We start from the raw sequence: 57,148 nt of genomic DNA, 5'->3' as shown, positions 1-57,148 counted from the left end.
AGAGCGCCAGGATCAGCAACAGGCTCGCCACAGCGAACGCGGCCACGTGGTTGTATTCGTTGTAGAGGATCTCGACGTGCAGCGGCAGGGTGTTGGTCACTCCGCGAATGTGTCCGGACACCACCGACACCGCGCCGAACTCACCCATGGCCCGGGCGGTACACAGCACCACGCCATAGATCAGGCCCCACTTGATGTTCGGCACGGTGACATGCCAGAACATCTGCCAGCCATTGGCGCCCAGCAGGCGCGCGGCCTCTTCTTCCTGGGTGCCTTGTTCCTGCATCAGCGGGATCAGCTCACGGGCCACGAACGGCACGGTGACGAAGATCGTCGCCAGCACAATGCCCGGCAGCGCGAACACGATCTGGATGTCGTGATCCGACAGCCACGGCCCGAACAAGCCCTGGGCGCCGAACATCAGTACGTAGACAAGACCGGCGATCACTGGCGACACCGAGAACGGCAGGTCGATCAGCGTCACCAGCATGCTTTTGCCGCGGAATGAGTATTTGCTCACGCACCATGCGGCACTGACGCCGAACACCAGGTTCAGCGGCACCGAGATCAGCACGGCTATCACGGTGAGCTTCAGCGCCGACAGCGCGTCGGGTTCGAAGATCGCGGTGAAGAACGCCCCCAGTCCGAGCTTCAAGCCCTGGGACACCACGATGAACAGTGGCAACAGCAAGAACAGCGCAAAAATCAGCCAGCCGAGGCCGATCAAGACACGCCGCGACGTCGCACTGCCACGACGGGCGGCGTTGGTGGAGGCTGCGGAAATAGACGATTGGGACATGGTTCGCGCCTCCTTATGGGGTTTCGATGCGCCGCTGCAGCAGGTTGATCAGCAGCAACAGGACGAAGGAAACCACCAGCATCAGCACGCCGATGGAAGTAGCGCCGGTGTAGTCGTATTGGTCGAGCTTGACCATGATCAGCAACGGCAGGATCTCGGTTTTCATCGGCATGTTGCCGGCGATGAAAATCACCGAACCGTACTCGCCCACGCCACGGGCAAAAGCCAGGGCGAAGCCGGTCAACCAGGCCGGCAACAACGCCGGCACGAGGATGTGGCGGAATACCTGCCACGGTTTCGCACCGAGGCAGGCGGCGGCTTCTTCGACTTCACGGGGGATATCGGCCAGCACCGGCTGCACCGTGCGCACCACGAACGGCAGCGTCACGAAGGTCAGCGCCAGGGTGATGCCCAGCGGGGTATAGGCGATCTTGAAACCCAGGTCCGTGGCGAATTGGCCGACCAGGCCGGTCGGCGCGTACAACGCCGTCAGCGCGATACCGGCCACGGCGGTGGGCAGGGCAAACGGCAGGTCGATCATTGCGTCGATGATCTTGCGGCCGGGGAAGGTGTAGCGCACCAGCACCCAGGCCAGCAGCGTACCGATCACGCCGTTGATGATCGCGGCGTACAGCGCGGTGCCGAAACTGAGCTTCAAGGCTGCCAGCACCCGGGGCGCCGAGATGATCGCCCAGAATTGTTCCCAGGTGAGTTGAGCGGCATGCACGAACATCGCCGCCAGGGGGATGAGCACAATCAGGCTGAGGTACACCAGGGTGTAGCCCAGCGTCAGCCCGAAGCCGGGTATGACGGGGGATATGCGACGCGACATAAAGGTCCTTGGTTGAGAACTCGCAGGGTGCGGAACCTGTGGGAGCGAGCTTGCTCGCGAAAGCGGTGTATCAGGCAACAGGGTTATTGACTGTGCAACCGCCTTCGCGAGCAAGCTCGCTCCCACATGAATTGCGCACTATTTCAGCTTACTGCGCCTGATAGATCTGGTCGAACACGCCGCCATCGTTGAAGAATTTCGGCTGGGCAGTTTTCCAGCCGCCGAAGTCCTTGTCGATGGTCACCAGCTCCACCTTTGGAAATTGCCGGGCGTACTTGGCGGCCACATCCTTGTCACGTGGGCGATAGTAGTTTTTCGCGGCGATTTCCTGGCCGGCCGGGCTATAGAGGTGCTTGAGGTACGCTTCGGCGATCTCGGCATTGCCCTTCTTCTCGGCGTTCTTGTCCACCACTGCCACCGGCGGTTCGGCGAGGATCGACAGCGACGGCACGACGATGTCGAATTTTTCGGCGCCACCGTCTTCTTTCAGCGCCAGGAAGGCTTCGTTTTCCCAGGCCAGCAACACGTCGCCCTGACCGTTGTTGACGAAAGTAATGGTCGAGCCACGAGCGCCGGTGTCGAGGATCGGCACGTGCTTGAACAGCGCCTGCACATATTCCTTGGCCTTGGCTTCGTCACCCCCATTGGCCTTCAGGCCATAGGCCCAGGCGGCGAGGAAATTCCAGCGAGCGCCGCCGGAGGTCTTCGGGTTCGGGGTGATGACCGACACGTCGTTCTTGATCAGGTCATCCCAATCCTTGATGCCCTTGGGGTTGCCCTTGCGCACCAGGAACACGATGGTCGAGGTGTAGGGCGTGCTGGCGTCCGGCAGGCGTGTTTGCCAGTCCGCCGGCAGGGACTTGCCCAGCTTGGCGATTTCATCGATGTCACCGGCCAGGGCCAGGGTCACCACGTCGGCGCGCAGACCATCGATCACCGCCCGGCCTTGCTTGCCGGAACCACCATGGGACTGCTGGATCTTCACGCTGTCGTCCGGGTGCGCCTTCTTCCAGAAATTGACGAATTCGGCGTTGTAATCCTGGTACAGCTCGCGCGTCGGGTCGTAGGACACGTTGAGCAACTCGTAATCCTTGGCGACGGCGGAACCTGCAAAAACAGCACTGGCCAGCGCGGCCAGGGCATAACGACGAATGGACGACATGGTGAAAGCTCCTGGAATTCTGGTTTTCTTATGGCTTCTGGAAATTCGTTTGGCTTTTAGAAAGAGATCGCAGCCTTCGGCAGCTCCTACACCTAGCCCCCGTAGGAGCTGCCGAAGGCTGCGATCTTTTGGCTTTCTTCAAGACGACTTATGACTGGGTTGTTGCAGGCGGAATTTTTCCTTGCGCTCGATCTGGACCACCTGGGCGTTATGCACGGTGATTTCCACTGCCCCAAAACGCAGATCGCGCAACGCGCTCTGGATCTCGCGCAAGATGGTTGCTTCGTCCTGGCCGTCAACGCTACGTAGAGATGCGCTCATGCTGCTGCTCCTTTGAATGAATGCCTGGCAGTGGGCGGCACTGCTTGCGGCGTGGGGCAATAGTAGATAAAGGTAGATATTCTTAAAAAGACTATTTAAGAATTTTTATATAACCAAAATTACAGAAAGTAGCCGGCGTCCTACGGCAGGAGTGATTGGGGGGCTTTTTCCCCGCCCAATCCTCGGAGATTTCCTTCAAGACGTAGGGCTGTGCATGAACTAGGCACCCTGGTTTTGCAGCGCTAACCTAGGTTCGTCATCGCAAAAAACGGTGACACGGACGTGCAAGTCCGGCGGAGGACACAATTGTCGATGGCTATTCATCGGGCATTTTTTTATGCTCGCGAATCGTTATGGCAGCTGTGTATGGGAGACCTTCGGGTCTGCCGGGTACTCCGACCGGTCTTGCACACCTATGCATAGCTGCCACCTCTCTCGACTGTGCAAGCGAGGCGGTGTTGGCTCCTGAAAACTTCGGAGTACAACTATGTTCAAGCCATCACCAAATCCACCACAAAACGGCCACAAATCCCGCGTCCAAGCACAGGAAGAAAAAAAGCTCGATGACGCCGCCACCCGCGCCCTCGACTACTACCTCAAGCCCAAGCCCGCCTCACCGCCCGAACCCGACAAAAACCAACTTTTCATCGTGTCGCCCCACATAGACACCGAAACCCTGCTCGCCAACGCCTCCGAAGACCTGCTCTCCATCAGCACCATCGCCGCCGACCTGGCTGATGACGTGGATGACTCACGCCGCTGCGTCGCCCTGGCGATCAGTCGAATGGCCGATGGGGTTCAGTTGCTGGTTGAGCGGGCGTTGGATCATTTGGAAACCAAGGAGATGGCGGCGCCTGGGGCCAAGGGGTAGCGCTTTGCTCTGATGCAAGCGGGGCCGACGCCATCGCGAGCAAGCTCGCTCCCACAGGTAATGCCGTTCACTTAAGAAAAATGATGACCCTGTGGCGAGGGAGCTTGCTCCCGCTCGGCTGCGAAGCAGTCGTAAACCGGCAGGTGCGGTGTGTCTGATACGCCGCAATTGGCAGGTTTTGGGGCCGCTTCGCGGCCCAGCGGGAGCAAGCTCCCTCGCCACGGGTTTGTCGATTGCCTTGAGTGAACAGCATTGCGCTCCCACAGGGCCCTGTGTCGAACCAAATCTCAAATTCAACGCCCATCCACTGTGGGAGCGAGCTTGCTCGCGATGGCGGTGGGTCTACAACATCAATACCACTAACGCTCAAGCAATAACCGGCGCCCGCTCCCAATCCAACTGCGCCGCCGCGACGGGCCGGCCAAACCAGTAGCCCTGCCCCAGCTCACAGGCCAGCCCAAGCAAAAACGCCGCTTGCTCACGCTGCTCGATCCCTTCGGCGTGCACTTGCATGCCCATGCTATGGGCCAAGGCAATGATCACCCGGACGATCGCCGCGTCATCCTCATCCCACGGCAACCCCGCGACAAAACCCTGATCAATCTTGAGCTTCTGCACCGGCAGACGCTTGAGCCGCAGCAGCGACGAATACCCCGTGCCGAAATCGTCGATGGCCAGCCGCACGCCCAACTCTCGCAGGCGATGCATCTGCTCCAGCGCCACCTCCGGGTCTTCCATCACTGCGCTTTCCGTCACTTCCAGCTCCAGACACGCCGGATCCAGGCCCGTGTCGTGCAACACCTGGGCGACCTGGTCATACAACTCACGACGGGCAAACAACCGACTCGAGACGTTGACGGCGACGAACGACAGCGCCACACCCGCCTGTTGCCACCGGCACATCTGCCGGCAGGCCTGGTCCATGACCCAGGCGTCGATCTGGGCAATCAGCCCGGTGCGCTCGGCGATGGGAATGAACTCGGCCGGCGACACCAGCCCCCGCGTCGGATGCTCCCAACGCACCAGCGCCTCGACACCGATCAAACGGCTACTCGCCAGGTCGTGTACCGGCTGGTAATGAACACGCAACTCTTGCTGTTGCAGCGCGCGACGCAGTTCGAAGGCAATTTCGACCCGTTGCTGGGCGTGAGCGGTGAGCTCTTCGGTGTACAGTGCGTAGCCGTCGCGCCCGGCGCTCTTGGCCTTGAACAGCGCCGAGTCGGCGTTGCGCAGCAATTGCCCGGCGCTGAGGGCATCACCGGGGAACAGGCTGATACCGATACTGGCGTTGATAAACAAGGACTGGTCGCCGAGCTGCACCGGCTCTTTCAGTGCATCGAGGATACGCCGCGCCAAGGCCGCCGCCTGACCTGGCTGCGAGCAGTTTTCCGCGAGCACCGCGAACTCGTCGCCGCCGAGTCGCGCCAGGGTTATACCCGGTGCAAACAGCCCGAGAAAACGCTCGGCCACGCCTTTGAGCAACTCGTCACCGACGTTATGCCCAAGGCTGTCGTTGATGTTCTTGAAATGATCCAGATCCAGCAGCAGAAGCGCACATCCGCGCTTGTGAAGCTGCGCCGAAGCCACGGCTTGCTCCGCGCGATCAGAGAACAGCAGCCGGTTTGGCAGGCCTGTCAGCGGGTCGTGATGGGCCAGGTGCGCCAGCTCATGCTCCGAATCCTTGATGGCGCTGATGTCCGAAAATACCGCGACATAATGACTGACCTGGTCGTTATCATCGTGAATGACACGGATCGTCTGCCATTGCGGATAGATCTCACCACTTTTACGACGGTTCCAGATCTCACCGCTCCACTCGCCCTGGCTGGTCAGGGCGGCAAACATGTCGCGATAGAACTCCGGCCCATGGCGACCGGACTTGAACAGATTGGGGCGCTGGCCCAGTACTTCGTCCCGGGCATAACCGGTGATCGCCATGAACGCCCGGTTCACATGCACGATCAAGCCATTGCGGTCCGTCACCAATACCCCTTCGCGGGTGCAATCGAAAACGGCCGCGGCCTGGCGCAGGCGCTCGCGATCGATGCCGTGCTCACCCTTGGCGAAAAACCGCGAGATCCGCGCTCGGGCCAGGAAGATAAGCCCGGCGCTCAGCAGCACCCAGGCATAACCGTTGATCAGCAGCCAGCGCTGCCTATCGACGAATTGATCGAAGAAACTGCTCAATAAATAACCAATCAGCTGCAGCCAGACGACTGACAGCACGAGGTAAAGCAGCGCTACGCGCATGGCACTGCGTTGATAGGCAGGCATTCGGCCATCCATGTCCCTACAAAGTGACGGGATTATAGAGGAAGAAACATTCAGCCACTCTTATCTGAAAGGCCGACTGGTTTTATCTGTGGGGCTGGTGATAATGCAACGGCAGTTTCTATTTTTATCGAGGGCCCTACAGCCTATGTGGTACGAAGGTTTTCTTGGCTTGTCGGCCTGGTCACTGGTGGCAGTCACCGTGCTGATGACCCACGTCACAATCATTGCCGTCACGGTCTACCTGCACCGTTATTCGGCGCATCGCTCCCTGGAGCTCAACGCCGGTCTCAAACATTTCTTCCGCTTCTGGCTGTGGTTGACCACGGCGCAGAACACCCGCGAGTGGACCGCCATCCACCGCAAGCACCACGCCAAATGCGAAACCGAGGATGACCCCCACAGCCCGGTCATCAAGGGTTTGTCCACGGTGTTGCGCAAAGGCGCCGAGCTGTACCGCGCCGAGGCGGAAAACCCCGAAACCCTGCGCATCTACGGCAAGAACTGCCCCGACGACTGGATCGAGCGCAACCTCTACAGCCGCTTCCCGCTGCTGGGCGTGGCGATCATGGGCGTCATCGACCTGCTGCTGTTCGGCACCATCGGCATCACCATCTGGGCCGTCCAGATGATGTGGATCCCCGTCTGGGCCGCCGGCGTGGTCAATGGCCTGGGCCATGCCGTGGGCTATCGAAACTTCGAATGCCGCGACGCGGCGACCAACCTGGTGCCCTGGGGCATCCTGATTGGCGGCGAAGAACTGCACAACAACCACCACACCTACCCCAACTCGGCCAAGCTGTCGGTGCGCAAGTGGGAGTTCGACCTGGGCTGGGCCTGGATCAAGGTGTTCAGTTTCCTGCGCCTGGCCAAGGTCCAGCGCGTTGCGCCGATCGCCCACCGGGTCGAAGGCAAGGGCCACCTGGACATGGACACGGCCATGGCGATCCTCAACAACCGCTTCCAGATCATGGCGCAGTACCGCCGGCTGGTCATCGCGCCGCTGGTCAAGCAGGAACTGGAGAAGGTCGATCACTCGGTGCGTCATCAATTCCACCGCGCCAAACGCCTGCTGTCGCGGGAGACCAGCCTGCTGGACGACCGTCACCATGTGCGCATCCAGAACATGCTCGAACACAGCCAGGCGCTGAAGGTGATCTACGAGAAACGCCTGGCCTTGCAGCAGATCTGGGTCAAGACCAGCAGCAACGGCCACGACATGCTCGCCGCCATCAAGGAATGGGTCAGCGAAGCCGAGGCCAGTGGCATCCAGTCCCTGCGCGACTTTGCCGATCAGCTCAAGACCTACTCGCTACGGCCTGCCACGGCCTGACAACCAATGTGGTGAGGGTGAGGGGCTCCTGTGGCGAGGGAGCTTGCTCCCGCTGGGCTGCGCAGCAGCCCTGAAACCTGCTGGCTCGGTGCATCAGATCAATTGAATTAACCGTCTTGGGGCTGCTCCGCAGCCCAGCGGGAGCAAGCTCCCTCGCCACAGGTTCAACACTTGGTATCTGACTCGCTAAATCCCCCGCCCTTCGTCGCCTGAAAAGGAACTTCGTCCCAAATCCCCTATCTCAAAGAGCACTTCGCCATCCAGGCGGGCTTTGGAGAAAAGTGCGTGCGAACCCACAGCAGTGCACGCTCTTTGAGATTTGTGCCGATGGTCGACAAGAACCTGCAGGATTACTCCCTACCTCATTGGCCCGAGGCGGCCCAGACGCTCATGGCGCTGATGCATGCCCAGGGTGAAGTGGCGCGGCTGAGCGAGCGCGAGCAGCTGTTCAGCTCGCTGTTGGTCAGCGTCAATGCCGTGCTTTGGGCGTTCAACTGGGAAACCCGGCAAGTGCTGTATGTCAGCCCCGCCTACGAGCGCATCTTCGGCCGTCCCGCCGGCCTGGTCCTGGCTGACTACAACGAATGGCGCGACGCAATTTACCCCGACGACCTGGAGTACGCCGAACGCAGCCTGGCCGAGGTGCTGGTCAAGGGCGCCGTCGAAGACCGTGAATACCGCATCATCGCCGGCGATGGTCAAGTGCGCTGGCTGAGCGACAAGTGCTTCATCAACCGTCAGGCCGAGCCCGGGCAACCCGTGATCGTGGTCGGCATCGCCGAGGACATCACTGAAAAGAAGCTGCTGGAAAGTGAACTGCAGCGACTGGCGACCACCGATGTGCTGACCCAAAGCAGCAATCGCCGGCATTTCTTCGAATGCGCCAACCGTGAATTCGAGCAGGCGCGGCTACAAGGGACGCCCATGGCGTTCCTGTTGCTGGACATCGATGACTTCAAAGTGATCAACGACACCTACGGCCATCAGGAAGGTGATACCGTGTTGCAGAAGATCGCCGAAAGCGGCCGATCCGTGCTGCGGCGCGGTGACCTGTTCGGGCGGATTGGTGGCGAAGAGTTCGCGGCAGTGTTCCCCGGCTGCCCCCCTGACATGGCCTTGCAAGTAGCCGAGCGCTTGCAACGGGAAATCCAGCGGCTGATGTTCCGCTGCGGCGAGCAGACCTTCGGCATTACCGTCAGCCAGGGGCTCACCGCCATTACTCCCGAGGACCAGTCCCTCGACAGCCTGTTCGCCCGCGCCGACGCGGCCATGTACGAGGCCAAGCGCAAGGGGAAGAACCGCATCATTGCGGCTTGACGCCAATCGCAGCTCAATTGAATCCAGCCATGCCACAGTGGTTTCAGGATGGATGCCAAATTCCGACCATCGCCAAGCCCCTGTGGCGAGGGAGCTTGCTCCCGCTCGGCTGCGCAGCAGTCGTAAAATCAAACAACGCGTTCTGCCTGTCAGCATGCTGGGGCCTGCTGCGCAGGCCAGCGGGAGCAAGCTCCCTCGCCACGGGTTCTGGGTTGTCTGGACTGACGCCATCGCGAGCAAGCTCGCTCCCACAGGGTTAGGTGGTGGGCTATTTACGGCGCAACCGCATCAATTCCGGCAGGCCGATCTTCAGCAACCGCGCCGTGCGGCCACGGGCCAGTTCTTCAAGGCCTTCATGGGCGGGCAGATGCGCCATCTGCGCCGCCATGTTCATCACCAAGGCTTCACGGGAATAAACCCCGCCACCCAGGCCGTAGACAGCCGCGATCAGCTCTCTGAGCTCCAACGGCAAACGCCAGCGGGCACGCAATGCCGAGCCGAAACTGGCGCCGAATTTTTCCAGCGAGTCGCCGACTTCCTCCGGCTCATCCAGTTCGCCACCGGCCTGTTTCCATTCCTCCAGGCAGCGCAATAACGCCAGGTCGCCCAGGCGGTGCAATAACCCGGCGCAGTAACAGCGCTCCTGCTCCAGGTCCAGCAAGCGGGCCATCGTCCGGGCGTACTCGGCGGTGTGCAGCGACAGCTCCCAGTAACGCTCGGCATAGTCCGCCAGGCACGGAACGCTGAGCCGGGCGCAACGCTTGAGGGTCAGGCCTAGGATCAGGTTCATGCTTTGCCCGGTGCCGAGCTGGTGCAGCGCCTGGGCCACGGTCTGCACCGGACCGCCGCCCTGATGCTGGGCAGCGCTGTTGGCCGCGGCGATCAGCACCGCAGTGATCTGCGGGTCGGTGCGCAGTTCTTCTTCGAGCAGTTTCAGATCCAGGCCGCCGGGGTTGAGGCTGCGCTTGATCGCTACTTGCACATCGGTCATCAGGGGAGCGCCTTCGGACAGGTCACGCCGACGCTCCAGAAAGGTGGGCAAAGTCAGTCCCGGCCCTGGAATCGGCGCGGCGTTGGAAGTGTCTTCACCACTCAGAAGCAGCCCCAGCAAACGTTGGGCCAGGCTCTCCCGGTTCAAGGGCTTGGTCAGATAGGCCGTCGGCGCCAGTGGCAAGACCTCGCGCACGCTGGCGCTGTCGTTACGCTGGCTCACAAGGATGAACGGCAACGCCGGCGTACGATGCTGTTGGCGCAAGCCCCGCAGAATGCTCAGGCCATCGACACCTGGCAGCTCCCAGTCGGCGATCACCAAGTCGTAAGGATGATGGGCCAACAGCTCAAGGGCCTGCCGCCCTTCGCCGCATGTGTCTATCCGGGCGTCACAGCGCACACCTGACAACACCTGTTCAAGCAGCTCCCTGGACGCCGGATCGGCCTCGGCGATCAGCACACGCGGTACAGCGGGTAAATCCACAGCAGTCATGCCGCATCGCTCCCTTGCAATACATGCACCTTAGACAATAACCGCCGTTCCAGACAGCTCGAAACGCCAGGGAGCGGATGCCGGATATGAAAAAACCCGCCGAAGCGGGTTTTTTGTGGATCAGCGCACAGGCTCAGAGCTCGGAGAAGCACTCTTCGATAATCGCCAGGCCCTTGTCCAGTTGCTCGTCCGGCGAGGTCAGCGGCACCAGCACCCGCAGAACGTTGCCGTAGGTGCCGCAGGACAGCAGGATCAGGCCCTTGTCCCGCGCCTTGGCCACCACCTGGGCCACCGCCGCGGCGTTCGGCTTGTGGGTGTCGCCGTTTTCGAACAGTTCCACGGCAATCATCGCGCCCAGGGCACGCACTTCACCGATGACCGGGTACTTCTTCTGGATCGCCTTGAGGCCAGTCACCAGGCGCTCGCCCACGGCTTTGCAACGATCCAGCAGGTGTTCTTCTTCGAACACGTCCATTACCGCCAGCGCCGCCGCACAGGCGATCGGGCTACCGGCATAGGTGCCGCCCAGGCCACCCGGTGCGATGGCGTCCATGTACTCGGCCTTGCCGCACACACCGGCCAACGGGAAGCCACCGGCGATGGATTTGGCGAAGGTGGTCAGGTCGGCGGCAACGCCCATCTGTTCCATGGCGAAGAACGTGCCGGTACGGCCGGCACCGGTCTGCACTTCGTCAGCGATCAGCAGGATGCCGTGCTGGTCGCACAAGGCGCGCAGGCGCTGCATGAATGCTTTCGGCGCCACATAGAAACCACCCTCGCCCTGGACCGGCTCGATGATGATGGCGGCGATATCACGGGGTTCGGCGTCGTTCTTGAAGATGCGCTCGATGCTGGCGATGGAATCATCGATGCTCACACCGTGCAGTTCGTTCGGGTACAGGGCGCGGAAGATGCCACCGGGCATCAGGCCCATGCCGGCCGAGTACGGTACGACTTTACCGGTCAGGCCCAGGGTCATCATGGTACGACCGTGGTACGCGCCGGTGAACGCGATCACACCGGCACGGCCGGTGGCGGCGCGGGCGATTTTCACGGCGTTTTCCACCGCTTCCGAACCGGTAGTCACCAATAGGGTTTTCTTGGCGAAATCACCTGGGACCTTGGCGTTGATTTTTTCGCACAGTTCCACGTACGGCTCATAGGCCAGCACCTGGAAGCAGGTGTGGGTCAGCTTGTTCAGCTGTGCGGTCACGGCGGCGATAATTTTCGGGTGCACGTGGCCGGTGTTCAGCACGGCGATACCGCCGGCGAAGTCGATGAACTCACGACCTTCAACGTCGGTCACCGTGGCGTTCTTCGCCGATTCGGCAAAGATCGGGTGAATCTGGCCGACGCCACGGGGAACAGCGGCGGTACGGCGGGCCATCAAGTCAGCGTTAGTCTTGCTCATTACAGTCCTCATTCGCAGCTCAGGGCGGCGTGGATCAAGGAATAACATGGCGGGGAGGCAACTGCGACAGCATGCGATGATCGACTGCCGCAGCGTTCCGGCCACAAGAAACAGAACGGGTGAAACGCGCAAAGGGACAGCGCTCTCGTGCCCTTTGCGCTTGAAGCAGATCAGATACCCAGGCAGAGGTATTTGATTTCCAGGTAATCCTCGATGCCGTATTTGGAACCTTCACGTCCCAGACCCGAAGCCTTGATGCCGCCAAACGGCGCGACTTCGTTGGAAATCAACCCGGTATTGACGCCGACCATGCCATATTCCAGGGCCTCGGCCACACGGAACACACGGCCCAGGTCGCGGGCATAGAAATACGAGGCCAGGCCGAACTCGGTGTCGTTGGACATCGCGATCACTTCGGCTTCGTCTTTGAAGCGGAACAACGGCGCCAGCGGGCCGAAGGTTTCTTCCTTCGCAACGGCGGCGTTTTTCGGTACGTTGGTCAGGATGGTCGGCTCGAAGAAGTTGCCTTCCATCGCCTTGCCGCCCGACAGCACGGTCGCGCCTTTGCTGACGGCATCGGCGATGTGTTCCTGCACCTTGGCGACCGCTTTGCCATCAATCAACGGACCGGTGGTGGTGCCATCGTCCAGGCCGTTGCCGATCTTGAGCTTGGCCACCGCCACCTTGAGTTTTTCAGCAAATGCGTCGTACACCGAATCCTGGATGTACAGGCGGTTGGCGCAGACGCAGGTCTGGCCGTTGTTGCGGTACTTGGAAATGATCGCGCCTTCGACGGCCTTATCCAGGTCCGCGTCGTCGAACACGATGAACGGCGCGTTGCCGCCCAGTTCCAGGGAGACTTTCTTGATGTCCTTGGCACATTCGGCCATTAGTTGGCGACCGATCTCGGTCGAGCCGGTGAAGGACAGTTTGCGCACGATCGGGTTGCTGGTCAGTTCGCCGCCGATGTCGCCGGCGCTGCCGGTGACCACGCTCAGCACGCCTTGCGGGATGCCGGCACGGTGCGCCAGTTCCACCAGGGCCAGGGCCGAGAACGGGGTTTGCGAAGCCGGCTTGATGACCATGGTGCAACCGGCAGCCAGGGCCGGGCCAGCCTTGCGGGTGATCATCGCGGCCGGGAAGTTCCACGGGGTAATGGCCGCGGTCACGCCGATTGGCTGCTTGATCACGATCAGGCGCTTGTCGGGCTGGTGGCCGGGAATCACGTCACCGTAGATGCGCTTGGCTTCTTCGGCGAACCATTCGATGAACGAGGCGGCATAGACGATTTCACCCTTGGCTTCGGCCAGCGGCTTGCCTTGTTCGAGGGTCATCAGGCGACCGAGGTCGTCCTGGTTTTCAATCAGCAATTCATACCAGCGGCGCAGCTTGTTGGCGCGCTCCTTGGCAGTCAGCGCACGCCAGGCCGGCAGCGCCTTGTCGGCGGCTTCGATCGCGCGACGGGTTTCGGCGGCGCCCATCTTCGGCACTGTGCCCAGTACTTCGCCCGTCGCCGGGTTGGTGACCTTGATCGTCTGACCATTGTCCGCATCGACCCAAGCGCCATCGATAAAGGCTTGCTGGCGGAACAACTGGGTGTCTTTAAGCTGCATGTCGGCTTTCCTTAACAGCACCGCGCGCACGCGGAGCGAATTAGAGTTGTAGAAAGGCGCCTCGGGGGCTGCCGTCAGGGAAATCATTCACCGGGCTGAAGCACAGAAATAACGCACATAAGCACAGACGTGCGGTTCAGCACCCAGACAAGAGCGTTTGAAATCTCAAACGAATCCTAGGGCCGATGGGGGTGAAGGACAATAGCCTGTTCGAAAAAAAGAACGAAAAAGCCCCATTTGCCCGTTTTTTCTGATCAGCGTAGCCAACAGCCGCCGAGCCGCACGAAAACGCAGGCGATTCAGTAGCATGGACGCCCGCCACGCATATGAGTATCATGGCGCCCGCGCTGCACCAGTAGCTCAGCTGGATAGAGTACTGCCCTCCGAAGGCAGGGGTCGTGGGTTCGAATCCCGCCTGGTGCACCATACATGGAAAATAAAAAAGCCCCAGTCCTCACGGATTGGGGCTTTTTTTATGGGGATTTATCTCCCATAGGTGCCTGTATGTAAGAAATACAGATAATAAAAACCCCTGAGCGGTATCAGCGCTGCAGCGCATCAACCGACAGGGGCCGTGTTGTGAATATCCAAGGGGCCAGGGTCTCCATCGCCAGCCGCCTCGGGCAGACGCTCAGTGGTCGAGATCGGCCTCGAGCTGCTCAGGAGCTGGCTCAATATCTCCTAAAGACTTCACTACAAGTCCGCATTTCTGAGCTTTGGAGTAAAGACCCACATCATGAGTCCAGACTTCATCTGCGTTGGTTGCGAGAGCAGTAGCGATTATCTGGCGATCAAAACGTAACTTGGCTTTTGTTGCTGCCGGGTCAAGCACCTTCAGTTCATTGTCATCGACCATACGAGCACATTCGACCGCAGCGATCTGATCGAACGATATGATTTCAAAACACGAAAAGCCGTTTATGACGTCCAGGTGGCTCTGGTGGAAATTCCGATCAATGCCCACCAGATACTCAGCCAACGCAGGTGTTGGTATCAGCACCGTCCCGCCTCTCGCGTCGACCAGGTCGATGAGGGCCTCAGCTCTAGCCTCCGCTCTATCAACGTTGTGACCAGTGGCGGGATCAACCAAGACGATACCGTCCTTTGCATTTCCCAAAGCTTGGACGAGAACGTTGGTATCGAGAACTATGCGCACCTTATCCCCTTAGGTCCTGAATCGTTCCATGGGGATCATCCATCTCGCTCCAGGTGATACCACCCAGTTCCTTGAGCTGGGTAACCGCACTGCGCAAAGAGGTTTTTTCAAGTTTTTCGTAGGACTGAATAAACATTTTTCTCAGCCGCCAGCCACCGTGCGGCCGGCTTTCCCATTCACCTTTTCCGTGGACACGGACGTACTTGAACAGAAGCTTGCCCAGTTGTTCAGCCAATACCGTATCGGCTTCACAAAGAAGAGTTTCGCCGCCAGCGCCCTCAAGCCGAACAGGAACTGTCTCGTCTTTCCCGCCTACGACATACAGGCGGCCTTGGACGCTACCCTGCTTGATGATAATCATGGGAGGAGGAGCCGCCTTGGCTTTTGGAAACTGGAGAATGTTCGCATCCGCAGCTTGTAAGACACCATCCACTCGATCTTGCTCCATCAGCGCGGACAGTTGCAGGTAGGCTTTTCGGGCGCGCTTAGGACCAATTCCCTGGGCTGCTTCCCGTACCCTATTCAAGACGTGGGGGTACTTCTCATCTTCCACCCACGTATTCAGGCAGACACAGCCTTCGGTGACTGAGTCAAAATGAACATTATCTTGCGAGCCGAAAAGCTCAGCGAGCTCACACAGATAATCCGTCAAGCGAGCCATCGAGAGCTTGCTTGGATCGGTTCCGTCGAGTTCGAGCATCAGCTTTTTCATGCCGTCGAGTATAGTTCCGCCCAAATGATCCTGCTATGCCTGCATTTGTAACGTTGTAGCCGACCCAACCGCCTATAACGCTGCCCTGCCATTGACATTGCGACTCACCACCTCCAGCAAATCCGAACCTTCTCGCAACAGCAGATACGCTGCGTTGGTAAATCGATACAAATCCCCATCGTCGATGCCCTTGATCGTGACCGAAGTGATGCTTTCCAAAAGGTCAGTCCCTGCCTTGATGCGATTGAGCGCACTGTCAATCAGCATCGCGGTGGGCATCTGGCTGTCGATCCAGTAAGACGGGACAATCGGGATTGTTCGTTTGCAATGGGATGTAATGCGACATGTACGACTCCTTGTCAGGCGAACTGATAATTGTATGGAACGGGCTACTGGTACCAAGGGAGCCACAGCTCTGCCCCACCCGTTACCCACCCAAAATTCCTGAAATTCAGATATAGCGTGGCGAAGCGAATATCAATGGACGCAGCCATGACCAAAGCTATTTATCGACGCGAGCACGAGATTTTTCTTCAGGTTCTCAAGCGCATGCGCATCGAATCCGGGCTGACTCAGGCACAGTGTTCGGCAGCGCTAGGCAGACCGCAGTCATTCATGAGCGATGTGGAGCGGGGGGTGCGAAGGCTGGATACGGTTCAGTTGCGGGATTTGTGTTTGGTTTTGGGCACGGATTTGACGAGTTTTTCAGCCGACTATGAGATGGCACTCAAGGACGAGTGATCTGTTCAGACATGGGACCGAACCTGCTTCTAGGCTCACCACCACTCATGTCGAAACACATAGCCGTGACGTAATACAGACCAAGCAGCCCCGCCCTCGTTAATACGATTTTGTTTTTTGACAGCTTCCTGATCCGACCTATAGTCACAACCGCGACCTGCAGGAAGGAACCTGAATCGTCAGCCAGTCGGCATGGAGCCAGGCCAGCTCGTATCCGTGACAAAAAAATTCCTTCCGATCGTGCGCACGCAGGCCGCTACGCGGTGAAACGTTGTTGTCTTTGGCACAAGCCAAGAGACCCACTATCAAGGAGCTTCATAATGTCTCGAGTCACGGATGTGCTGGTTTCAATCGATACTGAAACCATCCTGAAAAACTACCCGAACATTAGTAAAAACCCAGACTCACCGACGCTGATCGACTACAAACACGTCTACATGGTGACGAACCAGGACAACGTGGTGAACGGCCAGGCCGGTGGCGAACTCGACTTGAAGGCCCAGGTCGGCGACCTGATCCGCTGGCGTGAAACCAGCCTGTCGCAGAGTTTCGAAACGGCGGTGATTTTCTACAAGTTCATCGGCAATGCGGGTAACGAACTGATCTCCACACCGACACCGCGCAAGGCGACTGCTTGCGTCGCGGTCCCCAACCCCAGCAACCCGTCCGTACCCAGTTGCCAGAAGGTCGATAATCACTATTGGTCGTCGGAAACCCTGTCTTGTGGCCGTGTGACCTATCACTTCAACTTCCTGATCGTCGACCGCAATTGCAGCATCGTCGCGTGCTGCTCGTGGGACCCGTTCATTTCCATTCATAACTGATGCAGCCGGCCTCTTGGCGACAGGGGGCCCACCGACCTCGCGGCCGCTGCGACCGGACAGGATGTTTCGCTCTATCAACAGCGGCCGCGACTCTCGCCAACATCATGAAAGGAAGCCGTGATGTCTACCGAACCCAGCGCTATTTCCACCGAAACAGCCACTGCGCATGTTTCCCTTATCATCGACGCCGAGACGTTGCTCTCGCGTTATCCACAGGCCAGCCAGGACCCGGACGCGCCAACCCCGGTAGATGAGGGGTTTATTTTCGTCCTTGGCAGCGCCCTTCTGTCCCCTCCAAAAATCGTCAGCAAGGTGCTGTCGATCAGTCTCGGTCAGACCACCCACCTACGCAGTCGCACAATTGCCCTTCGAGCTGAACACAGCGTGGTGATCTATGGGTTCACGGTCGATACTGGAGCCGTGTTGCCGGCGCCTGGCCTGGTGGTAAGCGTCGACCAAAGCGTACCCGCCATCGACATCGGAAACCTCACCCAACCCATTCTCCAACAGGCTGATGATCATTTCTGGCGCTGCCAGCCAATCAGTCAAGGCAGGGAGAACAGTGAATTGAGGTTTATGTTGGTGAACAGCCAATGTGAAGCGGTGGGCTATTTCAGTTGGGCCGTTGAAGTCCTTGTCGAGTGAGTGGAACCGGCGTCATCCCATTGGCATGAAAGACCCCCTGAAGCAAAAAGCCCCCAGGCTGCCTGGACCTGAGGGCTATTTGCGACGCCGATCGACTCAACGTTTTTGCAACGCCTCCAACCGCGCCGGCAAGTCTTCCTTGGGAAAACGTTTGTGCAGCGCCAGCAGTTTTTCATCTGCGGCCTTGGTATCCCCCGCCTGCCGCAAACGCAGGATTTCCATCAAGCCCTGCTCCAGTGATGGCAGTGCAGCGGGCGCGGATTTGCTCAGCTTCGCCGCTGGCTTTTCCGCCAACGATTGCACGGGGCTTACCGGCGCCCGGGCCAGTTCGCCCTGGGGCGCCATACGGGTGATCGGTGCGGGGGCGGGCATGGCCGGTGGCGGCGCAGCGGCAACGGCGGGCGCTTGCCGGTCGGCGGAAAACTCCATCGACGCGGGTGCGGCCAGCTCGTCGTGGGGCACTGGGGTGCGCACCACCAGGCCGATCATCAGTGCCACACCGGCGACCGTGGCGAATGCCATCTGCCAGCGCGGCTGTTGGCACATCTGCAGCCAGCGTTGCCACAGACTGGGCGCAGGCGCGGGGGCTTCGCGACGGGCGGTGGCGAGGATGAAGGCGTCCAGGGCGGCCGGCGGCTCGTCGCTGGCGTGTTGGCGGAAATGCTCGACAAGCCTTTCGTCATCGAGGTCCGGGGTGTGTTTGGGGTCGATCATGCGGGTACCTCCTCGGCCAGCAGTCGCTGCAGTTTCTGCTGGGCGTAACGCAAGCGGCTCTTGACCGTTTCCAGCGGGGCACCGGTCAGGGCGGCAATCTGTGGCAGCTCCAGGTCGCCGTGCAGGCGCAGCAGAAAGACTTCGCGCTGGTCTTCGGGCAAGGCCTGCAACGCGGCATCGAGACGCGCCTGGTCGCGACTCAGGCTCAGCTGTTGCTCGGGGCCGCTGGTGTCGTCGGGCTGGACGTGCAGTTGCTCGTCGTAGCTGTCGTGCAACGGGTTGTGGACGCCATGCTTGCGCCAGTGGTCGATCAAGCGGTTGCGGGCGATCTGGAACAGCCAGGTCCGAAAACTCGCCCGGCCTTGTGGTTGGGTGGTGCTGCGGATCAGGCTGAGCCAGGTGTCCTGGAACACTTCCTCGGCCAGTTCGGCCTTGTTGCTCAAGGACACGAGAAAGCGATAAAGCCCTTGTCGATGGCGGGCGTACAGGACTTCGAAAGAAGCCCCGTCGCCATTGCGGTAGCGGGCCAGCAGCGATTCGTCGCTGGGAGGATCAAGCGCAGCGGGCATGTGGGGGGCGAACTCCTTTGCGGTCATTGCAACACAGTCCTGGCAGACAACAAGGAAACCTGTGGGAGCGAGCTTGCTCGCGATGGCGTCGGATCAGTCAATGATAATGGTGATCGGTCCGCCGCTATCGCGAGCAAGCTCGCTCCCACATTTTTGATCCGCGTTGCGCTCGGGATCAGCGCTTGGCCGCAGGCTCAAGGCTCTGGGCCAGCTCCACCAACTGCACAAACTCGCCACGCAGCCCGAACGGATCGTCACCACGGGCCGAGCGCGCCAATTGCGCGGTGTCCTTCAAGGTCATCGCCCCAGTGTAGCGCCCATCCCCCTTGAGCTGTTGGGCGAAGGCCGCCACGGCGGCGGAGAAGCGCAGGTCATCGCTGGGCTTGCGCTCGTTCTGTGCGCTGGCGATGGGATGCTCGATCAATCGGCTGCTGCCGCCCTCGGCCGGCTTGTAGCGTACGCGCAACATGGCCAATTCACCCGAGGTGCCCTCCGACTTAGGGGTACTGCCATAGCGCAGCGGCTCCAACCAGCCCGGCGCGCCCTTCGGAACGATTTCATACAAGGCCGTCACTGTATGCCCGGCGCCGATCTCGCCCGCGTCGACCTTGTCGTTGTTGAAGTCCTCACGCTTCAATGCGCGATTCTCATAGCCCAACAGGCGATATTCGCTGACCTGGGCGAGGTTGAATTCCACTTGCAACTTCACGTCCCGCGCCACCACCGCCAGGGTGGAACTGAGTTGGTCCACCAGGACCTTGCGCGCTTCGAGCAGGTTGTCGATGTAGGCGTAGTTACCGTCACCGGCGTCGGCCAATTGTTCCATCAGGTGTTCGTTGTAGTTATCCACACCGAAGCCCAGCGTCGTCAGGGATATCCCGCTTTTGCGCTGGTCCACCGCCATCTGCTTGAGGCTGTCGAAATCACTGACGCCGACGTTGAAGTCGCCATCGGTGGCCAGCAGGATGCGGTTGATGCCTTTGTCGATGAAGCTCTCCCGCGCCATCTGGTAGGCCAGCTCGATACCCGAAGCGCCCGCCGTGGAACCACCGGCGTCGAGTTGATCGATGGCGTTGCGGATTGTCGCCTTGTCGCGACCCGACGTGGGCTTGAGCACCACCCGGGACTCGCCGGCATAAACCACCAGGGACACTCGGTCCTGGTCACGCAATTGGTCCACCAGCAGTTTCAGCGTGCTCTTGACCAGCGGCAGGCCTTCGCGACGGTCCATGGAGCCGGAAACGTCCACCAGGAAGACCAGGTTGGCCGGCGCCAGGTCCGCCACGGCGCGGTCGCTGGCCTTGATGCCGATGCGCAGCAAGCGGGTGTGGGGGTTCCACGGTGACGGGGCCACTTCGGTGGTCACGCCAAAGGGTGAACCGTCGGTGGGCAGGGCGTAGCTATACGGAAAATAATTGACCATTTCCTCCAGCCGCACCGCACCTTCGGGTGGCAGGCTGGCTTGGTTGAGCAGACGTCGCACATTGGCATAGCTGCCGGTATCGACATCCACGCTGAAGGTCGAGACCGGCGTTTCGGCCACGCTGTGGATCGGGTTGTCCGGGAGCTTTTCGTACTGTTCACGCGGCTCGGCGCGATAACCCGCAGCGATGGCATCGCTCGCCACGCTGGGGGCGGGCATCGCTGCCGGCTTCATGAGCATGCGCTTGACCGTCGACTGACGCACTTCGGCGATCTCGCCTTGCGGTACGACGCTGGGCGCCACGGACACCGGTTCGGATGGAATGGCCGTCTCCCGGGAGGAAGACAACCCACAACCGGCCAACGCCACCAGCAAAGTCACGGCGAAGCCTTGGGCAGCAGGACGCATAAAAAGAAGTGGACGGGACATGGGTTGAACCTCGTGAATGAATGATCCGTTCACAGCGTCAGACGCAGGGCACACGCGGTTCGGGTTAACGACCAAGAAATATTTTTTTCAGCGCTGCAAAGACGGGGCTGGCCACCTTGAACGTGGCCAGCCCGGTGCCCGCTACGCAGGCATTGCTAGCGGGACGGAATGCCCCGCAGGTCGTCGTCGATGAATCCGCTCAAATGACCGGTGTAATAGTCTTCGACATCAGAGTTGCCTCTGTTCGTCAGGGCACCCGCAATGCCTCTCATGGCCTCAAGTTGGCCGACCGCCCCTCCCGGCATCAGCCTCTGGCGGGCCTGGGCAAAGTGCAACACCTCGACATCGGCCTTCTTCACCTTGACCTGATAATTGAAATCGACACTGGCCAGATACGTACCGTCGGCAACGATATTGCTCATGAAGCCACCTTGGGTATCTTGAATACGGCGGGCATAGACGGCATTGATATCCAACAGATAGTCCGCGGTTTCCTTGCTGGAGGCATAACGATTGCCGTCGAGCAGGCGGACGATCAGGTCGGTGTGCAACTTGTCGCGAACTTTTTCGTCAGGCAGGAAGCGTTCGTTTTTGCCGACGACTTCAACGTTGAACGTGTCGATCCAATAGGTGGCGGTCTCGGGGATCGTCACCGGCGCAGGGGAAATGTAGTAATCGGGCTTGGAAGCGCAGCCTGCCATAAGGCAGAGGGCCAGCAACAGGGTAAAAACTCGCATGTTTGAATTCGTCCTTGAGGGGTAGCGGCGTGGATGGCGGCTGCATTCTACGGGGTTTGAACGCGCGCTCAAGTTGTCTGGTCTTGCAGAGTGCGGTCCGATTGAAAATCCCGATTAGGCTTCATACGCCAATGACTGCTGCGCTGCCTTCCCCTGCCGCTTCGGAAAATACGCCGCAGCAGCCACGCCTACCGCGCCCATCACCACGCAATACCCCACGCACACCCACGGGCTCCACGGCACCAGGGCAATCAGCATCAACGGGGTCATGCTCGCCCACAGGGCATAGGCGATGTTGTAGGTGAGCGAGATGCCGGACACGCGGATCTTCGGCGGAAACAGGCTGACCATCACCGACGGCACCGCGCCGACCACGCCACAGCCCAGGCCGGCCACGGCGTAGGCCAGGCCCAGCCAGGCGCTGCCGCTGATCAGGCTGGCGTAGAGCATGGCGATGCCCAGGGGCAGCAGCAGGCTGTAGAGCATGACGGTGCGCCAGGCGCCGATGCGGTCGACGATCAGGCCGGCGAGGACGCAGCCGATGTTCAAGAAGACGATGCCCAGGCTGCTCAGGGCGAAGGTGTGGCTGGGGGTCATGCCGAAGCTTTTTTGCATCACGGTCGGAGTGATGACCACGAACACCACCACGGCCGAGGTCAGCACGCAGGTCAGGATGGCGGCGGGCAGCAAGGCCTGGCGGTGGTCGCGCAGGACCGTGCGCAACGGCAGTTCCGCAGCGCCTTCGCGATTGGCTTGCAGGGCCACGAAGATCGGCGTTTCGCTCAACCAACGGCGCAACCAGACGCCGATCACCCCGAAGACGCCCCCCAGCAGGAACGGCAGGCGCCAGGCGTAATCGAGAATCTCCGCCGGCGTGTAGATCCGCGCCAGCGCCGTTGCGGTCAAGGCACCCAGCAAGTAGCCGAAGGTCAGGCCGGCCTGGAGGAAACCCAGGGCATAGCCGCGATGATGCAACGGCGCATGTTCGGCCACGAACACCCAGGCGCTGGGCACCTCGCCGCCCACCGCCGCGCCCTGCAGGATACGCAGCGCCAGCAACAGCAACGGCGCGAAATAACCGATTTGCGCGTAGGTCGGCATCACCCCGATGAGCAGGCATGGCAAGGCCATCATCAGGATGCTCAGGCTGAACACGCGCTTGCGCCCCAGGCGATCGGCAAAGTGCGCCATGAGAATGCCGCCCAGGGGTCGGGCCAGGTAACCGGTGGCGAAAATCCCGAAGCTTTGCAGCAAGCGCAGCCAATCGGGCATTTCCGGCGGGAAGAACAACTGGCTGAGGGTCAGGGCGAAAAAGACGAAGATGATGAAATCGTAGATTTCCAGCGCGCCACCCAAGGCGGCCAGGCCCAGGGTCTTGTAGTCGGAGCGGCTGAATCGATCACCGGTTAGAACAGTGGCGGCAGTCATAGGCAGATTTGAACAAGTCAGTTGAAAGAGGCGACGGCTAGTCGTCGCGATCATTGTCCACCGGCTCAACCGGTGGCTGGCCTGGCTCGGCGTCTTCGGCCTCGTCGACAGGCAGGAAATCCTTGCGGCTCTGGGCAATGGCCCGGCGTATTTCGTCGCCCTTGGTGGGGCAGTTCAAGAGGCGGGCGATGCCGTCGGGTTTCTGCGTCATCGCCATCCTCCGGCATGAGTGAACAGGGGCTCGATAGTGCTCGTTTTTGGCGCGTGATGCCAATGTTGTGTCTGGGCCAGCGTCAGGGGGGCTGCTTTGCAGCCCAGCGGGAGCAAGCTCCCTCGCCACGGGGAGTTGCGCTGTCTAGCGGTGGTAGCGGCGCACTACGCTGCTGTTGCGCAGGACGTGGCCTTTGATTTTTTCCATCAGTTGGGCCCGTGTGAGGCCGGCGGGCAAGGCTTCCGGCGGCAGGTCGAGGGCGAAGAGCTGGATCAGGTAATGGTGAGCGCTGTCGCCGATAGGCGGGCATGGGCCGATGTAGCCGTGGGTGTTCTTGCTGTTGAGACCGCTCATGCCTTCCAACGAGGACTTGGTTCCGGCGCCCGTCGGAATCTGCCGCGTGGAGGCCTTGATGCCGTAGTGGATCCAGTGGTCGACACCCTGGCCCCGCTGGCCGTCCGGGTCCAACATGACGATGGCGTAGCTGAGGGTGCCTGGCGGGCCGGCGTTCCAGCTCAGGGCCGGGGAAATGTTCTTGCCACCGCAGGTGTTGGCGTCACTGGCCTGCGCGGCAGTGAAGAGACGGTCGTCCGACACGCCGGGAATACTGAGGGTAAAGCGCTCCTCGGCCTGGGCAGCCCCTTGTGCGCACAGCACCAGGGCGACGGCCGCCAGCCAAGGGGTGAGAATCTTCAATCGGGTCATACCGGGGCACCTTGTGCGTGTCAGGCCATGGACGGCTTGCGAACTATAGCCGCAGCTTCGCCAAGGGTGCAGTGACAATTGCGCTGAACCTCGTTCCGGCCCTGCGACTCCAACGGGAAACGCCAGCCGGAGAACGATCATGTCTCTGCATCAAGTCGCCCGTTTCGCCGACGTTCGCGAAGACCGCGGCCTCGAAGTCAAGATTAACGACACCCCAATCCTGCTGCTGCGTGCAGGCGATCAGGTGCGCGCCTTCCAAGGCAAATGCCCCCATGCCGGCGCCCCACTGGCCAAGGGCGCGGTGTGCCATGGACGGCTGATATGCCCATGGCACAAGGCGGCGTTCCGGGCTGAAGACGGCGCCCTGTGCGAGCCGCCGGCCCTCGACAGCCTGACGCGCTATCACGTCGAGGTGCGGGACGGTGACGTCTGGGTCGATGACCAACCACTGCCGGCCGATAAAGTCCCGCCGGCCGATGATGCGCGCACGTTTGTCATCATCGGTGCCGGTGCGGCCGGCACGGCTTGCGCGGCGGCGTTGCGGGAGAAGGGCTTTGGCGGACGCATCCTGATGATCGACCGCGAAGCGGAAGCCGGCTACGACCGCACGGTGCTGAGCAAATATGTGTTGGCCGGCGACATGGCGGTCAACGAGACGGCGCCGCTGCGCGATGAAACTTACTTCACCCAGCAACGCATCGAAAGGCTCCATGGCGAGGCCACCCATTTGGACCCGAGTGCCCGGCAAATCCACCTCGCCGATGGCCGGCGCCTGGACTACGACGCCGCGCTCATTGCCACGGGCGGGGAGCCGAAGACGCTAGCGCTGCCTGGCATCGATTTGCCGCGAGTCTTCGTGCTGCGTTCGATCGCCCACGCCCGCCAGATTCTCGACGCGGTCCGGCCAGGGCAACGGGCGGTGGTCATCGGCGACAGTTTCATTGCCCTGGAAGTCGCTTCGTCCCTGCGCAAGCGCGAGCTGAGCGTCACTGTCCTGGCCCGGCACCCGGTGCCGTTCGCCGCGCAGTTGGGGGAGAGCGTCGGCCAGGCCATCCTTGCCCGGCACCGGGCCAACGGCGTGGTGTACCACACCGACGGCGAAGCGGCGCGGATCGAGGGCTCGCACAAGGTCGACGCCGTGGTGCTGGATAACGGCCAGCGTTTTGCCGCGGACCTGGTGATCATCGGCGTCGGCGTGCGCCCGGCCACCGAGCCGTTTGCACAGCTGCCACGGGAACAGGACGAGTCGCTGTCGGTTGACACGGGCATGCGTGTGGCGGATGGCGTATGGGCCGTGGGTGATATCGCGACCTTCCCCCTGAACGGCGCGCCTGTGCGCATCGAACATTGGCGCCTGGCCCAGCAACAGGCGCGCATCGCCGCCGCGAACATGCTCGGCGGCGACGAGCACTATCTGGACGTGCCGTTTTTCTGGACCTATCACTTTGGCAAACGCTACGACTACCTCGGCCATGCCGAGCATTGGGATGAGGTCGAGTTCAAGGGTACGCCCGAGCATCCGCCCTTTATCGCCTTGCTGGGCAAGGACGGCCTGGTCGCCGCCGCCGTGGCCTGCGATGAAGGCCGGGCGATGGCGGCGCTGGCCCAGCGCATGAAACAACCGTTGCCGGTGGACGAGGCGTGGCGGCTGATCCGGGATTTTTCGTCCTAGCCCCAAATCCTCTGTGGGAGCGGGCTTGCTCGCGAAAGCGGTGTGTCAGCCGGCATCAATATTGACTGACACGCAGCATTCGCGAGCAAGCTCGCTCCCACAGTTTTGTTTTGTGTTGAGCGAAATATCCGCCACAACCCCAAATCCCCTGTGGGAGCGAGCTTGCTCCGGGCGGCGATCCGACGAAAGCGTCGGCACAGCTTGTATCAATGCACGGACTGATCAGCCGGCAAGTGAATTACCCGTGGCCGCTCCAACGGCGCCAGGGGCGGAGGCTGCAACTCCGGACTGAGCAGGTGGAAATGCGGCACGACGTGGCTGATGTCGCCTTCCTGGTTGTTGTGGATGATCTTCGAGCCAGGCTGGCGCAAGGTGTCCAGACGCTCATCGGTCAACTTGAAACTGGCGCTCAAGCCTTGGTCATCCACCGCCGGCACCGGCAGTCGACGCTGGGCGAAGCTGCGGCTTTTGCGCTGTTGATAACGGGCCCAAGTAATCAACAGCACCGCGTTGACCAATGCAATCCAACCATAGACCTGCAAGGTCGCCAGGGTGTCGAACAGCGACCCGCCCAGGCGCGGGCCTGCCTGGCTGTCGAGCAGCGGCCATAGCCCATTGACCAGCAAATACAAGAGCCCCACCCACGCCAGCACGGTGAACAGCGCATCGATGACCACCAGAAAAGGCCGCTGCCGGGTCCTGATAATTTTCATCGGATCACTTCCTCTTCCTGATCGTCGAACGGTTTGATGCCTCGATCCGGACTGATCCAGCGCGCACGCTTCTGATGCTGCCCGAACAGCACTTTGGGAAAACTCACCAGGGTGGTGAACAGGCTGATCAGCCAGAACACCAACGGGTACCAGACCACCCAGAACATGATGTGCCACAGGCCTTTTTCGTAGCGCCGGTCGATCAGGATGCTCACCGCGAATTGCAACAGGCACACCACCGCCAGCAACAGGCCGGTGAACGCCGGCGGCATCAAGTGATCCACGGCAATGGCGGCTGGCATCTCGACGAATTTACCGGCGCCCCAGAAGATCACCGACAGCAGGAAGGTGAACGCCCAACCGGTGGACAGGCAGTATTCGAACAGCAACGGCCACAGGTAGCGGTGGCGGTATTGCCAGATGCCACGGATGTTCTTGAACAGCACCTCGGCGCCGCCCTGGGCCCAGCGCAGCCGTTGCCGCCACAGGCCGCGCAGGGTTTCAGGCATGAGAATCCAGCACAGCGCACGGGGCTCGTAGAAGATGCTCCAGTGATCCAGCTGCAGCTTCCAACTGATGTCGATGTCTTCGGTGATCATGTCCGGGCTCCAGTAGCCCACCCGATGCAGGGCCGTGCGACGGAACGCGACGATCACGCCGGACACGGTGAAGATTCGCCCGAAGACCCGCTGGGTGCGTTTGATCAAGCCGATGATCGAGGAAAACTCACCGACCTGGACCCGACCGATCAACGTTGAACGGGTGCGGATGCGCGGGTTGCCCGTCACCGCGCCGAGGCGGGCGTTGTCCAGCATCGGCGCCACCAGGTAGGCACAGGTGTTCGGCGCCAGCAGCGCGTCACCGTCGATGCACACCAGGTATTCGCTGCGCGCCGCGATGGCACCCATGCGCAGGGCCACGGCCTTGCCCTGGTTTTCCGCCAGGTGCAGCACGCGCAGGCGCGGGTCTTCGGCCGCCAGTTGATCGAGCATCTGGGCGGTGTTGTCTTTGGAGCCGTCGTTGATGGCGATGACTTCGATGTTCGGGTAATGCTGGCCCAGCGCCGCGTGAATGGTGTCGGCGACGTTGTCGCCTTCGTTGAAGCACGGGATCAGGATGCTGATCAGCGGCTCGCCTGCCAGGGCCGGCGGCAAGGTGTCGTCCTTCCAAGGCCAGTGGCGCTCCCAGTGCAGCCAGAAATACAGGCCGCCGGCGATCCACAGCCCGGACATGAACAGCGGGTAAAAGAACACGAAGTCCATCAGGAATTGCCCGGTGACCAGGAAGATCAGGCCCAGGGGCACCCCAAGGACGATCGCCAGCACCAGCAGGGCGAGCAGTCTGTCGAGCATGTCAAGGATTCCACTTGTTGGAGAGCGCCGGCCGCACGGTTTTCACGGCAGGCTGGTCTTCGATGAAGTTGTCCGGGTAGTAGCCGAAACTGGTTACGCCTTTGCGCTTGAGACGCCCCATCCAGTCGGCCAGTTGTTTGCCGTCGATGTCGCTGACCGGCTTGCTGTGCCAGTCACGGGCCTGCAATTCGAACACCGTGCGCTTGAGCGCGCCGGGGCGAGCCTTGACGGTGTCCACCAGGCGCTCGAGCCAGGGGCCGGATTGCTCGGGGGTCTGCTTTTCCATCAGCGGCATGGCCATCGGTGCCGTCCAGTCGTAGGCGCCGAGGAAGTCGTCGAGGTTGTGGGCAAACCAGGCTTCGCTTTCCGGGTTGAGCATCGGTTCGGCAAAGATGTTGCGCGCCGTCAGGATCTGCGGGCCGCGAATCGCCCGCACCTTGGCGGTCAGCTCATGGGTGAAGTCGATCAGGTAGCGGCTCTTGAAGCGGGTCCAGCGCTGCATCGCCGCAGGATCGTCCCGCAGGGCGGCGATGGACGTCGGCAAGCCGTTGGCGGCATAGACTTTCAGGGCCGCGGGGCTGGCATCCTCGAAATCGGAGAACACCGCGTCGTCATGGTACAGAACGCCATCCAACGAGCTCATCCGCGCCAGATCCTGATAGATCTCGCCGACGACCTGGCGCACCTTCGGATCAAATGGCGACAGGCGCACGTATTGGTCCGGGGCGACGCCGATCTTGCCGGTTTCCGGGTCCCAGCGCTGGACCCGTGGCAGTTTCGCGTCCAGGGCGAAACTGAGCACCGGCATCCAGGCATAGACCTGGGCATTGGCCCGGGTACGCAACTGCCAGGCAACCCGGTCAAACAGGTCAGCGCGTACCGGCAGGTGACGGTTGGGGAAGTACAACGAATGCACGAGGCCGTCGCCTTTCGGATCGGCGAAGGCTTGGAGAAATACGGTATTGGCGCCCAGGTCGGAAATGCGCTGGACCAGCTTGCCGACGTTGGCTTCCTGCTGCACCGGGTCCGCGTCATAGACGTAATCCAGGTCGACATGCACCACGCGCATCGGGTCCATCGTCTGCACGGATACGATGCTTTCGGCGAAATGAGCGCCATCGGGATCGGACGCCACCAGGAAGCGTGGGCCACTCATCAGGTTATCCAGGCTGTCGAGGCCGTCCTCCAAGGTCAGGGCCATTTGATAACCCTCGCTGCCAATCACCTGCAATGCCGTGCCGTCGGCTTCACCGTAAGGCCAGACCCAGACGCGCGGGCTGTAGCCGGTGACCTTGCGGATCTTCTCGGATATGGCCGCCACGTCCTTGCGCAGGCGGGCCTGGAAATCGGCCTCGGTCTCATAGCGACCGGTGGCGGGGTCGTAGCGCCGGGTGGTCGCGGCGGGTTGCTGGTTACCCTGCGGGTTGGCGAGGATGCCCTTGTGATTGGCGTCGGTGTGGGCGGCGACTTCCACCAGGCCCGATTTGGACACCTCGCGGATCTGCTCCCAGGTCAGGAACTCGGAACGCTTGCGCGGCACGCCGGCGAAATCCACCGTTTGGTTCAGCGGCGTATCCACCCAACTGCCGACCGGGGCGAGAATCGCCGGCCAGTTATAGGCACGCAGGATAGGCATGACACGGGTATAGAAGCTCGAATAGCCGTCGTCGAAACTCAGCAGCACCGCACGCGGCGGCAGTTCCGGGCCGCCATTGCGGGCGGTGATGATCTGGTCCACCGTGACCGGCTGGTAGTTGTTTTCTCGCAGCCACGCCAGCTGTTCGATCAAGCGTTCGGTGCGCACGGCCACCAGTGCCTGGTCCGGGTCTCGGTCATCGACATCGTGGTACGCGATGCCGAGCACATGGTTCTTCGGCCACGGGGCGTCATTGGCCGCCAGCGGACGCTGCGAAGGTGGCGCGAAGGCCGGGGCTTGCTGGGCACAAGCGCTGATCAGCAAAGCCCCCAGCAGAAGGATGAATCGCGAAATGACAGGCATCTTCAAACTCTTCTAGAAGCGATAGGTGAGGTCGACAAGCAGGCGCAGATCGCTTTCACGATCGCCGTCGTAGGGGCGGTTGAGCCAGCTCAGCGCGGCACCGGTTTCCAGTACGTCGTTCCAGATGAAACGCTGACCGTAGCTGAGCAATCCCATGGCCCCCGTGCCGTAGTCGCGCTGGCTGTAGGTACCCGCGCCGGCCTGGAATTGCTGGCTCCACGTGGTTTCGTAGCGGCGGTACAACACGTGGTTGGCGCTCACGGTCGGCATGACGCTGAAATCCGATTCCGGATTGAAATAAGGCACTTCGTTGGAGCCGCTGTTGCGGCTGGCGCCCACTTCCAGGCCCAGTTCCACCTGCAGGCGCGGCGCGCTGTAGATGCCCTCGCGACCCGTCAGCAGGGCTTCGAGGCGGTTGTTGCCGTCGCTGAAATGGGACGGGCTGACAGCCAGCCGCCACTCACGGCTTTCATGGGCACGCCACCGGACGAAGCCGCTCCCGCCATTGGCGCGAATACCGCTGTTGAGGGCCCGCAGCGGGGTATTGGCAGAGAGATAATCCAAACTGCCGCCGTACTGCCAGTGATCGTCGACATCCCGAGCCACCGCCACACGCGCGCCCTGCTTGTCACCGGAACCATAAGAGTGATTGGACACCTCGGCCTCCAGCGTCATGTCGCGGGTGCGACGTTCCACACCCAGGCGCTGCCAACGGTGATGGCCGGTGCCTTCCTCGAAATCACCGGTGGCGTAACCGGCACCGCCGAACAACCGCCAGTCTTCATCCATGGGCGGGCTGTAGAGCAGCGTTTCGATGCCAAAGTCCCGGCTGCCTGTGACAGCACCGGCGTCACCGCTACCACCGCCATAGCTCTTGCCGGTATAGGCCTCGATGCGCAGCTCGGCCATGTCGTGGACCTCACGCTGGCGTTGCAGGCGTTTGACGTGGGCATTTTCCGGGTAGCGGGCGATCACGTCGTCGGTCAGCGCATCCATCTGCCGCCATTCCTGCAAATCCATGGCGGCACGCGCCTGGGCGACTTCCAGATCACGGTTGCGCGGGATCGTCGCCTCGACTTCCTTGAGCAGGCTTTCCGAACGGCGCGGCCAGTCACGGGCCTGGTACAGATCGGCCTGGGCCAGGCGCATACCCGTGTTCCCGGGACCTTGATTGACCAGGGTTTCCAGGCGGGCTTCGGCAGAAGGCAGGTCGGCGCCGTAGGTGCCGGCCTGGGCAGCGAGTTGCTGGGCGTCCATCCATTCATCGTTGGGGTTACCGATCGGCAGACCCTTGAGCTCGACGCGTGGACGCTGGGCTTTCGCCATGTCTTCGGCCAGGGCACGGGCCTCTTCGGACTTTTCACTTTCCAACAACGCGTAGTAGAGCGCGGTGCTGTCTTCAAAGCGCTCCGCAGGATCGGCATCCGGCGCGATCAGGACCCAGCGGTACAGGTCGACGGCGATCTCCGGCTCTCGCTGTTCCAGATAAGAAGAAGCCACCCAGCGCAGGGCATAGGTAGGAATGCTCACACCCTCGGCGAGCAACTTCTGATATTCGGCAATCACTTCGGCCCGACGGGCACGGGCATTGAGGGCGCCCATGCGATCGATGCGCCAACGGAGCACGTCGTCTTTGGCTTCGGCTACCGGAGTCCATGTGGCGAGCAACTTGTCGTAGTCGGCCAGGGCGCGGTCGGCAATGACGAAGCGCTCCTGTTCGCTGCGGCTGGCCATGTCCGCCAGGCGCACCCGTTCGGCCGCGACGTCACCCTCCAGGCGCCGCTGCACGCCACGGTCGATCAACCCCGGCTGTAGACGCGCCAGGCGCAGCGCCGGCTCCGGCAGCCGCGCGCGTTGCAGGGCGTAGATGTATTCGCGTGCCACCTCTGGGCTGTTGCCGGCGCGGGTGAAGGCCTGGTCGTATTCAAACAGCGCTTCGTGGGGGCTGTCGGCGCGGGTCAAGGCATAACCCAGGGCCAGCCGACGCATCGGATCTGTTGGCTTGGCAGCCACCAGGGCCTTGGCGCGCGTGACAGCTTCGTCGGGCCGGCCTGCATCGGCCTGGGTCAAGGCCAGGCCAAGTTGCAAATCAGGATTCTGAGGGTCGATCACCAAGGCCTGGCGGTACAGCTCGGCCGCCGAATCCCAGCGCTTGAGGTTGCGATAGGCACGCGCCGTTGCAGTCAACGCCTGAACGGGCAGCGTTCGATAACGGCCCTGGGCCTCATAGACTTTCACCACCTCGGCGTCGAGACCGGCCCAACTGGCGATTTGCAGGTGGTCACTGATCTGCGCGGCGCTGGCCCGGTCGGCCGGCACCTGGCGCAGCGCGCTCAGTGCAGGCGTGTAATGGCCCGCACGGGCATCGAGCACCATTTGGTCATAGGCGGTATCGGCAAGCACCAGCATCGGCAAGCACAATTGGCTGCACAGCGCGACGCGAAACAACGGGCGCAAACCACGATGAATAAAAGGACCCACAGTACGCGGCATTCGTCAGCATCCTTACATGGCCAGCCGGGTCGCAGTGCCCCCTTGCCCATCAAACAGGAAGCCGGATCAAGGAATCCAGCCAAGCTCTAATGGGCCTAGTCTTGCACTCCCGGACGGGGCATATTCAGGAACGCCACAATTCTTCAGAATCGATACAGATTTCGGCGCAGGGCTGATCGGTGGCCATAAAAAAACCCGGCCTATGCGTCATGCAAAGGCCGGGCTTGGGGTATTGCTCGAATGCTTACTGGAGGGCGACGCCACCACCCAGCTTGCTCATCACGAATGCCGTGAATTGCTCAACGGTCATTTTCTGGCCGTTGAAGTCGACCTGATTGTTGGCATAGTGCAGCTTGGTGACCACATCATTGCCTTCAAGGGTCGCCAGCTGAGTACCCACTGCCATCGCACTGAACATGTCGCTGGTGGCGGTGGCTTGATCGGCGATCAGCTTGGCATCCGTCTGGCCTTCCATCTGTGCCTGCACGGTCATCAGGTCCACCAGCATCGGCTTGGAAACCTTGAGATTGAAATCCAGCAGGGCGAGCAACTGACGGCCCAATTCATCCGGTGGCAAGTCCATGGACTGTGGCTTGGCCAGATCAACGATCAGGCTGGCACGGCTTTCACCGTTGGCGGTGTTGAACGACAGGTTTTCCAAGGCCACTTGCGGAGCACCGGCCAGGAGTTTTTCCAGGTCGGCCTTGACCTGGGCTTCCTCGGCTTCGGTCAGGCTCAACTCTGGCGCTGGCTCACCGGCCGCCGCAGCCTCGGCAGCGGCTTTTTCGTAGGGTTGCAGCTTGGTTTGGTAAATCTGCATCAGCGACATGGTGGCCGGGATGTCCAGGTTCTTCAGGCTGACCGCCATCTGCGCCGAACCAATGGTCTTGTCGTTGAACGACAACTCACCGATCTTGTAATCGGCACGCCCCGAAGCGCTGGTGCCGTTCTCGCTGCTGCTGTTCTTCATTTCGAAGTTCTTCAGGCCCAGCACCGACTTCGGCTCGCCAAAGGTGGCCTTGGTGCTGCTCATCAGCAGGGTGTTGTCACCCATGTAGTAACCGTAGGTACTTTTGCTCAGGTTACTGGCCAATGTCAGGCCGTTCAGCTCGACCTGCACAGGTGTCTGGTCTTCGGCGACGGTGGTCAACTTGAAGCTGTCCATGTAGCCGTCAGCCTTGACCTTCTGTCCCTGGGCGCTGGCGGCCACGTCGATCTTCAGGCCGGAGAAGGTGAGCTGGGATTGCTCATCCAGCTTCGTCTCCAATGGCAGCAGCTCGTAGGTGCCGTTGATGGACTCGTCGTAACCCAGGTTGACCACGCCTTTAAGCGGGGACTGGTCCTTGGTGGCAGCGAACCACTTGTCTGTCAGTGGATTGCGCTCGAGCGCGGTATGACTGGTGGCCATGACCGGCAGCCACTTGAGCGTAATCAAACGCGAGAATGGCAGTGGGCCGTGCTCGATCCGGTCGACGAAGAGCAGCTCGACCGACTCGCCACCGAATATCTCGCCTTCGCCTTTGAGGCGGTAGTGGGCGGTGCTGCTGAATGTGCCACGGTCCATGGAAACCAGCTCCAGGGCGGCAGTGCTGTTGGATCCGGACAAGGCTGTTTGCATCTGCTTATTGCTATCGGCAATAGCATTTTTCAACACGCCTTCGAGTTTGGTTCCGGTGTACCAGGCGCCACCCGCGCTGATAGCTCCGACAGCCACAACGATTCCCAGAAGTACGCTTGCTGATTTATTCATGAGTGACCCGATCGATATCCATGGTTGAAGAAAGCCGTCGTCTTCCCTGACCCGCGAAGGGTGTGGCTCGACGCCGTAAAGAGGAGGGGAGATTACCATCAGGCACCCTTGCGGGCCCAATGTTTATAGGGGTAAAAACGTTTTCTTGAGAGGTGGTCTACGAATATTGGACTTCGATCTCGTCGAGCTGATGATCGAAAGTCTTGAGTCGGGCCGTCCAGGTGTACACCAGCACTTCAAAATCGCGATTGATCACCGCCGCACCCGATGACTCTGCGCGTGAATCGCAAAAGTCCAGTTGATAGCGCTCCCGGGCCATGGCGTTAGCCACGTCACACAATTCACGGGCGTTGTTGAGCCAATGCCAGCCTTCTTGGGTGACTTGCTTGTCCAGGGCTGCGCATTGGGTTTTCAGGGCCTCCAGGCTTTTCTCCAGCGGGGTGCCGGTGAGCTCGCCCATGACTTCCTGGAAGGTGCGGCCTGGCTGCCAATAGCTGCCCCAGAAATAGCGGTCAAACACCGTTTCGACACGGCGCAGCGCCACTTTGGTGTCCCAAATCAGCACCAGGGTCTTGCCTTGCTCGAGGTGTTTTTTCTTGATGCGTTGGCCCTGAAGCGATGCCCAGGCCACAACTGCAATGGATATCACGCCAATCAACGCCGCTGCGCTATCGAGGAACAAGAGCGCCTTGTCGATCTGATGGGTGAGCATGACGCCATAGAAATAAGTGGCTGACAGCAGCAGCAATGCCGCAGTCGCACACCAAAAGCCGGGAGCATAAGGGTTTTTCATTATTGGAATCCCCATGACCAGTGACCGTCGCGGGCTTTTGGGTCGCCAAAGCCCGACTACAACAGCATAGCAACGGCATTGGGGGTTTGCCGGGGCATCAGAGGCTCGATCCGATTACCGGCCCAAAAACGACAAAACCCCTGTCTGCATCAGCAGACAGGGGTTCTGGGAATTCAATCTTGACGATGACCTACTCTCACATGGGGAAACCCCACACTACCATCGGCGATGCATCGTTTCACTGCTGAGTTCGGGATGGGATCAGGTGGTTCCAATGCTCTATGGTCGTCAAGAAATTCGGTGTCCAACCCGTTCAACAGCAACGTGTCGGTAAAATCGATGACTTTTACTAAAACAAAACCCCTACCTGCATCAGCAGATAGGGGTTTCGGAATTTAATCTTGACGATGACCTACTCTCACATGGGGAAACCCCACACTACCATCGGCGATGCATCGTTTCACTGCTGAGTTCGGGATGGGATCAGGTGGTTCCAATGCTCTATGGTCGTCAAGAAATTCGGGTACTGAGTCGTGGCCTGATGGCCGCGCTTCAGCAAATTGGGTATGTGACAGCTTTTGGTGTTTTGTGAGATTCGAACTTTCGGTTCGTTTCGTCTTCACACACCGCAATCTGGTGCTCTTTCGAGTCAGCAAATTGCTTGGGTGTTATATGGTCAAGCCTCACGGGCAATTAGTACAGGTTAGCTCAACGCCTCACAGCGCTTACACACCCTGCCTATCAACGTCGTAGTCTTCGACGGCCCTTCAGGGGACTCAAGGTCCCAGTGAGATCTCATCTTGAGGCAAGTTTCCCGCTTAGATGCTTTCAGCGGTTATCTTTCCCGAACATAGCTACCCGGCAATGCCACTGGCGTGACAACCGGAACACCAGAGGTTCGTCCACTCCGGTCCTCTCGTACTAGGAGCAGCCCCTCTCAAATCTCAAACGTCCACGGCAGATAGGGACCGAACTGTCTCACGACGTTCTAAACCCAGCTCGCGTACCACTTTAAATGGCGAACAGCCATACCCTTGGGACCGGCTTCAGCCCCAGGATGTGATGAGCCGACATCGAGGTGCCAAACACCGCCGTCGATATGAACTCTTGGGCGGTATCAGCCTGTTATCCCCGGAGTACCTTTTATCCGTTGAGCGATGGCCCTTCCATACAGAACCACCGGATCACTAAGACCTACTTTCGTACCTGCTCGACGTGTCTGTCTCGCAGTCAAGCGCGCTTTTGCCTTTATACTCTACGACCGATTTCCGACCGGTCTGAGCGCACCTTCGTACTCCTCCGTTACTCTTTAGGAGGAGACCGCCCCAGTCAAACTACCCACCATACACTGTCCTCGATCCGGATAACGGACCTGAGTTAGAACCTCAAAGTTGCCAGGGTGGTATTTCAAGGATGGCTCCACGCAGACTGGCGTCCACGCTTCAAAGCCTCCCACCTATCCTACACAAGCAAATTCAAAGTCCAGTGCAAAGCTATAGTAAAGGTTCACGGGGTCTTTCCGTCTAGCCGCGGATACACTGCATCTTCACAGCGATTTCAATTTCACTGAGTCTCGGGTGGAGACAGCGCCGCCATCGTTACGCCATTCGTGCAGGTCGGAACTTACCCGACAAGGAATTTCGCTACCTTAGGACCGTTATAGTTACGGCCGCCGTTTACCGGGGCTTCGATCAAGAGCTTCGCGTTAGCTAACCCCATCAATTAACCTTCCGGCACCGGGCAGGCGTCACACCCTATACGTCCACTTTCGTGTTTGCAGAGTGCTGTGTTTTTAATAAACAGTCGCAGCGGCCTGGTATCTTCGACCGGCGTGGGCTTACGCAGCAAGTGCTTCACCCTCACCGGCGCACCTTCTCCCGAAGTTACGGTGCCATTTTGCCTAGTTCCTTCACCCGAGTTCTCTCAAGCGCCTTGGTATTCTCTACCCAACCACCTGTGTCGGTTTGGGGTACGGTTCCTGGTTACCTGAAGCTTAGAAGCTTTTCTTGGAAGCATGGCATCAACCACTTCGTCACCCAAAGGGTAACTCGTCATCAGCTCTCGGCCTTAAGATCCCGGATTTACCTAAGATCTCAGCCTACCACCTTAAACTTGGACAACCAACGCCAAGCTGGCCTAGCCTTCTCCGTCCCTCCATCGCAATAACCAGAAGTACAGGAATATTAACCTGTTTTCCATCGACTACGCTTTTCAGCCTCGCCTTAGGGACCGACTAACCCTGCGTCGATTAACGTTGCGCAGGAAACCTTGGTCTTTCGGCGTGGGTGTTTTTCACACCCATTGTCGTTACTCATGTCAGCATTCGCACTTCTGATACCTCCAGCAAGCTTCTCAACTCACCTTCACAGGCTTACAGAACGCTCCTCTACCGCATCACTTACGTGATACCCGTAGCTTCGGTGTATGGTTTGAGCCCCGTTACATCTTCCGCGCAGGCCGACTCGACTAGTGAGCTATTACGCTTTCTTTAAAGGGTGGCTGCTTCTAAGCCAACCTCCTAGCTGTCTAAGCCTTCCCACATCGTTTCCCACTTAACCATAACTTTGGGACCTTAGCTGACGGTCTGGGTTGTTTCCCTTTTCACGACGGACGTTAGCACCCGCCGTGTGTCTCCCATGCTCGGCACTTGTAGGTATTCGGAGTTTGCATCGGTTTGGTAAGTCGGGATGACCCCCTAGCCGAAACAGTGCTCTACCCCCTACAGTGATACATGAGGCGCTACCTAAATAGCTTTCGAGGAGAACCAGCTATCTCCGAGCTTGATTAGCCTTTCACTCCGATCCACAGGTCATCCGCTAACTTTTCAACGGTAGTCGGTTCGGTCCTCCAGTTAGTGTTACCCAACCTTCAACCTGCCCATGGATAGATCGCCCGGTTTCGGGTCTATTCCCAGCGACTAGACGCCCTATTAAGACTCGCTTTCGCTACGCCTCCCCTATTCGGTTAAGCTCGCCACTGAAAATAAGTCGCTGACCCATTATACAAAAGGTACGCAGTCACCCAACAAAGTGGGCTCCCACTGCTTGTACGCATACGGTTTCAGGATCTATTTCACTCCCCTCTCCGGGGTTCTTTTCGCCTTTCCCTCACGGTACTAGTTCACTATCGGTCAGTCAGTAGTATTTAGCCTTGGAGGATGGTCCCCCCATATTCAGACAAAGTTTCTCGTGCTCCGTCCTACTCGATTTCACTTCTAAGATCCTTTCGCGTACAGGGCTATCACCCACTATGGCCGCACTTTCCAGAGCGTTCCGCTAAAATCAAAGAAGCTTAAGGGCTAGTCCCCGTTCGCTCGCCACTACTAAGGGAATCTCGGTTGATTTCTTTTCCTCAGGGTACTTAGATGTTTCAGTTCCCCTGGTTCGCCTCTTGCACCTATGTATTCAGTACAAGATAACCATCTTATGATGGCTGGGTTCCCCCATTCAGACATCTCCGGATCAAAGTCTGTTTGCCGACTCCCCGAAGCTTTTCGCAGGCTACCACGTCTTTCATCGCCTCTGACTGCCAAGGCATCCACCGTATGCGCTTCTTCACTTGACCATATAACCCCAAGCAATCTGGTTATACTGTGAAGACGACATTCGCCGAAAATTCGAATTTCTCAATTAAGAGAACTCACAAATTTTACCTTAGCCTGATCCGTTACCAGTGAAAGTAACGTTCAGTCTATCTTTCTATCACATACCCAAATTTTTAAAGAACGAACTAGTCAAAGACTAGAAATCAACATTCACCATCAAACCGATGGAATGCTCATTTCTAAGCTTTATACAATCGAAGCAGTAGTGGTGGAGCCAAGCGGGATCGAACCGCTGACCTCCTGCGTGCAAGGCAGGCGCTCTCCCAGCTGAGCTATGGCCCCGTATTTCTACAGGCGTTTCCCACACAAAATTGGTGGGTCTGGGCAGATTCGAACTGCCGACCTCACCCTTATCAGGGGTGCGCTCTAACCAACTGAGCTACAGACCCAATTTCGAGCTACTAAGGCCGACCTCACCCTGCTCTTTACCACAGAGCATGGGGTGCGCTCTAACCAACCAAGCTACAACCCTTTTGGCTGCTTCTTTCGTCTTCTTCAATGAATCAAGCAATTCGTGTGGGAGCTCATGGAGCAGCTGCGGTCGTCGATTAAGGAGGTGATCCAGCCGCAGGTTCCCCTACGGCTACCTTGTTACGACTTCACCCCAGTCATGAATCACACCGTGGTAACCGTCCTCCCGAAGGTTAGACTAGCTACTTCTGGTGCAACCCACTCCCATGGTGTGACGGGCGGTGTGTACAAGGCCCGGGAACGTATTCACCGCGACATTCTGATTCGCGATTACTAGCGATTCCGACTTCACGCAGTCGAGTTGCAGACTGCGATCCGGACTACGATCGGTTTTGTGGGATTAGCTCCACCTCGCGGCTTGGCAACCCTCTGTACCGACCATTGTAGCACGTGTGTAGCCCAGGCCGTAAGGGCCATGATGACTTGACGTCATCCCCACCTTCCTCCGGTTTGTCACCGGCAGTCTCCTTAGAGTGCCCACCATTACGTGCTGGTAACTAAGGACAAGGGTTGCGCTCGTTACGGGACTTAACCCAACATCTCACGACACGAGCTGACGACAGCCATGCAGCACCTGTCTCAATGTTCCCGAAGGCACCAATCCATCTCTGGAAAGTTCATTGGATGTCAAGGCCTGGTAAGGTTCTTCGCGTTGCTTCGAATTAAACCACATGCTCCACCGCTTGTGCGGGCCCCCGTCAATTCATTTGAGTTTTAACCTTGCGGCCGTACTCCCCAGGCGGTCAACTTAATGCGTTAGCTGCGCCACTAAGAGCTCAAGGCTCCCAACGGCTAGTTGACATCGTTTACGGCGTGGACTACCAGGGTATCTAATCCTGTTTGCTCCCCACGCTTTCGCACCTCAGTGTCAGTATCAGTCCAGGTGGTCGCCTTCGCCACTGGTGTTCCTTCCTATATCTACGCATTTCACCGCTACACAGGAAATTCCACCACCCTCTACCATACTCTAGCTCGACAGTTTTGAATGCAGTTCCCAGGTTGAGCCCGGGGCTTTCACATCCAACTTAACGAACCACCTACGCGCGCTTTACGCCCAGTAATTCCGATTAACGCTTGCACCCTCTGTATTACCGCGGCTGCTGGCACAGAGTTAGCCGGTGCTTATTCTGTCGGTAACGTCAAAACACTAACGTATTAGGTTAATGCCCTTCCTCCCAACTTAAAGTGCTTTACAATCCGAAGACCTTCTTCACACACGCGGCATGGCTGGATCAGGCTTTCGCCCATTGTCCAATATTCCCCACTGCTGCCTCCCGTAGGAGTCTGGACCGTGTCTCAGTTCCAGTGTGACTGATCATCCTCTCAGACCAGTTACGGATCGTCGCCTTGGTGAGCCATTACCCCACCAACTAGCTAATCCGACCTAGGCTCATCTGATAGCGCAAGGCCCGAAGGTCCCCTGCTTTCTCCCGTAGGACGTATGCGGTATTAGCGTCCGTTTCCGAGCGTTATCCCCCACTACCAGGCAGATTCCTAGGCATTACTCACCCGTCCGCCGCTCTCAAGAGGTGCAAGCACCTCTCTACCGCTCGACTTGCATGTGTTAGGCCTGCCGCCAGCGTTCAATCTGAGCCATGATCAAACTCTTCAGTTCAAACATCTTTGGGTTTTGAGAAAACCCTAAACTTGGCTCAGCAATCGTTGGTTACATCTTTGATTTCTCGCGGAGTAACTTGTGATGCTGATAATCTGTTGACTAGCAGTCTGACTCCACAAGCACCCACACGAATTGCTTGATTCAGTTGTTAAAGAGCGGTTGGCCGAGTCTTTCGTCTCAACCGAGGCGCGCATTCTACAGCGCCCCGTGTATCTGTCAAGCGGTTATTTTAAGAAGTTTTCAAAGTTTCGCTTCGGAAACATCAACAACTTCAACCACTTGCGCTTCCGATCTCTCGTTAGCGGGAGGCGAATTCTACAGCGTTACTCGCTGCTGTCAACACCTCTTTTTCACCGCTTTCGACCGAGAAGATCGAACCGCCGATAGAGCCAAACAACACCGCTCTACCTGCTCCTTCCGGGCTTCGACGAACTGAAGCCCAACACCTTCGAAACCTACTTAACTCCTTGAATCTCAAGGAGTTTTCCGTTTCGACTGCGCCGGAAGTGGGGCGAATTATAGACTTCCAGAATCTGCCGTCAACCCTTAATTTCGCTTTTCTATCAATAAGTTGCGCAGCACCGGAAATCGCCTTTTAAAAACCCCTCTATATAGAAGAGAACGCTCAAATAACCCCTGCCTCCCTGAATGCCGCCACTGCCGCTTCATCCAACCCCAACACTCGCTGCAATATCTCCAACGTATGCTCCCCTAATAAAGGGGGCGCATTGCGATACTCCACCGGCGTCTCGGACAATCGAATCGGGCTGGCCACCTGCGGCACGCTACCAGCCAATAGATGAGGCAATTCCATTGCCAATCCACGCGCTTGCACCTGAGGGTCGGCAAACACTTGGGCAAGGTCGTTGATTGGCCCGCACGGCACACCTGCCTGCTCCAACTGGACCACCCACTCAGCGGTGGTCTTGAACACCGTGGCCTGGCGGATCAACGGAATCAACACCGCACGGTTTGCGACCCGCAGCTTGTTCGTGGCAAAACGCGGATCATCAGCCCACTGCGGCTGCCCGGCCACCTCAGCGAACTTGCGGAACTGACCGTCATTACCCACAGTAAGGATGAAGTCGCCGTCAGCCGTAGGAAAATCCTGATAAGGCACGATGTTCGGATGAGCATTGCCCAGCCGCTTCGGCGCATTGCCTGTAGTCAGGTAGTTCATCGCCTGGTTGGCCAGGCAAGCCACCTGGACATCCAGCAAGGCCATGTCGATGTGCTGCCCTCCGCCGGCATGATCCCGATGAGCCAGCGCCGCCAAAATGGCAGCCGTCGAGTACAACCCCGTGAGGATATCCGTCAGCGCAACCCCCACCTTCACCGGCCCCGCGCCCTCATCCCCCTCTGGGCGACCGGTCAGGCTCATCAAGCCCCCCAATCCCTGGATCATGAAGTCATACCCGGCGCGCTTGGCATAAGGGCCGGTCTGTCCGAACCCGGTGATCGAGCAGTAGATCAACTGCGGATTGATCGCCTTCAGCGAGTCATAGTCCAGGCCATACGCAGCCAGGCCGCCCACCTTGAAATTCTCGATCAGGATATCGGACTTGGCCGCCAGCTCCCGCACCAGCCGCTGACCCTCTGGCCGCGTAAAGTCGATGGTCACCGACTGCTTGTTGCGATTGGCCGACAGATAATAGGCAGCTTCGGTCGTGTTCTCGCCTCTGGCATCCTTCAGGAAGGGCGGCCCCCAGGCGCGCGTATCGTCACCATTGCCGGGACGCTCGACCTTGATGACGTCAGCCCCCAGGTCCGCCAGGATCTGTCCGGCCCACGGCCCGGCCAGAACCCTCGATAAATCCAATACCCGCAGATGCGAAAGCGCGCCCATGACCGTTCTCCTATTAATAGAACGCCTGGATACCGGTTTGCGCACGCCCCAGGATCAGCGCATGAACGTCGTGCGTGCCTTCGTAGGTGTTCACGACTTCCAGGTTTACGAGATGACGAGCGATACCGAATTCATCGGAAATACCGTTGCCGCCCAGCATGTCCCGCGCCATCCGAGCAATATCCAACGACTTGCCGCAGGAGTTGCGCTTCATGATCGAGGTAATCTCGACTGCCGCCGTGCCCTCATCTTTCATACGCCCCAAACGCAGGCACCCCTGCAGCGCAAGCGTGATTTCAGTCTGCATGTCGGCCAGTTTCTTCTGGATCAACTGATTGGCCGCGAGCGGACGACCGAACTGCTGGCGATCCAGCGTATATTGGCGAGCGGTGTGCCAGCAGAATTCAGCGGCTCCCAAAGCGCCCCAGGAGATCCCGTAGCGCGCTGAGTTCAGGCAAGTAAACGGGCCTTTAAGACCACGGACATCGGGGAAAATGTTCTCTTCCGGGACGAATACATTGTCCATGACGATTTCGCCGGTGATCGAAGCGCGCAGCCCGACCTTGCCATGGATAGCCGGCGCGCTCAGCCCCTTCCAGCCCTTTTCAAGAACGAAACCGCGGATATCGCCAGCATCGTCCTTGCCCCAGACGACAAAGACATCAGCGATCGGACTGTTGGTGATCCACATCTTGCTGCCCGTCAGGCTGTAGCCACCTTCCACTTTGCGCGCACGAGTACTCATCGCGCCTGGGTCGGAACCATGGTTCGGCTCGGTCAGACCAAAGCAGCCGATCCACTCGCCAGACGCCAGCTTCGGCAAATACTTCTGCTTTTGTGCTTCAGTCCCGAATTCATTGATCGGCACCATGACCAGCGAGGACTGCACGCTCATCATCGAGCGATAGCCGGAATCGACGCGCTCCACTTCACGCGCGATCAGGCCGTAGCTGACGTAGTTCAGCCCGCTGCCGCCGTACTGCTCAGGAATGGTTGCCCCCAGCAGGCCCACTTCGCCCATCTCGCGGAAAATCGCCGGGTCGGTTTTCTCATGGCGGAACGCCTCCAGCACTCGCGGTGCCAGTTTCTGCTGGGCGAACTGCTCGGCAGTGTCGCGAATCATGCGTTCTTCTTCGGTGAGCTGCTGATCCAGCAACAATGGATCGATCCAGTTGAAGCTCGCTTTGCCGGCCATGAAAAAATCCTCGCCAATTAAATGAAAATCGTGGATTGATCCTAGGCGCGGTTTCCTACAAGGGCAAACGAGGATTACGCACTATGCTGTGCTAATTTCTCACTCCGTAAACGCCATAAACCCTGTTTAAGCAGTTATTGAGTGAGGCTTACGTACATGCGCCGCAAAATCCCCAGTACCGCCGCCCTGGTCAGTTTCGAGGCTGCCGCACGCCATGAAAGCTTCACCAAGGCGGCGCAGGAGCTTTCTCTCACGCAAGGCGCTATCTGCCGACAGATCGCCAGCCTGGAGGATTTCCTCAGCGTCGAGCTTTTTCGACGCTCGCGCCGTGGGGTCAAACTGACCGAAGCAGGACTTTCCTACAGCCGTCGGGTTGCCACCCAACTGGATGCCGTCGAGCGCGACACACTTTCCGTGATGGGGCACACCGGCGCGAACGTGATTGAACTGGCCGTGGTTCCGACCTTCGGCACCCAATGGCTGCTGCCACGTCTCAAGGACTTCCAGCAGCAACATCCGGAAGTCACGGTCAACCTGACCAACCGCACGCGCCCCTTTCTCTTTGCGGACACGGAGTTTGACGCCGCCATCTATTTTGGTGACGCGGACTGGTCCGGTACCGAATCCCACAAGCTGATGGGCGAAAATCCGATGCCGGTATGCAGCCCTGCTTTACTGGGTGACCGGAAGACCCTGACACCGGAGGCCATTGCCGATTTGCCCTTGCTCCAGCAGACCACTCGCCCGTATGCGTGGCGCCAGTGGTTCAACGCTCAGAACCTGAACATTGCACGAGACCTGACAGGCCCTCGTTATGAACTATTCTCCATGCTCGCCCAAGCGGCCATGCACGACATGGGCGTTGCGCTGATTCCGCCCTTTTTGATTCAGCGCGAGCTTGCAGAGCAACGTTTAGTGGTGGCCAACCGTAACGCGCTGTCGAGCATCAAGGCCTACTACCTGATGATTCCAGAGCGAAAGGTCGAATCCGCCTCTCTTCGAGCTTTTCGTGATTGGCTGGTGAAACAAGCTACGAGCTATCTCCTTGATTGATAAGGGAAAGCCAAAGTCCTACTTAGGTAGTCAACTAACAAAAGTCGCTACAGATATAAGTTTATGTCGCATTCAGTCAATCTGTTATGAAACCCGTGCAGTAGTCTCCAAAGCGTCTAAATACATGGCTTAGAGCCATATCGCGCAGCGCATCAGCGCTTATTCATCTGGCCGATGGGAAAAATTGTCAATTTGAACCTAAATCCTTGGAAAGCGCGGCCCACAAGGGCTGTCGATCGATAATTGCGACATTCGGTCACAGGGTGACTTGTAGTTAATTTTCCGTCACCCGTCATAATCCCTTGAAGGGCTGAATTTTCGCCTGCAAAATGCCGCGCCCCGCCTGGTTTGGCGGGATCGTGCTGATCGGCCGCCCCAGTCGCACCATCCGAAGTGCCTGGGTTTACTCAATAAGATCACGCAGGAGATTTGACGTGCACATTGGTGTTCCCCTCGAAACCCAAACGGGTGAAACACGGGTTGCTGCTACCCCGGAAACCATCAAGAAGTTGATCGGCCAAGGCCATAAAGTCACTGTCCAAAGTGGCGCCGGTATCAAGGCCAGCGTTATCGACAGTGCCTATGAGGCAGCGGGCGCAACCATTGGCAGCGCCAGTGATGCATTCGGGGCCGAGCTGATCCTTAAGGTGGTCGCTCCCAGCGACAGCGAACTGACGCTGATCAAGAGCGGCACCGTTCTGGTGGGCATGCTCAATCCGTTCAACAACGAAACCATCGCCAAGCTGGCCGAACGCGGCATCACCGCCTTCGCCCTTGAGGCCGCGCCGCGTACGTCCCGCGCCCAGAGCCTGGACGTGCTGTCGTCGCAAGCGAACATCGCCGGCTACAAAGCCGTGCTGCTGGCTGCCCACCACTACCCGCGCTTCATGCCTATGCTGATGACCGCCGCAGGCACCGTGAAAGCGGCGCGCGTACTGATTCTCGGCGCCGGCGTGGCCGGGTTGCAGGCGATTGCCACGGCCAAGCGCCTGGGCGCCGTGATTGAGGCTTCGGATGTGCGCCCTGCGGTGAAGGAGCAAATCGAATCCCTCGGCGCCAAGTTCGTCGACGTGCCTTACGAGACCGACGAAGAGCGTGAATGCGCGGTCGGCGTCGGCGGTTATGCCCGACCGATGCCGGCCAGTTGGATGCAGCGCCAGGCCCAGGCGGTGCATGAGCGCGCCAAGCAGGCCGACATCGTGATCACCACCGCATTGATTCCGGGCCGCAAGGCACCGACCTTGCTAAGTGCTGAAACCGTCGCGCAGATGAAACCCGGCTCGGTGGTCATCGACCTCGCGGCAGCCCAGGGTGGCAACTGTCCGCTGACCGTGGCTGATCAGGTGGTGATCGAGAACGGCGTCACCATCGCCGGCCCGACCAACCTGGCCGGTGAAGTCGCGGCCGATGCTTCGGCGCTGTACGCCCGTAACCTGCTGGACTTCCTGAAGCTGGTCTTCACCAAGGAAGGTCAGTTCGACGTGAACCTGGAAGACGACATTGTCGCCGCGTGCCTGATGTGCCGCGACGGCCAAGTCATCCGCAAAAACGCCTAAGCAGGGATTCAGACAATGGAAGAGCTTATCTCCCCCGGTATCTACAACCTGATCATCTTTGTGCTGGCCATTTATGTCGGTTATCACGTGGTCTGGAACGTAACGCCCGCGCTGCACACGCCATTGATGGCGGTGACCAACGCTATTTCGGCGATCGTAATCGTCGGCGCCATGCTCGCCGCCGCCCTGACCGTAACGCCGCTGGGCAAGACCATGGGCACCCTCGCCGTGGCCCTGGCCGCCGTGAACGTGTTCGGTGGCTTCCTGGTGACGCGCCGCATGCTTGAGATGTTCAAGAAAAAAGCCCCGAAAGCCGTAAAAGAAGAGGCGCCCAAGTAATGAGCATGAACCTGGTAACGACGCTCTACCTGATCGCGTCCATCTGCTTCATCCAGGCCCTCAAAGGCCTGTCGCACCCCACCACCTCCCGCCGCGGCAACCTGTTCGGCATGCTCGGGATGGCGTTGGCGGTGCTCACCACTGTGGGTCTCATCTATAAACTAGGTGCCGAGTTGGCAACCGCCGGCATTGGCTACGTCATCGTCGGCCTGTTGGTTGGCGGTACTGCTGGCTCGATCATGGCCAAGCGTGTCGAGATGACCAAGATGCCGGAGCTGGTCGCCTTCATGCACAGCATGATCGGCCTGGCGGCGGTGTTCATTGCCATCGCGGCGGTCGTCGAGCCGCAATCGCTGGGTATCGTCAAGCAGTTGGGGGATTCGATTCCGGCGGGTAACCGTCTGGAGCTGTTCCTCGGCGCCGCCATCGGTGCAATCACCTTCTCCGGCTCGGTGATCGCGTTCGGCAAGCTCTCGGGCAAATACAAGTTCCGCCTGTTCCAGGGCGCACCGGTACAGTTTGGCGGCCAGCACAAGCTCAACCTGATCCTGGGCCTGGCAACGCTGGGCCTGGGCCTGACTTTCATGTTTACCGGCAACCTCGGCGCGTTCGCCCTGATGCTGGCCCTGGCGTTTGTCCTGGGTGTACTGATCATCATCCCGATCGGCGGCGCGGACATGCCGGTGGTGGTCTCGATGCTCAACAGTTACTCCGGCTGGGCAGCGGCGGGTATCGGCTTCTCGCTGAACAACTCGATGCTGATCATTGCCGGTTCGTTGGTGGGTTCGAGCGGTGCGATTCTCTCGTACATCATGTGCAAGGCGATGAACCGTTCGTTCTTCAACGTGTTGCTCGGTGGCTTCGGCAACACCGCCGATGCGGCTGGCCCGGCAGGCTCGAAAGAAGCTCGTCCGGTGAAATCCGGCTCGGCTGACGACGCTACCTTCCTGCTGACCAACGCCGACACGGTGATCATCGTTCCAGGCTACGGCCTGGCGGTGGCCCGGGCGCAACACGCGCTGAAAGAGCTGACCGAGAAGCTGACCCACCATGGCGTGACCGTTAAATACGCGATCCACCCGGTGGCCGGTCGCATGCCCGGGCACATGAACGTGCTACTGGCCGAGGCCGAAGTGCCTTACGACCAGGTGTTCGAGATGGAGGACATCAACTCCGAGTTCGGCCAGGCCGACGTGGTGCTGGTGCTGGGCGCCAACGATGTGGTCAACCCGGCGGCGAAGAACGATCCGAAGTCGCCGATTGCCGGCATGCCGATCCTCGAGGCCTTCAAGGCCAAGACCATCATCGTCAACAAGCGCTCGATGGCCAGCGGTTATGCCGGCCTGGACAACGAGCTGTTCTACCTCGACAAGACCATGATGGTGTTCGGTGACGCCAAGAAGGTCATCGAGGACATGGTCAAAGCCGTGGAATAACTCCATCGCTGTTTCATCCAAAACGCCCCGACTTATCGGGGCGTTTTGATTTGTATCAAGGCAAAATATTGCCGATCCGGTAATGATGTTTTGCCTGAAACGCCCGTAATAGACGCCTAAAATGCGACCTTTGTAGCGGGTCGGGCACAGCGCTAATTCACTAGACTGCGCATCTTGCTTTCCAGCCCGAGATAACCCCTATGTACCGTGATCGCATCCGCCTGCCTTCGTTATTGAACAAAGTGATGAGCGCTGCCGAAGCAGCCTTGTTTATTCAGGACGGCATGACCGTCGGCATGAGCGGTTTTACCCGCGCTGGAGAAGCGAAAGCAGTGCCCCACGCCCTGGCTGAGCGCGCCAAGGTCACGCCGTTGAAAATCAGCTTGATGACCGGTGCGAGCCTGGGCAACGACCTCGATAAAGAGCTCACCGAAGCAGGTGTACTGGCGCGACGCATGCCGTTTCAGGTCGACAGCACGCTACGCAAGGCGATCAACGCGGGCAAGGTGATGTTCATTGACCAGCACCTCTCGGAAACCGTCGAACAACTACGCAACGGCCAGCTCAAGCTGCCCGATATTGCCGTGATCGAAGCAGTAGCCATCACCGAGCAAGGGCATATCGTACCGACCACGTCGGTGGGCAACTCGGCCAGTTTTGCCATCTTCGCCCGGCAAGTGATCATCGAGATCAACCTGGCTCACAACCCGAACCTGGAAGGGCTGCACGACATTTATATCCCGACCTATCGCCCTACCCGCACACCGATTCCCCTGGTGAAAGTCGACGACCGCATTGGCAGTCCCGCGATCCCGATCCCGCCGGAAAAAATTGCTGCCATTGTCATTACCAACCAGGGGGACTCGCCTTCGACCGTCGCGCCACCCGACAGCGACACCCAGGCCATTGCAGATCACCTGATCGACTTCTTCAAGCAGGAAGTCGCGGCTGGACGCATGACCAATAAGCTCGGGCCGTTGCAGGCCGGAATTGGCAACATCGCCAACGCCGTGATGTGCGGACTGATCGATTCCCCGTTCGAAGACCTGACCATGTATTCCGAGGTCCTGCAGGATTCGACATTTGACTTGATCGACGCCGGCAAGCTGAGTTTCGCCTCCGGCAGCTCAATCACCCTGTCGGGTCGACGCAATGCCGACGTCTTCGGAAACCTGGAGAAGTACAAGGACAAACTGGTCCTGCGCCCCCAGGAAATTTCCAACCATCCCGAAGTGGTGCGCCGCCTGGGCATCATTGGTATCAACACCGCGTTGGAGTTCGACCTGTACGGCAACGTCAACTCCACCCATGTCTGCGGCACGCGGATGATGAACGGCATCGGTGGTTCGGGGGATTTCGCCCGTAACGCCCACTTGGCGATCTTCGTTACCAAGTCGATAGCCAAGGGCGGCGCCATTTCCAGTGTCGTGCCGATGGTCAGCCATGTGGACCATACCGAACATGACGTTGACATCCTAGTGACCGAGATCGGCCTGGCCGACCTGCGGGGCCTGGCGCCGAGGGAGCGGGCACGCGTGATCATCGACAATTGTGTGCACCCGTCCTATCGCCAGGCCTTGAATGACTATTTCGACGCCGCGTGCGCCTTGGGCGGCCATACCCCGCATATCCTGCGCGATGCACTGAGTTGGCACTTTAATCTAGAAGAAACCGGGCGCATGCTGGCCGTCTGATACAGCTGGATCACCGTTATCGCAAATACAGTTTTGGTTGCGGCCTGCCATTCGCTTCGATCGTTACAAAAACTGTACTGCTGTACCGGTGTTTTCTTACAGTCTTTTCCTTCAAAACTGCCAGCCATGCATAAAATTGCACCAATAAAGTGCATACAGGTACAGTTGCCTCAATATCGACCAGTACACCACCCTTTAACAGTTAACTGGTCTCTCACAATACAGGTGAACTGTATCTAGAGAGACTGGCCAAACGAGAGGATCATGGGCACCAGTTAAACCACTACCTAATCCCGCCACAAGCGGAAGGATGTCAACCATGGAACGTACACTCAGTTCCGAGCTGTTTTTCGAAGACAAAGCTGAAAAAAACCAGGCTTCCCTGCCTCTTCGCGTTATCGCCAACCTGATGTTGTGGCAGCGCCGCATCGCCAGCCGTCACCAACTGGCTCGTCTGGATTCGCGCCTGCTGGCTGATGCCGGTATCAGCGAAGCACAACGCTACGAAGAGCTGAGCAAGCCGTTCTGGCGCTAACTCAGCGTCGCTGGCCCTGACCCACCGGGTCCACTGCCAGCACCGAATTGAACAAACAAGACCCGTCGCGGGTAACCGCGACGGGTCTTGTCGTTCCCGGGCCCCGATTTTTAGGGTTGTCCGGAGTTAAATAACAGTTTTCATCAAAACAAAAACATACCAGTACAGTTATGCTTGGACCGTAACGACGCCATGCAAGCGTCCTACAGTGACTCGCAAGGGCTGTCAGCCAACGCGTTCCTGCCCTAATATCGAGGTGAACGTGGCGAAGCGAGTCGAGCATGCGTCTCCTCTTCCAGCTACACGCACCGGCATCACCCTCATTCAAGGAGTTTCATCATGATCCGTCTTCGCCTGCTCAGCGCAGCTGCTCTCCTGGCCGTAGCCGCTCATTCCAACGCCAGCAGCTTCATTGTGACCACTGACTCCCTCGTCGGAGCGCTCAAAGCCACGTCCGACGTGACTTCCGATGCAACCTCGTCATTGCGTGACAACAAAATCGTTCAAGCCGCCCGTGACGACGCTGCCAGCTTCGTCGCCAGCGAAGGCGCCATCCGTGGTGTGAAACTGGAAAGTGCCCTGGATTACATCCGCCAACAGGCACCGCAACTCAACGCCACCGATGCGCAGCTGGCCCAGGCCATCCTGGTGATCTGATGCAACATGAAACATCGGGCGCCAATTGGTGTTCCGATGTTTCAGCACTGGCTCTGGCCCGCAGGTTTGCGCTAGCCTTCAGGCTCGCCATCAACCGTCGAGTCCCATGCGTTTTTACTCAGATCTGTTCATCGCGTCTTTCTTCGTCGTTTCTTGCTGGTCCGTGCCGGCCCATGCCTTCGATGTGTCTACCCAGCAAGTGGTGGTCAGCGGCTATGCCACGAGCATGGTGACCTCCGCGCCCTTCGACCATAAACTGATCGTCGCCGCTCGTGATGACGCTGCGGCCTTCATTGCCAGCGACGGGCAGTTGCGAGGTGCACAACTGGAGTCGGCCCTGGACTACCTGCGCCGGACCCAGCCAAAACTTCATGCCAGCGACCTTGAACTGGCACAAGCAATTCTCGTCCAATAGTTATCCTTATTTTTCCGGAGTCGTTCCATGCGTAGCCCGCTGATTGCTGCCGCCCTCGGCCTGTTGGTTTTGGCCGATGTGGCCCAGGCACAAACCCTGGTAGCCACCAGTAACATCATCGTTCGCGCCTCCCAGCGCACGATCGATTTCACCTCCGACACCACCACGTCCATCCGTGATTCGAAAATCGTCCGCGAAGCCCATGACGATGCGGCCAGTTTTGTCGCCAGCAATGGTGAAATTCGTGGTGCTCATCTCGAGGCCGCCTTCGACACCTTGCGCACCCGCGTGCCGGAAGCCCGGGATGCCAGTGACCAGGTTCTCGCCGAAGCCATCCTCGCATTGTGAGGCGGTTCGCCGCCTGGATGGCGGCCGGGGTCTTGCTGCTCACCGGCAGCATGGCCCAGGCCGGCCTGCAACTGCACCTCAACGTCGAAGGACTGAGCCCGGCGCAACAGCAGGCCAGCCAGGCGCTGCTCGATGAAGCCATGCAGGCCCTGCCGCCGCGCTTCATCGAGCGACTGGACCGACGCATCAATGTCGGCTGGACCGACCAGATGCCCGCCAATGCCTACGGCCAGGCCTCGTTGGTGTCGCAACTGGACCTCAACAGCAACCTGCTCGACAGCCTTGTCGACGGCAGCGCCGCGACGCAAAAGACCCAGCGCCCCCACGGCACCGTCCGCCGGGAAATGCTCGCCACGGTCTTGCATGAACTGACCCACATCTACGACCGCTCGCGCCTATGGCCAGACGCCGAACGCACGCTGATCCAGCGTTGCACTCGACGCAACGGCAGCGCCGGGCTGATCGGCCTCCCCGATGAATGCCGGGGCCAGAACGACCGCCGCTTTACCCTCAGCGATGATCCGCGCTTGCTGGACCTCGCCGGCTGGCCGCAATACGTCGGCCGTCGCGGCGCGCGGGAACAGCACAACCGCCAGGTCGCCCGCAGCCCGGACCTCTATGAAACGAGCAGCCCCAAGGAATTCGTCGCGGTCAACATGGAGTACTTTCTCCTCGACCCGAGCTATGCCTGCCGACGCCCGGCCTTGTATCGCTATTATCGGGAACACTTCGGCTGGGCGCCTGCCGCCAAGGATACCTGCGCCCAATCGTTCGCCTTCCTCAACGCTGGAAACGACTTCGCCAAGACCCCACTGGGCAAGGTCGATCCAGAGCGGGTCTATGCCATTGATTACCTGCTGGCCGAGGCCAATCAGAACTGGGTAAGCCGCTGGGGCCACAGCATGCTCCGGCTGGTGATCTGCGCACCGGGCCGGCCACGCGGGCCAGACTGCCGGCTGGATCTGGACCAACACTTGGTGCTGTCCTACCGCGCCTTCGTGGGGGATGTGCAGTTGTCGAGTTGGGACGGGCTGGTCGGCAAATACCCCTCGCGCCTGTTCGTATTGCCGTTGGCCCAGGTGATCGATGAATACACCAAGACCGAGCTACGCAGCCTGGCATCGGTGCCGCTGATCCTGTCGCGCACCGAAATCGAGGAAACGGTCGAGCACGCCGCCGAAATGCACTGGAGCTATGACGGCAACTATTACTTCCTGTCCAATAACTGCGCCGTGGAGAGCCTGAAACTGCTGCGCAGCGGCAGCAACAACAAGCAGCTCAACGGCCTGGACAGCATCATGCCCAACGGCCTGCTGGAAGTACTCAAGGGTCGCGGCCTGGCAGATACCAGCGTGTTGGATGACCCCAAGGAAGCCTTGCGCCTGGGCTACCACTTCGACTCATTCCGCGAGCGGTACCAGGCCATGTTCGATGTGCTGAAGAAGTATCTGCCGATCAAGCAACAGACGGTGGAAGACTGGCTGGCCCTGGACGCCGCCGAACGCCGTGTCTGGTTCGACCAGGCAGACCTGCGCACCAGCGCGGCGTTGTTGCTGCTGGAGCAGGCCAGTTATCGTCGGCAGCTGTTGTTGGCGCAGGATGAGGTCAAACAGCGCTACCTCGGAGCCCGTGAGTTGCAGAACGGTGGTATGGAAAGGGCTAACGCGACGCTGCAGCAGATCCTCGCCAACAGCGGTTTCCTCAGCCGCCCGGCCGAACTGCTGGGCAGCAGCGGCTACGGCTTGCCGCAACCCAGCGAGTGGCAACGCCTGGAATCGGAAAGCAGTTTGCGGCAAAAGCAACTGCAAACGCTGACAGGCGATCTGGACAAGGAAGTCCGGGCCTTGCTCGAACCGAGCCGCGCGGCTGAAATTGCTGCAAGCGAGGCCAATGTGAAGGAGATCGGCGAGCATTTGCGCGAGCTGCACAAGGCGGGGGGCGGGTTGGAGTTGCCCTGACGAACAGGGTCGTCATTGTGGCGAGGGAGCTTGCTCCCGCTCGGCTGCGAAGCAGTCGTAAACCAGCCAATGCGCCCTCTCTGAAAGAATTGCATGAACCTGTTTGGGGCCGCTTCGCGACCCAGCGGGAGCAAGCTCCCTCGCCACAAGAGCAATCCCGGCGCAATAAAAAAGGGTTCAGAACCTAGTTCTGAACCCTTTTTTTGGCTCAGCGCCGAACCAGGAATCAGCCGAGACGCGCCTTGCGCACACCATCAGCCAAGGCCGCACACAAGCTCAACACGCCATCGATCGCCTGTTCCGATGTGTCGGCGCTGGCGATATGGTCGATCAGCGCCGAGCCGACCACCACCCCGTCAGCCAGCCGTGCGATGGCCGCCGCCTGCTCCGGTGTACGAATACCGAAACCAATGCTGATGGGCAGATCGGTATGGCGACGCAGGCGCGCCACGGCTTCTTCCACATGCTCCAGCGTCGCGGCGCCGGCACCGGTCACGCCCGCGACCGACACGTAGTACACAAAGCCCGAACTGCCGTTGAGCACCGTCGGCAAACGCACATCGTCAGTGGTCGGCGTGGTCAGGCGGATGAAATCCAGGCCAGCAGCCTGGGCCGGTTCGCACAGTTCGCTGTTGTGCTCGGGCGGCATGTCCACGACGATCAGGCCATCCACGCCAGAATCCAGCGCCTCGCCAATGAAACGCTGCACGCCATAACGGTGGATCGGGTTGAAGTAGCCCATCAACACCAGCGGTGTCTCAGTGTTGTCTTTGCGGAACTCACGAACCATCTGCAGGGTTTTCGCAAGGTTCTGCTGGGCCCCCAGGGCGCGAATGTTCGCCAATTGAATCGCCGGGCCGTCAGCCATCGGGTCGGTGAACGGCATGCCCAACTCGATCACGTCGGCACCCGCCGCCGGCAGGCCCTTGAGGATCGCCAGCGACGTGTCGTAATCCGGGTCGCCCGCCGTGACGAAAGTCACCAGGGCGGCGCGGTTCTGTTCCTTGAGTTCAGCAAAACGGGTTTGCAGGCGGCTCATCAGTGTTTCTCCTGCTGGGACTGTTCCATGTGGTGCATCACGGTTTGCATGTCTTTGTCGCCACGACCGGACAGGTTGACCACCATCAGGTGATCTTTCGGCAGGTTGGGTGCGCGCTTGAACACTTCGGCCAGGGCATGGGCGCTTTCCAGTGCAGGAATGATCCCTTCCAGGCGACAACATTTATGAAAGGCTTCGAGGGCTTCGGCGTCAGTGACCGAGGTGTACTGGACGCGGCCAATGTCGTGCAACCAGGCATGTTCCGGGCCGATACCGGGGTAGTCGAGCCCCGCAGAAATCGAATGGGCGTCGATGATCTGGCCGTCGTCGTCCTGCAACAGGAAGGTGCGGTTGCCGTGCAGTACGCCAGGGACGCCGCCGTTCAGGCTCGCCGCGTGCTTACCGGTCTCGATGCCATAGCCTGCGGCTTCGACGCCGATGATCTCGACACTCTTGTCGTCCAGGAACGGGTGGAACAGGCCCATGGCGTTGGAGCCGCCACCGATGCACGCCACCAGGCTATCCGGCAGGCGACCCTCCTGGGCTTGCAGCTGATCGCGGGTTTCCTTGCCAATCACCGCTTGGAAATCACGCACCATCGCAGGATAAGGATGCGGGCCCGCCACGGTGCCGATCAGGTAGAACGTACTGTCGACGTTGGTGACCCAGTCGCGCAGGGCCTCGTTCATGGCATCTTTGAGGGTGCCGGTGCCGGCGACCACCGGAATGACTTCCGCCCCGAGCAGCTTCATGCGGAACACGTTGGCCTGCTGGCGCTCGATGTCGGTGGTGCCCATGTAGATCACGCAATCCAAGCCGAAACGCGCGGCCACGGTGGCGGTGGCCACGCCGTGCATACCCGCGCCGGTCTCGGCGATGATGCGTTTCTTGCCCATGCGCCGCGCCAGCAGGATCTGGCCGATGCAGTTGTTGATCTTGTGCGCGCCGGTGTGGTTCAGCTCTTCACGCTTGAGGTAGATCTTGGCGCCACCGCAGTACTCGGTCAGGCGCTCGGCGAAGTAGAGCGGGCTCGGACGACCGACATAGTCACGCTGGAAGTAGGCCAATTCCTCAATGAAGGCCGGATCTTCCTTCGCCACTTCGTACTCACGGGCCAGGTCAAGGATCAGCGGCATCAAGGTCTCGGCCACATAACGGCCGCCGAATGCGCCGAACAGGCCATTGGCATCAGGGCCGCTGCGCAGGTTGAAAGAGGTCGTAGGCTGGGTCATCGGGCGCTCCAGGCAAATGCGTTGAAAGACAATGAGGTTCACTCTACCCCTGACATCCTTCAGTGAAAACCGATAAGATCGCCGCAACCTGTCAGGAAAACTCACAAATAAAATGAGCCACGATCTGCCCCCCCTCAACGCCTTGCGCGCCTTCGAGGCCGCCGCCCGCCTGTGCAGCGTAAGCCAGGCGGCCGAACAGCTGCACGTTACCCATGGGGCCGTGAGCCGGCAATTGAAGGTGTTGGAAGAGCATCTGGGCGTCAGCTTGTTCATCAAGGACGGGCGCGGCCTGAAACTCACAGATGCCGGCGTGCGCCTGCGGGACGCCAGCACCGATGCGTTCGAGCGTTTACGCGGTGTTTGCGCGGAGCTGACACAAAGGACGGCAGACGCCCCGTTTGTACTGGGCTGTTCGGGAAGCCTGCTGGCGCGTTGGTTTATTCCTCGCCTGGGCAGGCTCAATGCTGACCTGCCGGATTTGCGCTTGCACCTGTCCGCCGGCGAAGGCGACCTGGACCCCAGGCGACCGGGATTAGACGCCTTGTTGGTATTCGCCGAGCCGCCCTGGCCGGCCGACATGCAGGTGTACGAACTGGTGAGCGAACGGATCGGTCCCGTGATGAGCCCGCACTACGCCGGATTCGCTCGATTGCAGGGTGCACCAGCCAGCGGGTTGCTCGACGAACCGTTGCTGCACACCACCTCGCGTCCACAGGCTTGGCCGGCCTGGGCACGGCAAAACCACCTTGAACCCCAGGCATTGAAGTTCGGGCAAGGATTCGAGCATTTGTATTATTTACTGGAAGCCGCCGTGGCGGGGTTAGGCGTGGCGATCGCGCCCGAACCGCTGGTGGCCGAGGACGTGCGTGCCGGTCGCCTGGTCGCGCCGTGGGGCTTCGATGAAACCGCGGCGCGACTGGCGTTATGGCTACCCAAGCGCGCCGCGGACGGGCGCGCTCGGCAATTGGCCCAATGGCTCAGGCATGAGCTGGGCCAACCGGTTCAGTCACCGCGTTTGCACAGCAGGTAAGCAGCCAGCAAACCCAGCGCACCGACCGCGACACCGGCCGTGGTCCATGGGTGTTCCTGCGCGTAATCTCGCGTGGCGATCCCGGTTTCACGTGTTTTCACCTTGACCTCTTCATAGGCGTCGCTGAGCAGATGGCGAGAATGTTTCAGCGCGTTTTCGGCATTGGCCTTGAGCGACTTGAGGGTTTTACGCGACTCGTCCGAAGCGTCATCCTTCAGACTTTCCAACGACTTGAGCAGACTTTCGATCTCCGCTTCCATGCTTTGCAACGAGGCTTTGCGTAACGAAGTGCTGGCCATGGTGGCTCTCCTGCAGTGGTTGAGTTCGTGTGTGAATTGGGACTCCGACGGTTTGGGAAAGTGCAGTAAATCTGAACTTTCACCGCTTGAGCGGCCACACATGTAAGGCGAAAAATCGCTGCTAGGCTGTTAAAGACAACCAAGGAGAACGTTATGAGTGATCACCATACGTACAAAAAGGTCGAACTGGTCGGTTCCTCTCCCACCAGCATTGAAGACGCCATCAACAACGCCCTGGCCGAAGCCAGCAAGAGCCTCAAGCATTTGGAATGGTTCGAAGTCACGGAAACCCGCGGCCACATCGAAAATGGCCGGGCCGCGCACTTTCAGGTGACGATCAAGGT

Annotated in this window: 48 protein-coding genes, 3 tRNA genes and 4 rRNA genes (2 of these 55 only partly in view); 20 read left to right on the top strand and 35 right to left on the bottom strand. The window is 59.6% G+C overall.

The features are described 5' to 3' along the window. From cysW to oscA, 4 genes are all read right to left on the bottom strand, one after another. Positions 1-799: the 5' portion of a sulfate ABC transporter permease subunit CysW gene (gene cysW, locus J3P85_RS00555; protein WP_024618577.1), read on the bottom strand. Its footprint begins 71 nt before the window's first position; 799 of the gene's 870 nt are visible here — the first part of the coding sequence; the start codon lies at positions 797-799; the stop codon falls past the left edge of the window. A gap of 13 nt (positions 800-812) precedes the next feature. After that, positions 813-1,631 carry a sulfate ABC transporter permease subunit CysT gene (cysT, locus tag J3P85_RS00550; RefSeq protein ID WP_013692011.1) on the bottom strand — a complete coding sequence of 273 codons (819 nt, stop codon included), beginning with the start codon at positions 1,629-1,631 and terminating at the stop codon, positions 813-815. A 148-nt stretch (positions 1,632-1,779) separates the two neighbouring features. Beyond that, on the bottom strand, positions 1,780-2,793 hold the full coding sequence (locus J3P85_RS00545; RefSeq protein WP_434704530.1) for a sulfate ABC transporter substrate-binding protein: 1,014 nt from the start codon (positions 2,791-2,793) through the stop codon (positions 1,780-1,782). 138 nt (positions 2,794-2,931) lie between these two features. Beyond that, on the bottom strand, positions 2,932-3,114 hold the full coding sequence (oscA, locus tag J3P85_RS00540) for a sulfur starvation response protein OscA (RefSeq protein WP_018613250.1): 183 nt from the start codon (positions 3,112-3,114) through the stop codon (positions 2,932-2,934). A 487-nt stretch (positions 3,115-3,601) separates the two neighbouring features. On the opposite strand from oscA, the gene J3P85_RS00535 reads away from it, so the two are divergent. Continuing rightward, complete coding sequence (locus J3P85_RS00535; RefSeq protein ID WP_434704529.1) at positions 3,602-3,985, top strand: DUF6124 family protein; 384 nt, start codon at positions 3,602-3,604, stop codon at positions 3,983-3,985. Between the two features lie 366 nt (positions 3,986-4,351). On the opposite strand, the gene dibA is transcribed toward J3P85_RS00535, so the two are convergent. Further along, entirely contained in the window at positions 4,352-6,259 is a 1,908-nt protein-coding gene (gene dibA / locus J3P85_RS00530; protein ID WP_434704528.1) for a phosphodiesterase DibA, read from the bottom strand. A 145-nt stretch (positions 6,260-6,404) separates the two neighbouring features. Here dibA and desA point away from each other — a divergent pair, with 145 nt between their 5' ends. Continuing rightward, on the top strand, positions 6,405-7,589 hold the full coding sequence (gene desA, locus J3P85_RS00525; RefSeq protein WP_434704527.1) for a delta-9 fatty acid desaturase DesA: 1,185 nt from the start codon (positions 6,405-6,407) through the stop codon (positions 7,587-7,589). Between the two features lie 327 nt (positions 7,590-7,916). Continuing rightward, positions 7,917-8,906 (top strand): GGDEF domain-containing protein, encoded by a 990-nt coding sequence (locus tag J3P85_RS00520; protein WP_186709979.1) that lies wholly within the window; start codon positions 7,917-7,919, stop codon positions 8,904-8,906. A 268-nt stretch (positions 8,907-9,174) separates the two neighbouring features. Here the strand turns inward: J3P85_RS00520 and J3P85_RS00515 are convergent, their stop codons facing one another. The 3 genes from J3P85_RS00515 to gabD all read right to left on the bottom strand — a co-directional run bounded on the left by J3P85_RS00515 (position 9,175) and on the right by gabD (position 13,413). Next, the gene (locus tag J3P85_RS00515) at positions 9,175-10,389 is read right to left on the bottom strand and encodes an HDOD domain-containing protein (protein ID WP_434704526.1); all 1,215 of its coding nucleotides are present in this window, start codon (positions 10,387-10,389) and stop codon (positions 9,175-9,177) included. Between the two features lie 133 nt (positions 10,390-10,522). Further along, a complete protein-coding gene (gene gabT / locus J3P85_RS00510; protein WP_092204970.1) occupies positions 10,523-11,800 on the bottom strand; it encodes a 4-aminobutyrate--2-oxoglutarate transaminase in 1,278 nt (425 codons plus the stop codon). A gap of 170 nt (positions 11,801-11,970) precedes the next feature. Further along, positions 11,971-13,413: an NADP-dependent succinate-semialdehyde dehydrogenase gene (gabD, locus tag J3P85_RS00505; RefSeq protein ID WP_003196484.1), complete on the bottom strand. Its 1,443-nt coding sequence runs from the start codon at positions 13,411-13,413 to the stop codon at positions 11,971-11,973. Positions 13,414-13,762: 349 nt separating this feature from the next. Between gabD and J3P85_RS00500 the strand changes: the two genes are divergently transcribed. Next, positions 13,763-13,839 (top strand) — tRNA-Arg (locus tag J3P85_RS00500). 205 nt (positions 13,840-14,044) lie between these two features. On the opposite strand, the gene J3P85_RS00495 is transcribed toward J3P85_RS00500, so the two are convergent. The 3 genes from J3P85_RS00495 to J3P85_RS00485 form a co-directional block, all read right to left on the bottom strand. Further along, entirely contained in the window at positions 14,045-14,569 is a 525-nt protein-coding gene (locus J3P85_RS00495; RefSeq protein WP_434704525.1) for a type II toxin-antitoxin system VapC family toxin, read from the bottom strand. A gap of 1 nt (position 14,570) precedes the next feature. Beyond that, a complete protein-coding gene (locus tag J3P85_RS00490; protein ID WP_434704523.1) occupies positions 14,571-15,269 on the bottom strand; it encodes a hypothetical protein in 699 nt (232 codons plus the stop codon). Between the two features lie 84 nt (positions 15,270-15,353). Continuing rightward, the gene (locus J3P85_RS00485; protein WP_434704522.1) at positions 15,354-15,560 is read right to left on the bottom strand and encodes a hypothetical protein; all 207 of its coding nucleotides are present in this window, start codon (positions 15,558-15,560) and stop codon (positions 15,354-15,356) included. A gap of 213 nt (positions 15,561-15,773) precedes the next feature. On the opposite strand from J3P85_RS00485, the gene J3P85_RS00480 reads away from it, so the two are divergent. From J3P85_RS00480 to J3P85_RS00470, 3 genes are all read left to right on the top strand, one after another. Beyond that, positions 15,774-16,022, top strand: a complete 249-nt coding sequence (locus tag J3P85_RS00480; RefSeq protein ID WP_434704521.1) for a helix-turn-helix domain-containing protein — start codon at positions 15,774-15,776, stop codon at positions 16,020-16,022. A 320-nt stretch (positions 16,023-16,342) separates the two neighbouring features. Beyond that, on the top strand, positions 16,343-16,846 hold the full coding sequence (locus J3P85_RS00475; RefSeq protein ID WP_434704520.1) for an inclusion body family protein: 504 nt from the start codon (positions 16,343-16,345) through the stop codon (positions 16,844-16,846). Positions 16,847-16,966: 120 nt separating this feature from the next. Further along, positions 16,967-17,491: an AidA/PixA family protein gene (locus J3P85_RS00470; protein WP_434704519.1), complete on the top strand. Its 525-nt coding sequence runs from the start codon at positions 16,967-16,969 to the stop codon at positions 17,489-17,491. A 96-nt stretch (positions 17,492-17,587) separates the two neighbouring features. On the opposite strand, the gene J3P85_RS00465 is transcribed toward J3P85_RS00470, so the two are convergent. The 7 genes from J3P85_RS00465 to J3P85_RS00435 all read right to left on the bottom strand — a co-directional run bounded on the left by J3P85_RS00465 (position 17,588) and on the right by J3P85_RS00435 (position 23,707). Then, the gene (locus J3P85_RS00465; RefSeq protein ID WP_434704518.1) at positions 17,588-18,205 is read right to left on the bottom strand and encodes a hypothetical protein; all 618 of its coding nucleotides are present in this window, start codon (positions 18,203-18,205) and stop codon (positions 17,588-17,590) included. Further along, the gene (locus J3P85_RS00460; RefSeq protein WP_434704517.1) at positions 18,202-18,774 is read right to left on the bottom strand and encodes an RNA polymerase sigma factor; all 573 of its coding nucleotides are present in this window, start codon (positions 18,772-18,774) and stop codon (positions 18,202-18,204) included. The genes J3P85_RS00465 and J3P85_RS00460 overlap by 4 nt, the downstream gene beginning before the upstream one ends. Positions 18,775-18,949: 175 nt before the next feature. Further along, entirely contained in the window at positions 18,950-20,626 is a 1,677-nt protein-coding gene (locus J3P85_RS00455) for a vWA domain-containing protein (RefSeq protein ID WP_434704516.1), read from the bottom strand. Positions 20,627-20,781: 155 nt separating this feature from the next. Next, complete coding sequence (locus J3P85_RS00450; RefSeq protein WP_434704515.1) at positions 20,782-21,363, bottom strand: hypothetical protein; 582 nt, start codon at positions 21,361-21,363, stop codon at positions 20,782-20,784. A 114-nt stretch (positions 21,364-21,477) separates the two neighbouring features. Then, positions 21,478-22,791 (bottom strand): MFS transporter, encoded by a 1,314-nt coding sequence (locus J3P85_RS00445; RefSeq protein WP_434704514.1) that lies wholly within the window; start codon positions 22,789-22,791, stop codon positions 21,478-21,480. 37 nt (positions 22,792-22,828) lie between these two features. Continuing rightward, positions 22,829-23,002 (bottom strand): hypothetical protein, encoded by a 174-nt coding sequence (locus J3P85_RS00440; RefSeq protein ID WP_186709969.1) that lies wholly within the window; start codon positions 23,000-23,002, stop codon positions 22,829-22,831. 144 nt (positions 23,003-23,146) lie between these two features. After that, entirely contained in the window at positions 23,147-23,707 is a 561-nt protein-coding gene (locus J3P85_RS00435) for a YbhB/YbcL family Raf kinase inhibitor-like protein (RefSeq protein WP_434704513.1), read from the bottom strand. Positions 23,708-23,846: 139 nt separating this feature from the next. Between J3P85_RS00435 and J3P85_RS00430 the strand changes: the two genes are divergently transcribed. Then, positions 23,847-25,379 (top strand): FAD-dependent oxidoreductase, encoded by a 1,533-nt coding sequence (locus tag J3P85_RS00430; protein WP_434704512.1) that lies wholly within the window; start codon positions 23,847-23,849, stop codon positions 25,377-25,379. 206 nt (positions 25,380-25,585) lie between these two features. On the opposite strand, the gene pgaD is transcribed toward J3P85_RS00430, so the two are convergent. The 14 genes from pgaD to J3P85_RS00360 all read right to left on the bottom strand — a co-directional run bounded on the left by pgaD (position 25,586) and on the right by J3P85_RS00360 (position 43,213). Next, positions 25,586-26,092 carry a poly-beta-1,6-N-acetyl-D-glucosamine biosynthesis protein PgaD gene (gene pgaD, locus J3P85_RS00425; RefSeq protein ID WP_434704510.1) on the bottom strand — a complete coding sequence of 169 codons (507 nt, stop codon included), beginning with the start codon at positions 26,090-26,092 and terminating at the stop codon, positions 25,586-25,588. Next, positions 26,089-27,444, bottom strand: a complete 1,356-nt coding sequence (pgaC, locus tag J3P85_RS00420) for a poly-beta-1,6-N-acetyl-D-glucosamine synthase (RefSeq protein ID WP_122566756.1) — start codon at positions 27,442-27,444, stop codon at positions 26,089-26,091. Before pgaC ends, pgaD begins: the two co-directional genes overlap by 4 nt. A 1-nt stretch (position 27,445) precedes the next feature. Next, complete coding sequence (pgaB, locus tag J3P85_RS00415) at positions 27,446-29,443, bottom strand: poly-beta-1,6-N-acetyl-D-glucosamine N-deacetylase PgaB (protein WP_434704508.1); 1,998 nt, start codon at positions 29,441-29,443, stop codon at positions 27,446-27,448. Between the two features lie 12 nt (positions 29,444-29,455). Continuing rightward, positions 29,456-31,936, bottom strand: coding sequence for a poly-beta-1,6 N-acetyl-D-glucosamine export porin PgaA (pgaA, locus tag J3P85_RS00410; protein ID WP_434704507.1), 2,481 nt, complete (start codon positions 31,934-31,936; stop codon positions 29,456-29,458). 244 nt (positions 31,937-32,180) lie between these two features. Then, entirely contained in the window at positions 32,181-33,686 is a 1,506-nt protein-coding gene (locus J3P85_RS00405; RefSeq protein WP_250965505.1) for a YdgA family protein, read from the bottom strand. Positions 33,687-33,843: 157 nt separating this feature from the next. Then, complete coding sequence (locus J3P85_RS00400) at positions 33,844-34,479, bottom strand: NADH:ubiquinone oxidoreductase subunit N (RefSeq protein WP_434704506.1); 636 nt, start codon at positions 34,477-34,479, stop codon at positions 33,844-33,846. 177 nt (positions 34,480-34,656) lie between these two features. Then, a 5S ribosomal RNA gene (rrf, locus tag J3P85_RS00395) occupies positions 34,657-34,772 on the bottom strand. A gap of 106 nt (positions 34,773-34,878) precedes the next feature. Continuing rightward, positions 34,879-34,994 (bottom strand): 5S ribosomal RNA (rrf, locus tag J3P85_RS00390). Positions 34,995-35,151: 157 nt separating this feature from the next. After that, positions 35,152-38,043 (bottom strand): 23S ribosomal RNA (locus J3P85_RS00385). A gap of 246 nt (positions 38,044-38,289) precedes the next feature. Continuing rightward, positions 38,290-38,365: transfer RNA gene (locus tag J3P85_RS00380), tRNA-Ala, on the bottom strand. A 30-nt stretch (positions 38,366-38,395) separates the two neighbouring features. After that, positions 38,396-38,472, bottom strand: a tRNA-Ile gene (locus J3P85_RS00375). A gap of 160 nt (positions 38,473-38,632) precedes the next feature. Continuing rightward, positions 38,633-40,169, bottom strand: a 16S ribosomal RNA gene (locus J3P85_RS00370). The 16S, 23S and 5S rRNA genes sit together here with 2 tRNA genes alongside, the layout of an rRNA operon. Positions 40,170-40,797: 628 nt before the next feature. After that, on the bottom strand, positions 40,798-42,018 hold the full coding sequence (locus J3P85_RS00365; protein WP_434704505.1) for a CaiB/BaiF CoA transferase family protein: 1,221 nt from the start codon (positions 42,016-42,018) through the stop codon (positions 40,798-40,800). 13 nt (positions 42,019-42,031) lie between these two features. Further along, entirely contained in the window at positions 42,032-43,213 is a 1,182-nt protein-coding gene (locus J3P85_RS00360; protein WP_434704504.1) for an acyl-CoA dehydrogenase, read from the bottom strand. Between the two features lie 156 nt (positions 43,214-43,369). Here J3P85_RS00360 and J3P85_RS00355 point away from each other — a divergent pair, with 156 nt between their 5' ends. From J3P85_RS00355 to J3P85_RS00310, 10 genes are all read left to right on the top strand, one after another. Further along, positions 43,370-44,266, top strand: coding sequence for a LysR family transcriptional regulator (locus tag J3P85_RS00355; protein ID WP_434704503.1), 897 nt, complete (start codon positions 43,370-43,372; stop codon positions 44,264-44,266). A gap of 434 nt (positions 44,267-44,700) precedes the next feature. Beyond that, positions 44,701-45,822, top strand: coding sequence for a Re/Si-specific NAD(P)(+) transhydrogenase subunit alpha (locus J3P85_RS00350; protein ID WP_434704501.1), 1,122 nt, complete (start codon positions 44,701-44,703; stop codon positions 45,820-45,822). Positions 45,823-45,837: 15 nt separating this feature from the next. Further along, on the top strand, positions 45,838-46,161 hold the full coding sequence (locus tag J3P85_RS00345) for an NAD(P) transhydrogenase subunit alpha (RefSeq protein WP_003187010.1): 324 nt from the start codon (positions 45,838-45,840) through the stop codon (positions 46,159-46,161). Further along, positions 46,161-47,597: an NAD(P)(+) transhydrogenase (Re/Si-specific) subunit beta gene (locus J3P85_RS00340; protein WP_186708190.1), complete on the top strand. Its 1,437-nt coding sequence runs from the start codon at positions 46,161-46,163 to the stop codon at positions 47,595-47,597. Before J3P85_RS00345 ends, J3P85_RS00340 begins: the two co-directional genes overlap by 1 nt. Positions 47,598-47,797: 200 nt before the next feature. Further along, the gene (locus J3P85_RS00335) at positions 47,798-49,291 is read left to right on the top strand and encodes an acetyl-CoA hydrolase/transferase family protein (RefSeq protein ID WP_434704500.1); all 1,494 of its coding nucleotides are present in this window, start codon (positions 47,798-47,800) and stop codon (positions 49,289-49,291) included. Between the two features lie 319 nt (positions 49,292-49,610). Then, on the top strand, positions 49,611-49,826 hold the full coding sequence (locus J3P85_RS00330; protein ID WP_003187014.1) for a DUF1127 domain-containing protein: 216 nt from the start codon (positions 49,611-49,613) through the stop codon (positions 49,824-49,826). A gap of 339 nt (positions 49,827-50,165) precedes the next feature. Beyond that, positions 50,166-50,483, top strand: a complete 318-nt coding sequence (locus J3P85_RS00325) for a DUF2388 domain-containing protein (protein ID WP_186708194.1) — start codon at positions 50,166-50,168, stop codon at positions 50,481-50,483. Positions 50,484-50,589: 106 nt separating this feature from the next. Further along, positions 50,590-50,898 (top strand): DUF2388 domain-containing protein, encoded by a 309-nt coding sequence (locus J3P85_RS00320; RefSeq protein ID WP_186708196.1) that lies wholly within the window; start codon positions 50,590-50,592, stop codon positions 50,896-50,898. A 27-nt stretch (positions 50,899-50,925) separates the two neighbouring features. Continuing rightward, positions 50,926-51,246 (top strand): DUF2388 domain-containing protein, encoded by a 321-nt coding sequence (locus tag J3P85_RS00315; protein WP_186708198.1) that lies wholly within the window; start codon positions 50,926-50,928, stop codon positions 51,244-51,246. A gap of 17 nt (positions 51,247-51,263) precedes the next feature. Continuing rightward, positions 51,264-53,204 carry a DUF4105 domain-containing protein gene (locus J3P85_RS00310; RefSeq protein ID WP_434704499.1) on the top strand — a complete coding sequence of 647 codons (1,941 nt, stop codon included), beginning with the start codon at positions 51,264-51,266 and terminating at the stop codon, positions 53,202-53,204. A gap of 226 nt (positions 53,205-53,430) precedes the next feature. Here the strand turns inward: J3P85_RS00310 and trpA are convergent, their stop codons facing one another. Both trpA and trpB read right to left on the bottom strand, forming a co-directional pair. Next, complete coding sequence (gene trpA / locus J3P85_RS00305; protein WP_434704498.1) at positions 53,431-54,243, bottom strand: tryptophan synthase subunit alpha; 813 nt, start codon at positions 54,241-54,243, stop codon at positions 53,431-53,433. Next, complete coding sequence (gene trpB / locus J3P85_RS00300) at positions 54,243-55,475, bottom strand: tryptophan synthase subunit beta (RefSeq protein WP_072411224.1); 1,233 nt, start codon at positions 55,473-55,475, stop codon at positions 54,243-54,245. Before trpB ends, trpA begins: the two co-directional genes overlap by 1 nt. 112 nt (positions 55,476-55,587) lie before the next feature. Between trpB and J3P85_RS00295 the strand changes: the two genes are divergently transcribed. Continuing rightward, positions 55,588-56,505 carry a LysR family transcriptional regulator gene (locus J3P85_RS00295; protein WP_434704497.1) on the top strand — a complete coding sequence of 306 codons (918 nt, stop codon included), beginning with the start codon at positions 55,588-55,590 and terminating at the stop codon, positions 56,503-56,505. Here the strand turns inward: J3P85_RS00295 and J3P85_RS00290 are convergent. Further along, entirely contained in the window at positions 56,478-56,804 is a 327-nt protein-coding gene (locus J3P85_RS00290) for a DUF883 family protein (RefSeq protein ID WP_053127069.1), read from the bottom strand. The two genes, J3P85_RS00295 and J3P85_RS00290, sit on opposite strands and share 28 nt — an antisense overlap. A 153-nt stretch (positions 56,805-56,957) precedes the next feature. On the opposite strand from J3P85_RS00290, the gene J3P85_RS00285 reads away from it, so the two are divergent. Further along, positions 56,958-57,148, top strand: the 5' portion of a protein-coding gene (locus tag J3P85_RS00285; RefSeq protein WP_003177209.1) for a dodecin. 25 nt of this gene lie beyond the right edge of the window; 191 of the gene's 216 nt are visible here — the first part of the coding sequence; its start codon is at positions 56,958-56,960; the stop codon falls past the right edge of the window.

This window comes from Pseudomonas sp. Z1-12 (assembly GCF_051132015.1).
GTDB lineage: Bacteria > Pseudomonadota > Gammaproteobacteria > Pseudomonadales > Pseudomonadaceae > Aquipseudomonas > Aquipseudomonas zanjanensis.
Note: the sequence above shows the minus strand (reverse complement) of the source record. Positions and strands in the feature narration are given on the sequence as shown.

What these genes read in the sequence shown, in the direction of transcription:
- cysT (WP_013692011.1), bottom strand. Translation starts at nt 1,631, where the DNA reads ATGTCGCGTCGCATATCCCCCGTCATACCCGGCTTCGGGCTGACGCTG.
- J3P85_RS00545 (WP_434704530.1), bottom strand. Translation starts at nt 2,793, where the DNA reads ATGTCGTCCATTCGTCGTTATGCCCTGGCCGCGCTGGCCAGTGCTGTT.
- oscA (WP_018613250.1), bottom strand. Translation starts at nt 3,114, where the DNA reads ATGAGCGCATCTCTACGTAGCGTTGACGGCCAGGACGAAGCAACCATC.
- J3P85_RS00535 (WP_434704529.1), top strand. Translation starts at nt 3,602, where the DNA reads ATGTTCAAGCCATCACCAAATCCACCACAAAACGGCCACAAATCCCGC.
- dibA (WP_434704528.1), bottom strand. Translation starts at nt 6,259, where the DNA reads ATGCCTGCCTATCAACGCAGTGCCATGCGCGTAGCGCTGCTTTACCTC.
- desA (WP_434704527.1), top strand. Translation starts at nt 6,405, where the DNA reads ATGTGGTACGAAGGTTTTCTTGGCTTGTCGGCCTGGTCACTGGTGGCA.
- J3P85_RS00520 (WP_186709979.1), top strand. Translation starts at nt 7,917, where the DNA reads ATGGTCGACAAGAACCTGCAGGATTACTCCCTACCTCATTGGCCCGAG.
- J3P85_RS00515 (WP_434704526.1), bottom strand. Translation starts at nt 10,389, where the DNA reads ATGACTGCTGTGGATTTACCCGCTGTACCGCGTGTGCTGATCGCCGAG.
- gabT (WP_092204970.1), bottom strand. Translation starts at nt 11,800, where the DNA reads ATGAGCAAGACTAACGCTGACTTGATGGCCCGCCGTACCGCCGCTGTT.
- gabD (WP_003196484.1), bottom strand. Translation starts at nt 13,413, where the DNA reads ATGCAGCTTAAAGACACCCAGTTGTTCCGCCAGCAAGCCTTTATCGAT.
- J3P85_RS00490 (WP_434704523.1), bottom strand. Translation starts at nt 15,269, where the DNA reads ATGCTCGAACTCGACGGAACCGATCCAAGCAAGCTCTCGATGGCTCGC.
- J3P85_RS00485 (WP_434704522.1), bottom strand. Translation starts at nt 15,560, where the DNA reads ATGCCCACCGCGATGCTGATTGACAGTGCGCTCAATCGCATCAAGGCA.
- J3P85_RS00480 (WP_434704521.1), top strand. Translation starts at nt 15,774, where the DNA reads ATGACCAAAGCTATTTATCGACGCGAGCACGAGATTTTTCTTCAGGTT.
- J3P85_RS00475 (WP_434704520.1), top strand. Translation starts at nt 16,343, where the DNA reads ATGTCTCGAGTCACGGATGTGCTGGTTTCAATCGATACTGAAACCATC.
- J3P85_RS00470 (WP_434704519.1), top strand. Translation starts at nt 16,967, where the DNA reads ATGTCTACCGAACCCAGCGCTATTTCCACCGAAACAGCCACTGCGCAT.
- J3P85_RS00465 (WP_434704518.1), bottom strand. Translation starts at nt 18,205, where the DNA reads ATGATCGACCCCAAACACACCCCGGACCTCGATGACGAAAGGCTTGTC.
- J3P85_RS00460 (WP_434704517.1), bottom strand. Translation starts at nt 18,774, where the DNA reads ATGCCCGCTGCGCTTGATCCTCCCAGCGACGAATCGCTGCTGGCCCGC.
- J3P85_RS00455 (WP_434704516.1), bottom strand. Translation starts at nt 20,626, where the DNA reads ATGTCCCGTCCACTTCTTTTTATGCGTCCTGCTGCCCAAGGCTTCGCC.
- J3P85_RS00450 (WP_434704515.1), bottom strand. Translation starts at nt 21,363, where the DNA reads ATGCGAGTTTTTACCCTGTTGCTGGCCCTCTGCCTTATGGCAGGCTGC.
- J3P85_RS00445 (WP_434704514.1), bottom strand. Translation starts at nt 22,791, where the DNA reads ATGACTGCCGCCACTGTTCTAACCGGTGATCGATTCAGCCGCTCCGAC.
- J3P85_RS00440 (WP_186709969.1), bottom strand. Translation starts at nt 23,002, where the DNA reads ATGACGCAGAAACCCGACGGCATCGCCCGCCTCTTGAACTGCCCCACC.
- J3P85_RS00435 (WP_434704513.1), bottom strand. Translation starts at nt 23,707, where the DNA reads ATGACCCGATTGAAGATTCTCACCCCTTGGCTGGCGGCCGTCGCCCTG.
- J3P85_RS00430 (WP_434704512.1), top strand. Translation starts at nt 23,847, where the DNA reads ATGTCTCTGCATCAAGTCGCCCGTTTCGCCGACGTTCGCGAAGACCGC.
- pgaD (WP_434704510.1), bottom strand. Translation starts at nt 26,092, where the DNA reads ATGAAAATTATCAGGACCCGGCAGCGGCCTTTTCTGGTGGTCATCGAT.
- pgaC (WP_122566756.1), bottom strand. Translation starts at nt 27,444, where the DNA reads ATGCTCGACAGACTGCTCGCCCTGCTGGTGCTGGCGATCGTCCTTGGG.
- pgaB (WP_434704508.1), bottom strand. Translation starts at nt 29,443, where the DNA reads ATGCCTGTCATTTCGCGATTCATCCTTCTGCTGGGGGCTTTGCTGATC.
- pgaA (WP_434704507.1), bottom strand. Translation starts at nt 31,936, where the DNA reads ATGCCGCGTACTGTGGGTCCTTTTATTCATCGTGGTTTGCGCCCGTTG.
- J3P85_RS00405 (WP_250965505.1), bottom strand. Translation starts at nt 33,686, where the DNA reads ATGAATAAATCAGCAAGCGTACTTCTGGGAATCGTTGTGGCTGTCGGA.
- J3P85_RS00400 (WP_434704506.1), bottom strand. Translation starts at nt 34,479, where the DNA reads ATGAAAAACCCTTATGCTCCCGGCTTTTGGTGTGCGACTGCGGCATTG.
- J3P85_RS00365 (WP_434704505.1), bottom strand. Translation starts at nt 42,018, where the DNA reads ATGGGCGCGCTTTCGCATCTGCGGGTATTGGATTTATCGAGGGTTCTG.
- J3P85_RS00360 (WP_434704504.1), bottom strand. Translation starts at nt 43,213, where the DNA reads ATGGCCGGCAAAGCGAGCTTCAACTGGATCGATCCATTGTTGCTGGAT.
- J3P85_RS00355 (WP_434704503.1), top strand. Translation starts at nt 43,370, where the DNA reads ATGCGCCGCAAAATCCCCAGTACCGCCGCCCTGGTCAGTTTCGAGGCT.
- J3P85_RS00345 (WP_003187010.1), top strand. Translation starts at nt 45,838, where the DNA reads ATGGAAGAGCTTATCTCCCCCGGTATCTACAACCTGATCATCTTTGTG.
- J3P85_RS00340 (WP_186708190.1), top strand. Translation starts at nt 46,161, where the DNA reads ATGAGCATGAACCTGGTAACGACGCTCTACCTGATCGCGTCCATCTGC.
- J3P85_RS00335 (WP_434704500.1), top strand. Translation starts at nt 47,798, where the DNA reads ATGTACCGTGATCGCATCCGCCTGCCTTCGTTATTGAACAAAGTGATG.
- J3P85_RS00330 (WP_003187014.1), top strand. Translation starts at nt 49,611, where the DNA reads ATGGAACGTACACTCAGTTCCGAGCTGTTTTTCGAAGACAAAGCTGAA.
- J3P85_RS00325 (WP_186708194.1), top strand. Translation starts at nt 50,166, where the DNA reads ATGATCCGTCTTCGCCTGCTCAGCGCAGCTGCTCTCCTGGCCGTAGCC.
- J3P85_RS00320 (WP_186708196.1), top strand. Translation starts at nt 50,590, where the DNA reads ATGCGTTTTTACTCAGATCTGTTCATCGCGTCTTTCTTCGTCGTTTCT.
- J3P85_RS00315 (WP_186708198.1), top strand. Translation starts at nt 50,926, where the DNA reads ATGCGTAGCCCGCTGATTGCTGCCGCCCTCGGCCTGTTGGTTTTGGCC.
- J3P85_RS00310 (WP_434704499.1), top strand. Translation starts at nt 51,264, where the DNA reads ATGGCGGCCGGGGTCTTGCTGCTCACCGGCAGCATGGCCCAGGCCGGC.
- trpA (WP_434704498.1), bottom strand. Translation starts at nt 54,243, where the DNA reads ATGAGCCGCCTGCAAACCCGTTTTGCTGAACTCAAGGAACAGAACCGC.
- trpB (WP_072411224.1), bottom strand. Translation starts at nt 55,475, where the DNA reads ATGACCCAGCCTACGACCTCTTTCAACCTGCGCAGCGGCCCTGATGCC.
- J3P85_RS00295 (WP_434704497.1), top strand. Translation starts at nt 55,588, where the DNA reads ATGAGCCACGATCTGCCCCCCCTCAACGCCTTGCGCGCCTTCGAGGCC.
- J3P85_RS00290 (WP_053127069.1), bottom strand. Translation starts at nt 56,804, where the DNA reads ATGGCCAGCACTTCGTTACGCAAAGCCTCGTTGCAAAGCATGGAAGCG.